49 protein-coding genes and 2 pseudogenes (2 of these 51 only partly in view) are annotated in these 57,209 nt (G+C 60.8%); 33 read left to right on the top strand and 18 right to left on the bottom strand.

All coding sequences use genetic code 11. The features are described 5' to 3' along the window. Positions 1 to 936, bottom strand: the 5' portion of a protein-coding gene (xseA, locus tag BOP93_RS21935) for an exodeoxyribonuclease VII large subunit (protein ID WP_065891542.1). It extends 444 nt beyond the left edge of the window; only the first 936 of its 1,380 coding nucleotides appear in the window; its start codon is at positions 934 to 936; the stop codon falls past the left edge of the window. Positions 937 to 1,059: 123 nt separating this feature from the next. Between xseA and BOP93_RS21930 the strand changes: the two genes are divergently transcribed. The 4 genes from BOP93_RS21930 (at position 1,060) to guaA (ending at position 5,938) form a co-directional block, all read left to right on the top strand. Beyond that, positions 1,060 to 1,827, top strand: a complete 768-nt coding sequence (locus BOP93_RS21930) for a sulfite exporter TauE/SafE family protein (RefSeq protein ID WP_104504641.1) — start codon at positions 1,060 to 1,062, stop codon at positions 1,825 to 1,827. A 143-nt stretch (positions 1,828 to 1,970) separates the two neighbouring features. Next, positions 1,971 to 2,519, top strand: a complete 549-nt coding sequence (locus BOP93_RS21925; protein WP_065887493.1) for a sugar ABC transporter ATPase — start codon at positions 1,971 to 1,973, stop codon at positions 2,517 to 2,519. Between the two features lie 290 nt (positions 2,520 to 2,809). Continuing rightward, the gene (guaB, locus tag BOP93_RS21915; protein WP_015885726.1) at positions 2,810 to 4,279 is read left to right on the top strand and encodes an IMP dehydrogenase; all 1,470 of its coding nucleotides are present in this window, start codon (positions 2,810 to 2,812) and stop codon (positions 4,277 to 4,279) included. Positions 4,280 to 4,360: 81 nt separating this feature from the next. After that, on the top strand, positions 4,361 to 5,938 hold the full coding sequence (gene guaA, locus BOP93_RS21910) for a glutamine-hydrolyzing GMP synthase (protein WP_065891517.1): 1,578 nt from the start codon (positions 4,361 to 4,363) through the stop codon (positions 5,936 to 5,938). A gap of 390 nt (positions 5,939 to 6,328) precedes the next feature. On the opposite strand, the gene BOP93_RS27930 is transcribed toward guaA, so the two are convergent. Further along, the gene (locus BOP93_RS27930; protein ID WP_237140444.1) at positions 6,329 to 6,550 is read right to left on the bottom strand and encodes a hypothetical protein; all 222 of its coding nucleotides are present in this window, start codon (positions 6,548 to 6,550) and stop codon (positions 6,329 to 6,331) included. On the opposite strand from BOP93_RS27930, the pseudogene BOP93_RS28340 reads away from it, so the two are divergent. The 4 genes and pseudogenes from BOP93_RS28340 to BOP93_RS21895 form a co-directional block, all read left to right on the top strand. Further along, a pseudogene (locus BOP93_RS28340) lies at positions 6,467 to 7,438 on the top strand (HAMP domain-containing protein); the annotation flags it as partial. The gene BOP93_RS27930 and the pseudogene BOP93_RS28340 sit on opposite strands and share 84 nt — an antisense overlap. A gap of 87 nt (positions 7,439 to 7,525) precedes the next feature. After that, complete coding sequence (locus BOP93_RS28335) at positions 7,526 to 8,293, top strand: methyl-accepting chemotaxis protein (protein WP_370671680.1); 768 nt, start codon at positions 7,526 to 7,528, stop codon at positions 8,291 to 8,293. 463 nt (positions 8,294 to 8,756) lie between these two features. Next, positions 8,757 to 9,737, top strand: a complete 981-nt coding sequence (locus tag BOP93_RS21900; RefSeq protein WP_139113415.1) for a sterol desaturase family protein — start codon at positions 8,757 to 8,759, stop codon at positions 9,735 to 9,737. A gap of 81 nt (positions 9,738 to 9,818) precedes the next feature. After that, positions 9,819 to 10,451, top strand: a complete 633-nt coding sequence (locus tag BOP93_RS21895) for an NAD(P)H-dependent oxidoreductase (protein WP_104504639.1) — start codon at positions 9,819 to 9,821, stop codon at positions 10,449 to 10,451. 140 nt (positions 10,452 to 10,591) lie between these two features. Here BOP93_RS21895 and BOP93_RS21890 read toward each other — a convergent pair whose 3' ends face one another. Next, entirely contained in the window at positions 10,592 to 11,896 is a 1,305-nt protein-coding gene (locus tag BOP93_RS21890; RefSeq protein WP_104504638.1) for a hypothetical protein, read from the bottom strand. A gap of 176 nt (positions 11,897 to 12,072) precedes the next feature. Next, positions 12,073 to 12,777 (bottom strand): trehalose operon repressor, encoded by a 705-nt coding sequence (gene treR / locus BOP93_RS21885; RefSeq protein ID WP_104504637.1) that lies wholly within the window; start codon positions 12,775 to 12,777, stop codon positions 12,073 to 12,075. A 255-nt stretch (positions 12,778 to 13,032) separates the two neighbouring features. Between treR and treP the strand changes: the two genes are divergently transcribed. From treP to BOP93_RS21855, 5 genes are all read left to right on the top strand, one after another. Then, on the top strand, positions 13,033 to 14,475 hold the full coding sequence (gene treP, locus BOP93_RS21875) for a PTS system trehalose-specific EIIBC component (RefSeq protein ID WP_104504636.1): 1,443 nt from the start codon (positions 13,033 to 13,035) through the stop codon (positions 14,473 to 14,475). 118 nt (positions 14,476 to 14,593) lie between these two features. After that, positions 14,594 to 16,240 carry an alpha,alpha-phosphotrehalase gene (gene treC, locus BOP93_RS21870; RefSeq protein WP_104504635.1) on the top strand — a complete coding sequence of 549 codons (1,647 nt, stop codon included), beginning with the start codon at positions 14,594 to 14,596 and terminating at the stop codon, positions 16,238 to 16,240. Positions 16,241 to 16,404: 164 nt separating this feature from the next. After that, complete coding sequence (locus BOP93_RS21865) at positions 16,405 to 17,625, top strand: maltoporin (protein ID WP_104504634.1); 1,221 nt, start codon at positions 16,405 to 16,407, stop codon at positions 17,623 to 17,625. Positions 17,626 to 17,711: 86 nt separating this feature from the next. Further along, positions 17,712 to 20,243, top strand: coding sequence for a phosphoenolpyruvate--protein phosphotransferase (ptsP, locus tag BOP93_RS21860; protein WP_104504633.1), 2,532 nt, complete (start codon positions 17,712 to 17,714; stop codon positions 20,241 to 20,243). 2 nt (positions 20,244 to 20,245) lie between these two features. Continuing rightward, the gene (locus BOP93_RS21855; RefSeq protein ID WP_104504632.1) at positions 20,246 to 20,533 is read left to right on the top strand and encodes a PTS transporter subunit EIIB; all 288 of its coding nucleotides are present in this window, start codon (positions 20,246 to 20,248) and stop codon (positions 20,531 to 20,533) included. A gap of 130 nt (positions 20,534 to 20,663) precedes the next feature. On the opposite strand, the gene mltF is transcribed toward BOP93_RS21855, so the two are convergent. Beyond that, positions 20,664 to 22,124 carry a membrane-bound lytic murein transglycosylase MltF gene (mltF, locus tag BOP93_RS21850; RefSeq protein ID WP_104504631.1) on the bottom strand — a complete coding sequence of 487 codons (1,461 nt, stop codon included), beginning with the start codon at positions 22,122 to 22,124 and terminating at the stop codon, positions 20,664 to 20,666. A gap of 286 nt (positions 22,125 to 22,410) precedes the next feature. Here mltF and purL point away from each other — a divergent pair, with 286 nt between their 5' ends. From purL to BOP93_RS27515, 5 genes and pseudogenes are all read left to right on the top strand, one after another. Continuing rightward, positions 22,411 to 26,307: a phosphoribosylformylglycinamidine synthase gene (purL, locus tag BOP93_RS21845; RefSeq protein WP_104504630.1), complete on the top strand. Its 3,897-nt coding sequence runs from the start codon at positions 22,411 to 22,413 to the stop codon at positions 26,305 to 26,307. 4 nt (positions 26,308 to 26,311) lie between these two features. Continuing rightward, complete coding sequence (locus BOP93_RS21840) at positions 26,312 to 26,623, top strand: NGG1p interacting factor NIF3 (RefSeq protein ID WP_065887506.1); 312 nt, start codon at positions 26,312 to 26,314, stop codon at positions 26,621 to 26,623. Between the two features lie 249 nt (positions 26,624 to 26,872). Next, positions 26,873 to 26,989: pseudogene (locus BOP93_RS28330) on the top strand (DUF6124 family protein); the annotation flags it as partial. A gap of 212 nt (positions 26,990 to 27,201) precedes the next feature. Continuing rightward, positions 27,202 to 28,140, top strand: coding sequence for a pectate lyase (locus tag BOP93_RS21835; RefSeq protein ID WP_104504629.1), 939 nt, complete (start codon positions 27,202 to 27,204; stop codon positions 28,138 to 28,140). 246 nt (positions 28,141 to 28,386) lie between these two features. After that, on the top strand, positions 28,387 to 28,908 hold the full coding sequence (locus BOP93_RS27515; protein ID WP_157943539.1) for a hypothetical protein: 522 nt from the start codon (positions 28,387 to 28,389) through the stop codon (positions 28,906 to 28,908). 195 nt (positions 28,909 to 29,103) lie between these two features. Here the strand turns inward: BOP93_RS27515 and nagE are convergent, their stop codons facing one another. The 7 genes from nagE to BOP93_RS21795 form a co-directional block, all read right to left on the bottom strand. Continuing rightward, on the bottom strand, positions 29,104 to 30,810 hold the full coding sequence (gene nagE, locus BOP93_RS21825) for an N-acetylglucosamine-specific PTS transporter subunit IIBC (RefSeq protein WP_104504627.1): 1,707 nt from the start codon (positions 30,808 to 30,810) through the stop codon (positions 29,104 to 29,106). 26 nt (positions 30,811 to 30,836) lie between these two features. Continuing rightward, positions 30,837 to 33,362, bottom strand: coding sequence for a phosphoenolpyruvate--protein phosphotransferase (gene ptsP / locus BOP93_RS21820; RefSeq protein WP_104504626.1), 2,526 nt, complete (start codon positions 33,360 to 33,362; stop codon positions 30,837 to 30,839). A gap of 30 nt (positions 33,363 to 33,392) precedes the next feature. After that, complete coding sequence (locus BOP93_RS21815) at positions 33,393 to 34,415, bottom strand: SIS domain-containing protein (protein ID WP_104504625.1); 1,023 nt, start codon at positions 34,413 to 34,415, stop codon at positions 33,393 to 33,395. Further along, positions 34,396 to 35,502 (bottom strand): N-acetylglucosamine-6-phosphate deacetylase, encoded by a 1,107-nt coding sequence (gene nagA / locus BOP93_RS21810; protein WP_104504624.1) that lies wholly within the window; start codon positions 35,500 to 35,502, stop codon positions 34,396 to 34,398. The genes BOP93_RS21815 and nagA overlap by 20 nt, the downstream gene beginning before the upstream one ends. 10 nt (positions 35,503 to 35,512) lie before the next feature. Continuing rightward, on the bottom strand, positions 35,513 to 36,271 hold the full coding sequence (locus tag BOP93_RS21805) for a GntR family transcriptional regulator (protein WP_104504623.1): 759 nt from the start codon (positions 36,269 to 36,271) through the stop codon (positions 35,513 to 35,515). Between the two features lie 261 nt (positions 36,272 to 36,532). After that, a complete protein-coding gene (locus tag BOP93_RS21800; protein ID WP_104504622.1) occupies positions 36,533 to 37,036 on the bottom strand; it encodes a L,D-transpeptidase family protein in 504 nt (167 codons plus the stop codon). A gap of 37 nt (positions 37,037 to 37,073) precedes the next feature. Continuing rightward, a complete protein-coding gene (locus BOP93_RS21795; RefSeq protein WP_065896363.1) occupies positions 37,074 to 37,622 on the bottom strand; it encodes an NUDIX hydrolase in 549 nt (182 codons plus the stop codon). A gap of 147 nt (positions 37,623 to 37,769) precedes the next feature. Between BOP93_RS21795 and BOP93_RS21790 the strand changes: the two genes are divergently transcribed. From BOP93_RS21790 to purT, 5 genes are all read left to right on the top strand, one after another. After that, positions 37,770 to 38,372, top strand: a complete 603-nt coding sequence (locus tag BOP93_RS21790) for a CoA pyrophosphatase (RefSeq protein WP_065887517.1) — start codon at positions 37,770 to 37,772, stop codon at positions 38,370 to 38,372. Between the two features lie 35 nt (positions 38,373 to 38,407). Continuing rightward, positions 38,408 to 38,932 (top strand): gamma carbonic anhydrase family protein, encoded by a 525-nt coding sequence (locus tag BOP93_RS21785; protein WP_104504621.1) that lies wholly within the window; start codon positions 38,408 to 38,410, stop codon positions 38,930 to 38,932. After that, positions 38,929 to 39,144, top strand: a complete 216-nt coding sequence (locus tag BOP93_RS21780; protein ID WP_104504620.1) for a DUF1289 domain-containing protein — start codon at positions 38,929 to 38,931, stop codon at positions 39,142 to 39,144. The genes BOP93_RS21785 and BOP93_RS21780 overlap by 4 nt, the downstream gene beginning before the upstream one ends. Before the next feature lie 149 nt (positions 39,145 to 39,293). Then, positions 39,294 to 39,761, top strand: a complete 468-nt coding sequence (locus BOP93_RS21775) for a VUT family protein (protein WP_104504619.1) — start codon at positions 39,294 to 39,296, stop codon at positions 39,759 to 39,761. A 70-nt stretch (positions 39,762 to 39,831) separates the two neighbouring features. Further along, on the top strand, positions 39,832 to 41,013 hold the full coding sequence (purT, locus tag BOP93_RS21770; protein ID WP_104504618.1) for a formate-dependent phosphoribosylglycinamide formyltransferase: 1,182 nt from the start codon (positions 39,832 to 39,834) through the stop codon (positions 41,011 to 41,013). A gap of 103 nt (positions 41,014 to 41,116) precedes the next feature. On the opposite strand, the gene BOP93_RS21765 is transcribed toward purT, so the two are convergent. From BOP93_RS21765 to BOP93_RS21755, 3 genes are all read right to left on the bottom strand, one after another. Further along, the gene (locus tag BOP93_RS21765; protein WP_104504617.1) at positions 41,117 to 42,427 is read right to left on the bottom strand and encodes an MFS transporter; all 1,311 of its coding nucleotides are present in this window, start codon (positions 42,425 to 42,427) and stop codon (positions 41,117 to 41,119) included. A 272-nt stretch (positions 42,428 to 42,699) separates the two neighbouring features. Further along, complete coding sequence (locus BOP93_RS21760; protein ID WP_104504616.1) at positions 42,700 to 43,938, bottom strand: transporter associated domain-containing protein; 1,239 nt, start codon at positions 43,936 to 43,938, stop codon at positions 42,700 to 42,702. Positions 43,939 to 43,950: 12 nt separating this feature from the next. Beyond that, complete coding sequence (locus BOP93_RS21755; RefSeq protein ID WP_104504615.1) at positions 43,951 to 44,763, bottom strand: cytochrome C assembly family protein; 813 nt, start codon at positions 44,761 to 44,763, stop codon at positions 43,951 to 43,953. Between the two features lie 234 nt (positions 44,764 to 44,997). Here BOP93_RS21755 and ffh point away from each other — a divergent pair, with 234 nt between their 5' ends. The 5 genes from ffh (at position 44,998) to rplS (ending at position 48,570) form a co-directional block, all read left to right on the top strand. After that, positions 44,998 to 46,374 carry a signal recognition particle protein gene (gene ffh, locus BOP93_RS21750; RefSeq protein WP_010207982.1) on the top strand — a complete coding sequence of 459 codons (1,377 nt, stop codon included), beginning with the start codon at positions 44,998 to 45,000 and terminating at the stop codon, positions 46,372 to 46,374. Positions 46,375 to 46,625: 251 nt separating this feature from the next. Continuing rightward, positions 46,626 to 46,877, top strand: coding sequence for a 30S ribosomal protein S16 (gene rpsP, locus BOP93_RS21745; protein WP_003238923.1), 252 nt, complete (start codon positions 46,626 to 46,628; stop codon positions 46,875 to 46,877). 5 nt (positions 46,878 to 46,882) lie between these two features. Continuing rightward, the gene (gene rimM / locus BOP93_RS21740) at positions 46,883 to 47,419 is read left to right on the top strand and encodes a ribosome maturation factor RimM (protein ID WP_104504614.1); all 537 of its coding nucleotides are present in this window, start codon (positions 46,883 to 46,885) and stop codon (positions 47,417 to 47,419) included. After that, positions 47,401 to 48,174 carry a tRNA (guanosine(37)-N1)-methyltransferase TrmD gene (trmD, locus tag BOP93_RS21735; protein ID WP_205885774.1) on the top strand — a complete coding sequence of 258 codons (774 nt, stop codon included), beginning with the start codon at positions 47,401 to 47,403 and terminating at the stop codon, positions 48,172 to 48,174. Before rimM ends, trmD begins: the two co-directional genes overlap by 19 nt. Before the next feature lie 45 nt (positions 48,175 to 48,219). After that, complete coding sequence (gene rplS / locus BOP93_RS21730) at positions 48,220 to 48,570, top strand: 50S ribosomal protein L19 (protein ID WP_003175895.1); 351 nt, start codon at positions 48,220 to 48,222, stop codon at positions 48,568 to 48,570. Between the two features lie 73 nt (positions 48,571 to 48,643). Here the strand turns inward: rplS and BOP93_RS21725 are convergent, their stop codons facing one another. Next, positions 48,644 to 50,443 (bottom strand): cation:proton antiporter, encoded by a 1,800-nt coding sequence (locus BOP93_RS21725; RefSeq protein WP_104504613.1) that lies wholly within the window; start codon positions 50,441 to 50,443, stop codon positions 48,644 to 48,646. A gap of 108 nt (positions 50,444 to 50,551) precedes the next feature. On the opposite strand from BOP93_RS21725, the gene xerD reads away from it, so the two are divergent. From xerD to thrC, 4 genes are all read left to right on the top strand, one after another. Beyond that, positions 50,552 to 51,448 carry a site-specific tyrosine recombinase XerD gene (xerD, locus tag BOP93_RS21720; protein WP_104504612.1) on the top strand — a complete coding sequence of 299 codons (897 nt, stop codon included), beginning with the start codon at positions 50,552 to 50,554 and terminating at the stop codon, positions 51,446 to 51,448. 141 nt (positions 51,449 to 51,589) lie between these two features. After that, positions 51,590 to 52,321, top strand: a complete 732-nt coding sequence (locus BOP93_RS21715) for a thioredoxin fold domain-containing protein (RefSeq protein WP_104504611.1) — start codon at positions 51,590 to 51,592, stop codon at positions 52,319 to 52,321. 128 nt (positions 52,322 to 52,449) lie between these two features. Then, entirely contained in the window at positions 52,450 to 53,754 is a 1,305-nt protein-coding gene (locus BOP93_RS21710) for a homoserine dehydrogenase (protein WP_104504610.1), read from the top strand. 66 nt (positions 53,755 to 53,820) lie between these two features. Next, positions 53,821 to 55,230 (top strand): threonine synthase, encoded by a 1,410-nt coding sequence (thrC, locus tag BOP93_RS21705; protein WP_104504609.1) that lies wholly within the window; start codon positions 53,821 to 53,823, stop codon positions 55,228 to 55,230. An 86-nt stretch (positions 55,231 to 55,316) separates the two neighbouring features. On the opposite strand, the gene BOP93_RS21700 is transcribed toward thrC, so the two are convergent. After that, the gene (locus BOP93_RS21700; protein WP_057723913.1) at positions 55,317 to 55,517 is read right to left on the bottom strand and encodes a hypothetical protein; all 201 of its coding nucleotides are present in this window, start codon (positions 55,515 to 55,517) and stop codon (positions 55,317 to 55,319) included. 312 nt (positions 55,518 to 55,829) lie between these two features. Here BOP93_RS21700 and BOP93_RS21695 point away from each other — a divergent pair, with 312 nt between their 5' ends. Then, positions 55,830 to 56,114 (top strand): DUF3509 domain-containing protein, encoded by a 285-nt coding sequence (locus BOP93_RS21695; protein WP_057723912.1) that lies wholly within the window; start codon positions 55,830 to 55,832, stop codon positions 56,112 to 56,114. Positions 56,115 to 56,298: 184 nt separating this feature from the next. Here the strand turns inward: BOP93_RS21695 and BOP93_RS21690 are convergent, their stop codons facing one another. After that, a protein-coding gene (locus tag BOP93_RS21690) for a CaiB/BaiF CoA transferase family protein (RefSeq protein WP_104504608.1) crosses the window boundary here: on the bottom strand, positions 56,299 to 57,209 show its 3' portion. The gene runs 289 nt beyond the window's last position; only the last 911 of its 1,200 coding nucleotides appear in the window; its start codon lies beyond the right edge, outside the window; it ends in the stop codon at positions 56,299 to 56,301.

The following is a 57,209-nucleotide window of genomic DNA, read 5'->3' as shown; positions in this document are numbered from 1 at the left end:
GCCAGGGTGGCGCAGGCGTCGGGCCATGCCCTCCAGGCGCAGGCGATCATGGCGCAGGCGGTTGTGCATCAACAGCACCAGGCGGCGCTGCAGGTTTTCGACCTGGCGCACCAGGTGACTGGCGTCCGGTGCCAGCAGTTCAGCGGCAGCGGAGGGGGTAGGGGCGCGCACGTCCGCCACGAAGTCGCTGATCGATACATCGGTTTCATGGCCGACCGCGCTGACGATGGGCGTGACGCAGGCGTCCACCGCCCGGGCCACGGCTTCTTCGTTGAAGCACCAGAGGTCTTCCAGCGAGCCGCCGCCACGGGCCAGGATCAGCGCGTCGAAGCCGCGTGCGTCGGCCAGCTTCAGCGCACGCACAATCTGTGCGATGGCTTCGCGGCCCTGTACGGCGGTCGGGATCAAGGTCAATTCAATGTTCGGCGCGCGGCGGCGGAACACGCTGATGATATCGCGAATCACCGCGCCGGTCGGCGAACTGATAATACCGATGCGCCGAGGATGCGCCGGCAAGGGCACCTTGCGCTCGGCACTGAACAGGCCTTCGGCGCTGAGCTTTTCCTTCAAGGCATCGAAGGCCAGTCGCAACGCGCCATCACCGGCAGGCTCCACGGTGTCGAGGATCAACTGGTAGTCGCCACGGCCCTCGAACAGCGAGACCTTGCCGCGCACCTTCACCGCCAGGCCGTCCTTCAACGCCTGGCGTACCCGCGCGGCGTTGTTGCGAAACAGCGCGCAACGCACTTGGGCGCCGCTGTCCTTGAGGGTGAAATACACGTGGCCCGAAGCCGGGCGGGCGAGGTTGGAGATCTCGCCTTCCACCCAGATATTGGTGAACACGTCTTCCAGCAACACCCGCGCGCGGCCGTTGAGCTGGCTGACAGTCAGGACTTCGCGGTCCAGGCCCAGTCGGGCAAAAGGATCTTTAATCATGGGCGGCAGTTTATAGGCATTCGTGCCAGGTTTGACAGAACTGCTCCACCCGCGTGCGTCTTCGTGCTGGCGCAATGCTCACGGATGACTAAAGTGTCGGCATTCTCTTTCAAGGAATTACCCATGAGTGCGGTTGAGCTGATGAGCCAGTGGTCGTTCGGCGCAGTTGAGTGGCTGGTGATCGGTCTCGGTATCGTTGTGGCCTATATCGTTTTCGGTATCGCCGGCTTTGGGACGGCGCTGGTGGCAGGACCTGTACTCATTCTGTTCATGCCATTGTCAAAGATCATCCCGCTGTTGGTGTTGCTGGATTTTGTCGCCGCCTTTGGTGGCCTGCTGCAGACACGTCGGGATGTCAGCCAGCCGGAATTGCTGCGGCTGCTGCCGTGCATGGCCATTGGTTGCACCTTGGGTGTGGTGTTTTTGCTCAATCTGCATTCGGATCTTTTGCTGTTGTTGATGGGGCTGTTTATCAGTGCCTACGCGGTCTACAGCCTGGCGGTGAAGGCGCGGCCCACGCAGTTGGCGGCGGGTTGGTCGATTCCCATGGGCACGGTCGGCGGCTTGTTTGGCGCGCTGTTCGGCAGTGGCGGCTTTTTATATGCGATCTACCTGAACAGCCGCCTGTCCAAGGAGGCGGCGCGGGCCACGCAAAGTGCGTTGATCAGTTGCAGCACCGTGGTGCGCCTGAGCCTGTTTCTGATTGCCGGGGTGTATGCCGATTTGCCGCTGCTGCTGTTGGCGCTGTGCCTGTTGCCGGCAATGGCGCTGGGCTTGTGGTGCGGGCGCAGGCTGACAATGCGCATGTCCCGCGAGGCGTTTGTGCGGTTGGTGACGTGGTTGGTGCTGGCCAGTGGCATTGCGTTGATTGGACGGTATTTGAGTGCTTGACCTGTGTGGGGCAGGGATTAAGCTGCCAGCCTTTAGAGCGCCATCGGGGGCAAGCCCCCTCCCACATTTTGAATTGTGAACACAGTCAACTGTGGGAGGGGGCTTGCCCCCGATGGCGTCAGCAGCCACACCGCAGGACTCCCATGAATTCCCAAAGCATCCTTGTCCCGAAAATCTCCACCTTGCCCGTCCACGAACCCCGCGCCCGGGCAATCGTGCGCTGGCTGGTGCGCAAGAACATCATCAAGGAGGAACTCACCACCTGCGGGCGCACCGGCAACCGCATGGCCTACGCCCTGGCCGACGGCGCCCGCGCGGTGGTGCTGCACCCGCAAGCGCTGCCGTTCAACGAGCCGGTCAATGGCCTGGAAATCATCTACAAGCGCTGCATCTACACGCCGGCCAAGGGCTTTCTCGAAGAAGCCGGCTGCCCGGAGTGCCTGAAGGAAGTCGGCGAAGCGCTGTTCGAAAGCCTGGAAGACTGGATGCCCGGCCACACCGATAACTTCACCTGCCCGCTGTGTGGGCATGAAGACGATATCAATGGCTTTCTGTTCCTGCAGGAATGCGGGTTTTCCAACCTGGGGTTCATCTTCAACAATTGGGCGGAGGCGGGGTTCAAGCAGAGCTTTATCGATGAGTTTGCCGATTGGCTCGATCAAAAAATGAGTTGGGTCAAAGTCGAGCTTTAACCCCCGACTGATCGTTCCCACGCTCCGCGTGGGAATGCATCCTGTGACGCTGCGCGTCACTATTAAACTGTAGGAGCGAGCTTGCTCGCGAAAATCGTTAACGATGACGCGGGTTGTCTGGTTTTACGCGGTGCCCTGGCGTTCTTCGCGAGCAAGCTCGCTCCTACAGGAAGGCAGCAGGTTTTCTCCATCTATCAGTATTACCAAGTTTGTCAGAGTTTTACATTGAGCCCGACAGGGTGCATGTATATAATGGCGCGCTTCCATTTTCCCGCTCGGGAGCCCCCGCGATGCTGCGTATCAGCCAAGAAGCTCTGACATTCGACGACATTCTCCTAGTGCCCGGTTATTCCGAGGTGCTCCCTAACGAAGTCAGTCTCAAGACCCGCCTAACCCGTGGCATCGAGCTGAATATTCCCCTGGTTTCCGCTGCCATGGACACCGTCACCGAAGCCCGTCTGGCCATCGCCATGGCTCAGGAAGGCGGCATCGGCATCATCCATAAGAACATGACCATCGAGCAGCAAGCTGCCGAAGTGCGCAAGGTCAAGCGTTACGAAGCGGGTGTGGTGAAAGATCCCATCACCATCGAAGCCGACGCCACCGTGCGTGATCTGTTCGAACTGACCCGCCTGCACAACATCTCCGGCGTTCCGGTGCTGCACGATGGCGACCTGGTCGGCATCGTCACTTCCCGCGACGTGCGTTTCGAGAACCGTCTTGAAGTCACCGTCCGCGAAGTGATGACGCCTAAAGAGCGCCTCGTCACGGTCAAGGAAGGCGCCGACAAGAACGATGTGCGCGAACTGCTGCACAAGCACCGCATCGAGCGCGTGCTGATCGTCGACGACAAATTCGCCCTCAAAGGCATGATGACCGTCAACGACATCGAAAAAGCCAAGGCTTACCCGCTGGCCAGCAAGGATGACCAGGGGCGTCTGCGCGTCGGCGCTGCGGTCGGCACCGGTAAAGACACCGGTGACCGCGTTTCGGCGCTGGTCGCCGCCGGTGTTGACGTGGTGGTGGTCGACACCGCTCACGGTCACTCCAAAGGCGTGATCGACCGCGTGCGCTGGGTCAAGCAGAACTTCCCTGACGTGCAGGTGATCGGCGGCAACATCGCCACCGGCGCTGCCGCCAAGGCCCTGGCCGAAGCGGGCGCTGACGCGGTCAAGGTCGGTATCGGCCCTGGCTCGATCTGCACCACGCGTATCGTCGCCGGTGTGGGTGTGCCGCAAATCAGCGCCATCGCCAATGTCGCCGCTGCCCTTGAAGGTACGGGCGTTCCCTTGATCGCCGACGGCGGCATCCGGTTCTCCGGTGACCTGTCCAAGGCCATCGTGGCCGGTGCTTCCTGCGTGATGATGGGCTCGATGTTCGCCGGTACTGAAGAAGCACCGGGCGAGATCGAACTGTTCCAGGGTCGCTCCTACAAGGCTTACCGCGGCATGGGTTCGCTGGGCGCCATGTCCCAGGCGCAAGGTTCTTCCGACCGTTACTTCCAGGACTCCTCGGCAGGCGCCGAGAAGCTCGTCCCGGAAGGCATCGAAGGCCGTGTGCCATACAAAGGCACCCTGAGCGCGATCATCCATCAACTGATGGGCGGCCTGCGTTCCTCGATGGGCTACACCGGCAGCGCCGACATCGAAGAGATGCGCACCAAGCCAGAGTTCGTAAGGATCACCGGCGCCGGCATGGCTGAATCCCATGTCCACGACGTGCAGATCACCAAGGAAGCGCCAAACTACCGCGTAGGTTGAGGCTTCCAGCAAAACGTTAAGTAACCGGGGCTGTTCTTTCAGCCCCGAGTTGTTTCTGATTCATTAGACGAGACTGACTTCATGGCCCTCGACATTCACGCCCACCGCATCCTGATCCTCGACTTCGGTTCCCAGTACACCCAACTGATCGCCCGCCGCGTGCGTGAAATCGGCGTGTACTGCGAACTGCACCCGTTCGACATGGATGACGAAGCGATCCGCGAATTCGCACCGAAAGGCGTCATCCTCGCCGGTGGCCCCGAGTCCGTGCACGAAGCCAACAGCCCGCGCTGCCCGCAAGCGGTCTTCGACCTGGGCGTGCCGGTCTTCGGTATCTGCTACGGCATGCAGACCATGGCCGAGCAACTGGGCGGCAAGGTTGAAGGTTCCGAGCTGCGTGAATTCGGGTATGCGCGCGTCGACGTGGTCGGCAAGAGCCGCCTGCTGGACGGCATCGAAGACCACATCGACGCCGACGGCCTGTTCGGCCTCGACGTGTGGATGAGCCACGGTGACAAGGTCACCAAAATGCCGCAGGACTTCCACATCCTGGCCAGCACCCCGAGCTGCCCGATCGCCGGCATGTTCAGCGACGAGCGTCGTTACTACGGCGTGCAGTTCCACCCGGAAGTGACCCACACCAAGCAAGGCGGGCGCATCCTGTCGCGCTTCATCCTCGACATCTGCGAGTGTGAAGCCCTGTGGACCCCGTCGAAAATTGCTGAAGACGCCATCGCCAACGTCCGCGCCCAGGTTGGCACCGACAACGTGTTGCTCGGCCTGTCCGGCGGCGTCGACTCCTCCGTGGTCGCCGCGCTGCTGCACAAAGCCATCGGCGACCAGTTGACCTGCGTCTTCGTCGACAACGGCCTGCTGCGCCTGCACGAAGGTGAGCAAGTGATGGCCATGTTCGCCGAGAACATGGGCGTCAAGGTGATCCGCGCCAACGCCGAGGAGCAGTTCCTCAACAACCTGGCTGGCGAGTCCGACCCGGAGAAGAAGCGCAAGATCATCGGCCGCACCTTCATCGACGTCTTCGATGCCCAGTCCAACAAACTGGACAACATCAAATACCTCGCCCAGGGCACCATCTACCCCGACGTGATCGAGTCGGCCGGCGCCAAGAGCGGCAAGGCCCACGTGATCAAGTCCCACCACAACGTGGGTGGCCTGCCTGAGGAAATGAACCTCAAGCTGGTAGAACCCCTGCGCGAACTGTTCAAGGACGAAGTCCGCCGTTTGGGCCTGGAACTGGGCCTGCCGTACGACATGGTCTACCGCCACCCATTCCCGGGCCCGGGCCTGGGCGTGCGCATCCTCGGCGAAGTGAAAAAGGAATACGCCGACCTGCTGCGCCGCGCCGACCACATCTTCATCGAAGAACTGCGCAAGGCCGATTGGTACCACAAGGTCAGCCAGGCGTTCGTGGTATTCCAGCCGGTGAAATCCGTAGGCGTTGTAGGCGATGGCCGTCGTTACGCGTGGGTTGTGGCGTTGCGTGCTGTGGAGACTATCGACTTCATGACGGCGCGTTGGGCGCACCTGCCGTACGAACTGCTGGAAACGGTCAGCGGCCGTATCATCAATGAAATCGAAGGGATTTCGCGCGTTACTTACGATGTGTCGAGCAAGCCGCCGGCGACGATTGAGTGGGAATGATTGGGCGTCCGGCATTGCCCGGCACGTTCTAGCAACAAATACCCTGGAGCCCGCGTAATTGCGGGCTTTTGGCTTTTTGGGTCTGGCAAAATTGCGGCAGCTCTGCGCATAGCCATCCCTTGTGTCCTTTTGCCGATGGATTATCGGCGACCTGTCTCTCGCTCCGTCAACAAACGTCTGCACACGCCCTGGTCGTTATTCACTATGCAGTCGTTTGTCCTCGTAATTATTTGAGGGCAGCGACATCTGCAGGGCTCACAGCCACTTTTATCAGGCGCTACGTTCCAAACGGCATTCGCGTAGATGACTGTAAAGATTGCGCGGCGCAGGCCGATATCGCTTTTGCGGCGACTCGCGTCCAGCAGGTTTGCTCCGGGTGCGTTATCTCACTTATTTCAGGTAGTGATCTGCAAAATGAAAATAAAAAACAAGCTCGTCCTGGCTTTTGTACTCGTCGCATTCATCCCCGTAAGTCTGGTGGCCGTGATCTCTGTACTCAATACCCGGTCCGAAGCGGTCAGCCAGTTCATGGATGGCAGCACCCGAGAAATACGCCAGATCGACGGTAATATCCGGCAGTTTTTTGATGGTACGCAGCAAAACGTCGATCAAATGGCTACAGACCCTTTCTACACATCGGTCGCCAGCCTAAAGCACTACGAGGCTGCTGATGCAGCCAGTCAGCCGCTGCCTGCGGCAGCCCGGCAAGTCATCGATGCGTTTGCCCGGTATGGCGCGACGCATCCGGCCGCGGCAATCCTGTCCATTGGCCTGGAAGACGGCAGTTACGCGAAATGGCCGGATGACCCTCAGTTGTCGAAATACGACCCGCGTACGCGCCCGTGGTACAAGGCCGCCATGGCCAGCCCCGGTAAAGCGGTAAGGACCGCGGCGTATTACTACGAAAAGGATGCGGTAGCGCTGGTTGGTAGCGCCAGGGCCATGCTCGATGAAGCAGGCAAGGCCAAGGGCGTGTTTGTGGTAAGCGTATCGCTGACCAACCTCACCGAACTGGTCAAAAGCATCAAGCTCGGCGAAAGCGGCTATGTGATGCTCATCGAAGACGGCACAGTACTGGTCGATCCGCGTGATGCGGGGCACAGCTTCAAGCAGCTCAAGGATCTGGGTGAGCCTTACGCCAAACTGGCCGCCACTGCGCAAGGTTCAACCGAAGTGGAAATCAACGGCGTCCGGTACATGGCAAACGTGTGGACATCGCCGGGTCTGGGCTGGCGTTACGTGGGGTTGATTGAGTACAGCGAAGTCATGGCCGAGGCCACACGCATGACCTACGTGACGGTTGCGATCGTGGTGGTGCTGGTGCTGCTTTTCGCACTGCTGGCGGCGGCTTTCGCCAAGGTTATCGTCAAGCCCATCGGCCAGGTCAGCACCGGGCTGCAGTCGATTGCCGAGGGTGAGGGCGACCTGCGCCGTGATCTTGATGTGCAGGGCAAAGACGAAACCGCCGAGCTGGCAGGCTGGTTCAACAAGTTTCTCGCCGCAATACGCCAGTTGATCCAGAGCATCGGCGCGGCATCGACCAACCTGCAGGATGCTTCGCGTGTGAACAGCGAAGTGGCCACTAACATGAACCAGGCGGCTGGACGCCAGCGTGAGGCGGTGGAGTTGGTGTCCACGGCGTTCAATGAAATGGTCGCCACTGCTAATGAAGTGGCGCGCTCGTGCAGCGCTGCGGCCAATTCCGCCGAGAGTGGTCATCATCGTGTCGCCGAAGGTAAAGAGCAGATTGAGTTGACCACCGACAACGTCAATCGCCTGGGGCGTCGCCTGACCGAGTCTTCACAGGCCATGGTGGAGCTGGAGGAGGGTAGTCGCAGTATCAACCAGATTCTGGGCACCATCCGCGCCATCGCCGAGCAGACCAACTTGCTGGCACTGAACGCGGCAATCGAAGCGGCCCGGGCCGGTGACCAGGGGCGAGGGTTTGCGGTGGTCGCAGATGAAGTTCGAGCGCTGGCCAAGCGTACCTCGGATTCCACTGGGGAAATCGATCAGTTGCTCAGCGCGCTCGGTAGCAAGACTCAAGAAGTGTCGCAGAAGATGGAAAGTTGCCTGGAGCTGTCACGCGCCAGCGTTTCCTCCATTGGAAACGCACGTGAAAGCTTTGAAGGCATCCAGCTGTCGGTGAATGAAATCCGGGATCAGAACCTGCAGATATCCGCCGCCGCCGAAGAGCAACATAGCGTGGCCGAAGACATCAACAAGCATATCCAGCAGATCTACGACGAGGCGCAACTGGTCGAGAGCCTCGCCAGTTCTGCGCAGGAAGACTCGGGGCGGCTTTCGCATCTGTCCAATGAGCTGAACGGGCTGGTAGGGCGCTTCAAGTCGTAAGTACGTGAGGGCCGGGAGGCACTGACTAGCGTGCAGCTCTAGATTCGCATTTGCGCCGGAAGTCGTTTAACCAATGCCAGTCAGTTATCACTGACTGGCATTTTTTTGGATAGAAATCTGCGAAGCAAGAGCCGTTGTTTTTAATAAACGACGTTCCAATCAGTGCCCGAACGTATCCCGTGCGGCTGACACGCCTGGACACGGGGAAATCAGTCCACCCGCATGCCCTAAGACTATCTGACTGATTCAAATACGTTTTTAGCGAAACCTGCGCTGAAAATAACCTGTTACGTACCGTTAATTAACCGTTAACCAACTTATCTTGGGCATTAAGTCATGGGCAGTATCCATATAGCCCGGTGCAACAGCAAGTCCGACCGGGCCTGCACGGAGAGTAAAGACAAAGCGAGGCTATCCATGGCCTCAAAACAATAACAAAAGAATAAATGGCGAGGTACTTACGATGACGATGCATGACATTTGGGAATCAATTGTCGCGTTTTATGAACCGACTCTGGAAATAATGAGCTTGTGGGCCTGGGGTCTTCCTCTGTTCGTTTCAGTGCTTGCGGTGATGTTCATCATCTCGCAAAAGTGGCAGAGCCCCCTGACCATCCGCTCTCTGGCCAATGCCGCCTTTCCCAAGGAGCAATACGACAACCCCTCATCTCGCGTGGATATGTGGAACGGTATCATCCTGTTGATGCTCGGTTTTCCCCTGGTAGGCGTCTTCGCCGTCAATGGCATCGCCATTGCTGACAATGTCGGCGCTTATATCACCGCTGAGTTCGGCGTCCGAGCCCCGTTGATGACGTCAACCTGGCTGATCATCTCCGTTCAGTTTCTGACCTATTTCCTCAGTGTCGACTTCGTCGGGTATTGGATACATCGCTGGTGCCATACCAACGCACTGATGTGGCATCTTCACAAACCTCACCATACCGCCGAGACACTGACGCCCTGGACGCTATTTCGCCAGCACCCCATCGAGTTCTTTGGCCTCAATATCATCCCGGCGGTGGTCGGCGGGGCCTTCACCGGTCTGGTGCTTTATGCGACGGGCAGCCAAATCCACCCAGGCATGGTGGTTGCCGTCACCACAATGGCCTACATCTGCTTCTTTGTTATCGATGTGTTTTCTCACGTCCATCTGCCGATCTCCTACGGGTGGATGAACCGCATCGTTTTGGCCCCTGTCATGCACAACCTTCACCACAGTATGGAACCCCATCACTGGGACAAGAACAATGCAGTCGTACTGACACTCTGGGACTGGATGTTCGGAACACTCTACTTGCCCAAGAAGGGCGAAAGCTGGCGTTGGGGGTGTAACGACGAAGAGTACGGTGCCAACAATCCGCACAATACCTTGAAGGGTTTCTATATCGATCCTTTCAAAACCCTCTGGCGTCACGTGAAGGACGGACAAAGCCCGAATCCGTGATGGGTTCGGAGCACTCGGGAAGCATCCAGGGTTTAAAGCACACCAGGCAATCGCAGGCTCAATTGCGTTAAGGGAATCATCATGGCATTGAAAGACACGCTTCATTGGCGCTATGCAACCAAAAGCTACAACGACGACAAGGTCGCGCAAGAAAAAATTGATTCGATCCTGGAGGCCATACGCCTGGCCCCCAGCAGTTCGGGCCTGCAGCCTTTCAAGGTGTTAATCATCACTAACCCCGAGTTGAAGGCGCAATTGCAGCCGATCTGCGCCAATCAACAGCAAATCTCCACATCGTCACACTTGTTGATTTTTGCAGCCTGGGATGAGTACACACCTGAGCGGATCAATGCATTTTTTGAATACAGCAACGGGATACGTAACTTGCCTGCCAGTGTCACCGATGATTACCGGTTATCGCTGCTCGATTCTTTTGGCAGCATGAGCAAGGAGCAGCAGTATGTTCATGCGTCCAAACAGTGCTACATCGCCTTGGGATTCGCGTTGGTAGCGGCAGCCGAACTGGGCGTGGATGCCACACCCATGGAAGGGTTCGACAACCAGGCAGTGAACGCGCTGCTGAAGCTTCCCGAGCACGGGTTGAACAGTTCCGTTCTCTTGGCCCTGGGCTACCGGGATACTGAAAGCGATTGGCTGGTAAAACTCGAAAAGGTCCGGCGCGACAAGGCGCATATGTTCGTCGAGATTGCGTAGGGTCTACTCCGGATAATTTCCAACAACACAGGTTGTAATCAGCAGGGCAGATAAAATGTGCCTGCATGCCGGTTCAGGCGCCGTTGCCGAGACCCCATGCAGGCCATGCACGTTGCGCAAGGCATTCCCACTCTCAGCTTCTATTGAACGGCCTCGTCTGCCTTGCCGGGGCTTGGTATGGCCTTGTCACTGGCAGGCGGCGCCCGTCTTGTACGCCACATCTGACCGACGTCCAGCGGGCGTGCGATCAGCAGTTCTGCCGATACACTCGACGGACCAAATGTGCGCACCTCATACATCGCTTCGAAGGCGTCGCTATTGCCTAGCACGGTCTTCAAGCGACTCAGCTCGGCACTGTCCGATGCAATTTTCGCGGCCTCAATCAGTGCCGGATCCATAATGCCGGCAACGACGACGATGTGATTGCCTGCGGGTCCCGGAAAGCGAGCAAGGTACGCATAATCACGACGCATGATTCTGTCAGTGGAGGGTTCGGCCCAATCAGATTGAAATTTATCCCCGGTCGCTAGATCCACAAGGGTATCGCCGCTGGCCGACAGCGAAAATCCGGAAAGATCAAAAAACGGCTCCTGCAGATCGCCGAGCGTGTCGAGCAAACCCACATAGACAATATCGTGACCGCTGAGCATTTCATTGGTGAAACGTGAGGTTGTCACATTCTTGATCAGGCTCGAATTTCCGGACCTGGTTGCGACCATGACGGGCATCACCGAAACCAACGCTGATGCGAGCCCACTCGGCAAGTGATAGGCATTCATGTCGACATACTTTTGGCCGGGCACAGGCATCCGCTGTTTGTACTTATTGAGGTCCTCGCTGGAAGCGATGGTGGAATCAGCGACCATACGAACAATAGAACCGTCAGCGCCTTGTTCACCGAACACATAAAAATCACCGGAAACGATGAGTAGCGGCGCCAGATTCTTCGCGATACCACTCCAGAGCGTGCTGTCGATCCGCGAATCACTGGGTGATTTGCCTGTCAACCAGAGCCAGCACAGTGCGTTGAGCGTGAGGAAAAGCGCCGCGCCGGCTAAATACCGCCAATCAAGGAGGCGTCGGCGCACAGGGTCGACGTATTTGTCTTGCTCTTCGGGCACAACGACGACCAGACGATATTCACCACGCGGAAGGATAAGCCGCTCGCCACGCTCATCGACGGGCGCCGCATCGAGTTTTTTTCGCAACCGATGAATATGCACGCGAACCGTTGCATCAGCCGCGAGATCCACGCTGGCGGATCGACCAAACACGACGAGTGCAATCTCGATTTCTTTGGTTGCGGTCGCCGTCAGTGATCGCTCGAGGAGAAACTCGAAAAGACGAATGATCTGTTGCGATTTACCGAGCGCGCCACTCTTCAAGAGTCTGTGCGCGTGCGCTGTGAGCCGATCAACCTGGTCAACTTCCTGCGACTTGTCCATTTCACACCCTGACTGCGCTCGTCGCCATTGAGGATAAGGCGATGAGCTCGACCTAAGCATAGGCGGCAGGTCGTCCGCATCCGTATCCCAAATTGGCACTTGGCCAAGCGCACAACCATTGGCGTTGCGAAAAAGATGTCGGCGCACACTGGGGCAGCGGGTTTCCCGGCTTGCGCTTACCGCCGCGCAATATCCGAAAAGTAAAACTTGTCCAGCGTATGCCGCGACTCGGTGTACTCGAACTGCCGCCCGTCCTGCAAAAACGTCTGGTTACTCACCACGATCACATGGCTTTGCCCGTCAAGGTCCAGGTGCGCCTGGTCGTCCTTGCTGCGCGGCAGGGCTTCGATGGTGCGCTGGGCATAGCTGATCTGCAGCTGCAGCGTCTGCTCGATAAACGCGTAGATCGACTGCTCGGCAATCGAGCGGTCCAGGCCGGGGATCAGGTCGGCGACGAAGTGGTTGATGTCCAGGATCACCCGTTTGCCGCCAATGCGCCGTACCCGCTTGATCCGCGTGATCAGCGTGCCGGGTTCAGCCTCGATGTGCTGTTGCAATGAGCCTTCCAGCGGCACTTGGGTGAACTCGACCACTTCGGTGTGTATGTCATCGCCCAGGTCGGCGTGGGTTTCATGGAAGCTCACGATGCCACCCAGTTGAAACTCGATCGGGTTCGGCGACAACACAAAGGTGCCTTTGCCGTGGATCTTCTGCGCGAAACCGCGTTCCTGCAACTGCTCGATCGCTCGACGCACCGTGCCCCGGCTGGCCTGGTAGCTGTCCATCAGTTCGGTTTCGGAGGGAAGGCGCGTGCCGCGCTGCAGGCGTTCGGTGGTGATGCTGGCAAGCAGATCGGTATAGATCTGGTTGTATTTGCTCATGGGATGGCTCGATGCCCGGCTCTATGAAGGTGAACGGCGCTTTCAAGGCAGGAACCTTAGTGGCACCTGTGGGGTTTGTCCATTCGCCACTGATGCGGGGGGTGGAAATGTCTGACGGATCATTTTCAAAAGTTAAACAAAATTGTAACTCGTATAGACGAGTTGTTGATTTCACTCGTACAGACGAGTAATTTGCCCTCTCGGCGTGCTGCCAATGACTGCCACCCATAAAAACAATCACAGTGGAAAACGAGCATGAGCCACGACTATTCGATGATTGCCCGCGAGATTCTCGAGAACCTCGGGGGGCGCGACAACCTTGAGCAAGCTGCCCACTGCGTGACGCGCCTGCGCCTGGCGCTCAAGGACCCCAGCCTGGTCAACAGCAGTGCGTTGAACCAGGTCGATCTGGTCAAGGGATCGTTCTTTACCGGCGGTTTGTTCCAGGTGGTGATCGGCCCCGGCGAAGTGGAAAAGGTCTACGCCGCCTTGCGCGAAGTCACGGGGCTTGCGGCATCGACCATCGCCGATGTGAAGCGCAAGGGCGCCGACAAGACCAACCCGATGCAGCGCCTGGTGCGGGTGTTCTCCGACGTGTTCATGCCGATCCTGCCGGCGCTGATCATTGCCGGCCTGCTCATGGGCATCAACAATCTGATGGGCGCCAAGGGCATGTTCATCGAGGGCCAGACGCTGCTGGAGGCGTATCCGAACCTGGATGGCCTGTGGAGCCTGATCAACCTGATGGCCAACACCTCGTTCGTGTTCCTGCCGGCGCTGGTGGGCTGGTCGGCGGCCAAGCGCTTTGGCGGCAGTGAAATCCTCGGCATCGTGCTGGGCCTGATGCTGGTTCACCCGGACCTGCTCAACGCCTGGAACTACGGCAAGGCAGTCGCCGGCCTCGACGGCCAGAGCCTGCCGTACTTCGACATTCTTGGCTGGTTCCAGATCGAGAAAGTGGGCTACCAGGGGCAGATCCTGCCAATCCTGATGGCGGCCTACGTTATGAGCGTGATCGAAAAATGGCTGCGGGCACGGGTGCCCAACGCCATCCAGCTGCTCGTGGTGCCTATCACCACCATCGTTGTGACCGGCGTGCTGGCCCTGGCCATTATTGGCCCGGTCACCCGGCACCTGGGCATCCTGATTACCGAGGGTGTGGTGACGTTGTTCGACCTGGCACCGATGGTCGGCGGCGCGATTTTCGGCCTGCTCTATGCCCCACTGGTCATCACCGGCATGCACCACATGTTCCTCGCCGTGGACCTGCAGTTGATCTCGACCCAGGGCGGCACCTTTATCTGGCCGATGATCGTCATGTCCAACCTGGCCCAGGGCAGCGCCGCACTGGCTGTGTTCTACATGAGCCGCAATGCGCGGGACAAGAGCATGGCGTCGACGTCGGCGATTTCCGCCTACTTCGGTATCACTGAGCCGGCGATGTTCGGCGTGAACCTGCGTTTCAAGTTTCCATTCTATGCCGCGCTGCTGGGCTCGGCGCTGGGCAGCATTTTCCTGTCGCTGAACAAGGTGCAGGCGTCGGCCATCGGCGTCGGTGGCCTGCCTGGATTTATCTCGATCGTGCCGAGCGCCATTGCGATGTTTGTGATCGGCATGGTCGTGGCGATTGTCGTGCCCTTTGTTGTGACCTGTGTGTTGAGCATGAAGATTGTTCGGCCTGGATACAGGGTTGCCTGATCAATCGCCATCGGGGGCAAGCCCCCTCCCACATTTGAAATACATTCCACTGTGGGAGGGGGCTTGCCCCCGATGAGGCCCGCACGGCCAGCACCCAATTCTACTGAAGGAACCCACCATGCAAACCTGGCAACACTCGGTGATCTACCAGATCTACCCCAAAAGCTTCCACAGCCACGCGGGTAACGCCACCGGTGACCTGCTGGGCATCGTCGACAAGCTCGACTACCTGCAATGGCTGGGCATCGATTGCCTGTGGGTCACCCCGTTCCTGCGCTCACCGCAGCGCGACAACGGCTACGACATCAGCGACTACTACGCCATCGATCCCAGCTACGGGACCATGGCCGATTGCGACCTGTTGATCAGCGAAGCGGCCAAGCGCGGTATCAGGTTGATGCTCGATATCGTGGTCAACCACACCTCCGTCGAGCATGAGTGGTTTCGGCAGGCGCGCAGCAGCCTCGACAATCCCTACCGCGACTTCTACATCTGGCGCGACCAGCCCAACAGCTGGGAATCCAAGTTCGGCGGCTCGGCCTGGGAATACGAGGCGCAAACCGGCCAGTACTACCTGCACCTGTTCGACCACACCCAGGCCGACCTCAACTGGGACAACCCCAAGGTGCGCGCCGAAGTCTTCAAGATGATGCGCTTCTGGCGTGACAAGGGCGTGGGCGGCTTTCGCCTGGATGTGATCAACCTGATTTCCAAGCCCGCGGATTTCCCCGACGACCACACCGATGGCCGGCGCTTCTACACCGATGGCCCCAACGTGCATGACTACCTGCAGCAAATGCACCGCGAAGTCTTCGAGGGCCATGACCTGATCAATGTCGGCGAAATGTCCTCCACCAGCCTGGAGCACTGCATTCGCTACTCCAATCCGGCGTCGAAAGAACTGTCGATGACCTTCAACTTTCATCACCTGAAAGTCGATTATCCGAACCTGCAGAAGTGGGTGGAGGCCGAGTTCGATTTCCTGCAACTCAAGCAGATCTTCTCCGACTGGCAGTCGGGCATGCAGGCCGGTGGCGGCTGGAACGCGCTGTTCTGGTGTAACCACGACCAGCCACGGGTGGTCTCGCGGTTTGGCGATGACGGCGTCCATCGCGTGGTGTCGGCCAAGATGCTCGCCACCGCACTGCACTTGCTCCAGGGCACGCCTTATGTGTACCAGGGTGAGGAACTGGGCATGACCAATCCGGGCTTCGACAGGATCGACCAATACCGTGATGTGGAGACCCTGAATATCTTTCGCCTCAAGCGCAATGCCGGTGAATCGGAGGCGTCGAGCATGGCCGCGATCATGCAGAAGTCTCGCGACAACGGTCGCACGCCGATGCAGTGGAACAGTCAGCCCGGCGCCGGTTTCAGCAGCGGCGAGCCGTGGATCGGCATCCCGGCCAATGCGGCGCAGATCAACGTCGAGCGCCAACGGGATGATCCTGACTCGGTGCTGCATCACTACCGCGCGCTGATCGCCTTGCGTCGCCGTGAACCCCTGATCCAGGAAGGCATTTACCGCGAACTGCTGCAAGGCCATCCCCAGGTCTGGGCGTACCTGCGCGAAGGCCGGGGCGAGCGCTTGCTGGTGGTCAACAACTTCTACGGCACGCCATGTGAAATCCAGTTGCCCGATCAGCTCATCAACGCCGCGAGCGAGCAACGCCTGCTGATCAGCAATTACCCCGACTGTCCGGTGCGGACCGGCGCGGTGGCGCTGCGCCCTTACGAATCGTTTGTGCTGCACCTGACTGGTTGAAATGCCGCCTGTAGGAGCGAGCTTGCTCGCGAAGATCTCCAACGATAACGCGCCCTTCCAGGTGCAGCGCGGAGCCTGGAAGTGCTTCGCAAGCAAGCTCGCTCCTACAGGCGATCGCGTCACGCAAGACAGTAAGAAAAACAATAAAAATATCGGAGTGCTTTATGAAAACAACAATAAAGCTGGGCCTCGTTGCATCCTGCCTGAGCCTGCCCTTTGGTGCTCAAGCCCTGGAGTTTGGCGGTTACCTGCGCAGCGGCGCCGGCACCTCTACCGGCAGCGGCAAGCAGCAGTGCTTCCAATTGCCGGGCGCGCAAACCAAATACCGCCTGGGCAACGAATGCGAGCAGTACGGCGAACTGGAGTTGCGCCAGGACCTGCTGACCTTCGACGATGGCTCGGTGCTCAGCGTCGATGCCATGGCGTCGCTCTATAACAAGTACGACCGCGCCCTCAAATTCCAGGGCGAGGACAACGGCTCTGCGCGTATGCCGCAGATGTATGCGCAATGGTCCAACCTGCCCAGCCTCAATGGCGGTTCGCTGTGGGCCGGGCGGCGTTACTACAAGCGTAACGACATCCATATCTCCGACTTCTACTACTGGAACCAGAGCGCCACCGGTGGGGGTATCGAGGATGTGTTGATCGGCGGCTTGAAATACAGCTACGCGCTGTCACGCAAAGACAACCTCTACCAGAAGGAATACGCCACCCGGCATGACTTCAACGTGGCCGGTTTCAACACCAACCCGGGCGGCGAACTGGAGCTTGGCTTGAGCTACATCCAAAAGGCTGGCGGGCGTGACACCAACAGCGGCTGGGCGTTGACCGCGCAGCATGTGCAAAGCGCGTTCCTGGGCGGCAAGAACAAATTCGCGTTGCAGTATGGCGAAGGTCCTGGCACCGGCCTGGGCTACACCGGCAATACGCGATTGGACAACAGCAGCAAAAGCTACCGTGCCGTGGAGTTTTTCGACTGGCAACTGACCCCGCGTTTTGGCGGGCAGGTGCAGGCCGTGTACCAGAGGGATGTGCGGCCCGGGCGTCAGGACCTGAACTGGCTGTCGCTCGGCGTGCGCCCGGCGTATGCCATCAGCGAGCAATTCAAACTGGTCACCGAGCTGGGGCACGATCAGGTCGAGGCCACGGGCGGTACGCGCAAGTTGAGCAAATTCACCTTCGCGCCGACCTGGTCGCCCAAGGGCCCGGAATTCTGGGCACGGCCGGAAGTGCGCTTGTACTACACCTATGCCACTTGGAACCAGGCGGCCAAGCGCGCGGCGAATGAGCTGGCGGCAGGTTCGGCGTTGTCCGACACCGGTGCCTACGGCACGGCGCGGCATGGGTCGAACATGGGCGTGCAAGTTGAATACTGGTGGAAATGACCCGTACTGATGAGGGAGGGTGCAAGCCTCCTCCCCCATTTGATCTTTGTTTCCCATGAATTTAAAGAACAACAACAGGTGAAGCCATGAACCCCTCTCAACCCGTAGAACTGCTGGCACCCCTGTCCGGAATGCTGCTGGCGCTGGATCAGGTGCCGGACCCGGTATTTTCCAGCCGCATGATCGGTGATGGTGTGTGCATCGATCCCACCTCGCAGACCCTCTGTGCACCGCTCGCCGGAGTGATCAGCAATATCCAGGACAGCGGCCATGCGGTCAGCGTCACCGACGACAACGGCGTGCAGGTGCTGATGCATATCGGCCTGGACACCGTGAGCCTGGCAGGCAAGGGCTTTACCCGCCTGGTCGAAGAGGGCCAGCGGGTGACGGCCGGCCAGCCGTTGATCGAGTTCGACGCCGACTATGTGGCGCTCAATGCGCGCAGTCTGTTGACCTTGATGCTGGTGGTCAGTGGCGAGCCGTTTGTGGTGCTGGCGGCGCAGGGCGACATGGTTGAAGAGGGCTGTCCGGTGCTGCGACTCTCGCCCGGCGAGGCAGCGGCAGACGCGAATGAACAGCAGGGCTCGGCGCTGTTCTCCAAACCGCTGACCTTGCTCAATGCCCACGGCTTGCACGCTCGCCCTGCGGCGGTGCTGGCCCAGGCGGCCAAAGGCTTCAGTTCGAGCATCTACCTGCACAAGCAGACCCAGAGCGCCAACGCCAAGTCGTTGGTGGCGATCATGGCGCTGCAAACCGTGCAGGGCGACACCTTGCAGGTGAGCGCGGCGGGGGAGGACGCTCAGGCCGCGATCCGGGCGTTGGCGGCGTTATTGGCCGAGGGCTGTGGCGAAGCGGTGGCGGCGGCGTCCGAGCCGGTCGAACCTGTCGCGCTGGTGTCGTCGGCCACGCTGCTGCGCGGCGTGTGTGCGTCACCGGGCTCGGCGTTCGGCCAGGTGGTCCAGGTGGCTGAACCTGAGCTGGTAGTCAATGAAGTCGGCGCAGGCGAAGCCACCGAGCGCGATGCATTGATGCGGGGTCTGCTGGCGGCCAACGAGGCGTTGCAACGCTTGCAGGCCGGCGCCGCCGGCAGTGCCCAGGCCGATATCTTCCGCGCCCATCAGGAGCTGCTTGAAGACCCGACGCTGCTCGAGCAGGCTCACCTGTTACTGGCCAAGGGCAAGAGCGCAGCATTCGCCTGGAACAGCGCCACCGCCGCCACGGCTAAATTGTTCCAGGGCCTGGGCAATACGTTGCTCGCCGAGCGTGCGGCAGACCTGTCCGACGTCGGCCGGCGCGTGCTTGAACTGATCCTGGGTGTCGAGAATCGCGCCTGGGCGCTGCCGGAGCAGGCGATCCTGATCGCCGAGCAACTGAGCCCCTCGCAAACCGCGAGCCTCGATACCAGCAAGGTATTGGGATTTGTCACAGTCGGCGGCGGAGCGACCAGTCACGTCGCAATCCTCGCCCGTGCCCTGGGCATGCCCGCCCTCTGCGGTGCGCCTGCTGACATATTGGCGTTGGCCGAGGGTACGCACGTGCTGCTCGACGCCGACAAGGGCGAACTGCACCTGGCGCCGGATCAGGTCGACATCGACCACTTGCAGGCGGCCCGTGAGCGGCAGGGGTTGCGACGTGAGCGCGAAGTGGCCGAGGCCGCCCAGGCCGCCGTCACCCGCGACGGCCATCACGTCGACGTCACGGCCAACGTTGCCTCGTTGCAGGAAGTGGAGCAGTCCCTGGCGCTGGGCGCAGAGGGCGTCGGCCTGCTGCGTTCGGAATTCCTCTACCTGGACCGCAACCGCGCGCCCAGCCCGGCCGAGCAGGCCGGCACCTATCGTGCGATTGCCCGTGCCCTTGGCGCCGAGCGCAATCTGGTGGTGCGCACCCTGGATGTCGGCGGCGACAAACCGCTGGCCTATGTCCCGATGGAAGCCGAAACCAACCCGTTCCTGGGCTTGCGCGGTATTCGCCTGTGCCTGGAGCGCCCGGAACTGTTGCGCGAACAGTTTCGCGCAATCCTTGCCTGCGCCGGGCTGGCGCGGCTGCACATCATGTTGCCGATGGTCAGCCTGCTTTCGGAACTGCATCTGGCGCGCAAGGTGCTCGAGGAGGAAGCGCGGGCACTCGGGCTCAGCGAGTTGCCCAAGCTGGGCATCATGATTGAAGTGCCGTCCGCCGCGTTGATGGCGGATGTGTTCGCGCCCCATGTAGATTTCTTTTCCATCGGTACCAATGACCTGACCCAATACACCCTGGCCATGGACCGCGACCACCCCCGCCTGGCGAGCCAGGCCGACAGTTTTCACCCGGCGGTGCTGCGCCTGATCGCGGCCACGGTCAAGGCCGCCCATGCCCATGGCAAGTGGGTAGGCGTCTGCGGTGCGCTGGCCTCCGAAACCCTGGCGGTGCCGGTGCTGATCGGGCTGGGCGTGGATGAACTGTCGGTCAGCGTGCCGTTGATCCCGAGCATCAAGGCCACCGTGCGTGAACTGGACCTGGCCGACTGCCAGATCATCGCCCGCCAGGTGCTGGGCCTGGAAGAAGCCGGCCAGGTGCGTGAGGCCTTGCGCCTGTACCACGCCGCCACCGTTGAAACCTCATCTGTCGTGGAGCATTGAGCATGTTCGAGAAATTGCAGCAGGCGTTCTGGAAAGCCCTGACGCCGGATCTGATTGCGGAAACGGTCGCGGCGCCGGCGGGGGAGAGCCTGTTACCGGTCGATGTGTTGAATGCATTGGGCGGCGAGGCCAACCTCACGTCGCAACAACGCGTGGCGCTGACGCGGGTGCGGGTGCAGTTGAAAGAGGCGGGGCGGTTGGATGAGGCTGCGCTGAAGGCAGCGGGCGTACCGGGCGTCATGGTGTTGACGGGAGGCGTCGTCCATCTGCTGACCGGTCTCCAATCCTAGAGCCGATCCAAATGTGGGAGGGGGCTTGCCCCCGATAGCGGTGGATCAGTCACCTTATGCAGTGACTGACACTCTGCTATCGGGGGCAAGCCCCCTCCCACATTGCTCTATGGTGTCTGGAGCATCGGGTTTATAACTGCGGGGTCTCTTCCGGCGGCTTGGTCTTGTCCACACCCGGCACATGCAGATCGCCTTCCACCACCTGGTTACCTTCCAACTGCGGCTGGGTTACCCAGGTCAGAATGTCGTAGTAGCGGCGGATGTTCGCCACAAAATGCACCGGCTCGCCGCCCCGGGCATAACCGTAGCGCGTCTTGCTGTACCACTGCTTCTGCGACAGGCGCGGCAGCATTTTCTTCACATCCAGCCATTTGTTCGGGTTCAGGCCTTCCTTCCTGGCCAGAAGGCGCGCGTCATCCAAGTGGCCGGTGCCGACGTTATAGGCGGCGAGGGCAAACCAGGTGCGGTCGGGCTCGGCGATCTTGTCGTCCAGCTCGTCCTTGATCCTGGCAAGGTACTTGGCGCCGCCCATGATGCTTTGCTTGGCGTCCAGGCGGTTGGACACACCCATCGCCTGAGCGGTGTTCTGGGTCAGCATCATCAGGCCGCGCACGCCGGTCTTGGAGGTGACCGCCGGTTGCCACAGCGATTCCTGGTAGCCGATGGCCGCCAACAGTCGCCAGTCAACCTTTTCTGCCTTGGCATAAGTTCGAAAGTGCTTCTCGTACTTGGGCAGGCGCTGTTGCAAATGCTGGGCGAAGGTATAGGCGCCGACATACCCCAGTACATCCACGTGCCCGTAATAGCGATCTTTCAGACGCTGCAGGGTGCCGTTTTTCTCGACCTTGTCCAGGTAACTGTTGATTTCGTTGAGCAGGCTGTTGTCCTCACCCGCGGCCACGGCCCAACTCTGGTTGCTGGCATTGCCCAGGTCGAAAGCCACCCGCACATTGGGGAAGTACACCTGGTTCATGGCGACTTCATTGGAGTCCACCAGGGTCAGGTCGATTTGGCCTTCGTCGACCATGCGCAGCAGATCGACCACTTCAACGGCGTCGGATTCTTCATATTCGATGGCCGGGTTCTGTTTTTTAAGCGCCGCCAGCTGCTCGGCGTGGGTGCTGCCCTTGAGCACCATGATCTTCTTGCCCACCAGATCCGCCGCGTTGGTCGGGCGCGACTGGCCGTTGCGGTAGATGATCTGCGGCGTGACTTCGAGGTACGGGTGGGAAAAACGCACCTGCTGCTGGCGCTGTTCGCTGCTGACCAGGCCGGCAGCGGCGAGCACCGGGCCGTTGGGCTTGCCCAGTTGGCCGAACAAGTCATCAAGGTTGTCGGCGGTTTCGATTTTAAGCGTAACGCCCAGGTCGTCGGCAAAGCGCTTGACCAGTTCGTATTCGAAACCGGTTTCACCGTTGCGATCCTGGAAATACGTGGCAGGACTGTTCCGGGTGACCACCCGCAATACGCCATCCTCCTTGATTCGCTCGAGCGTGCTGGGTTTATCAACACAGGCGCTGAGCATCAGGAAGAGTCCGGTTGCGATGAGCCATTTGGCGCATCGCGGGCGTAAAGCAGTTGGGGAGAACATCTGCGCAGTATACGCAAACGGCCCACGGCGCCATATCTCGACAGCGGCACACTTGTCTGCTAGTCGCTGCAAAACTGTGCTGTATCCCGCAGAAACGCGGCCTGGCGCGTGATTGTGACGGTTAAAATATCTGCGCCCGAGGCCATGGATTGTCCCTCGTCGCCGCGCAAACCGTGCCAACTGACGTTCGGCAGCGGCCAGCGGTAGCGTTTCGGGTGCCGTTGGCGAAGGTTTACGCTAGAATGCACGGCCTCAAAGCACACCCCTTCCCGAGGCTGTCCCGAAGATGTTGATCCTGCGCGGCGCTCCTGCCCTTTTTGCCTTTCGCCACAGCAAACTCCTTGAGCAACTGAGCCAGAAGGTTCCAGCTGTTACAGGCCTGTACGCTGAATTTGCTCACTTCGCCGACGTAACCGGCGTCTTGACCGCCGACGAACAGCAAGTGCTCGCACGCCTTCTGAAGTACGGCCCAAGCGTTCCCGTTCAAGAGCCGACCGGTCGCTTGTTCCTGGTTCTGCCGCGGTTCGGCACCATCTCGCCGTGGTCGAGCAAGGCCAGCGACATCGCCCGCAACTGCGGCCTGGATAAAATCCAGCGCCTGGAGCGTGGTATCGCGTTCTACGTGGCCGGCCAGTTCAGCGACGCCGACGCCGAGCTGATCGCCAGCAGCCTGCACGACCGCATGACGCAGATCATCGTCAGCCAGCTGGAACAGGCCGCCGGCCTGTTCAGCCACGCCGAGCCCAAGCCGCTCACTGCGATCGACGTGCTGGGCGGTGGCCGCGCCGCCCTCGAGAAGGCCAACACCGAACTGGGCCTGGCCCTGGCCGAAGACGAGATCGACTACCTGGTCAACGCCTTCAACGGCTTGAAGCGCAACCCCCACGACATCGAACTGATGATGTTCGCCCAGGCCAACTCCGAGCACTGCCGTCACAAGATCTTCAACGCCAGTTGGGACATCGACGGCCAGAGCCAGGAAAAAAGCCTGTTCGGCATGATCAAGAACACCTACGTGATGCACAGCGAAGGCGTTCTGTCGGCTTATAAGGACAACGCCTCGGTGATCGTCGGCTCCGTCGCCGGCCGCTTCTTCCCGGACCCGGAAACCCGCCAGTACGGCGCGGTGCAGGAGCCGGTGCACATCCTGATGAAGGTTGAAACCCACAACCACCCGACCGCGATTGCCCCGTTCCCTGGCGCAGCCACCGGTTCGGGCGGCGAAATTCGTGATGAAGGCGCAACCGGCCGTGGCGCCAAGCCCAAGGCTGGCCTCACCGGTTTCACCGTATCGAACCTGCAGATCCCGGGCTTTGAACAACCGTGGGAAGTGCCGTACGGCAAGCCCGAGCGCATCGTTACTGCGCTGGACATCATGATCGAAGGCCCGCTGGGCGGCGCTGCGTTCAACAACGAGTTCGGGCGCCCGGCGCTGACCGGTTACTTCCGTACCTTCGAACAGTCCATCACCACCCCCCGTGGCGATGAAGTGCGCGGCTACCACAAACCGATCATGTTGGCCGGCGGCATGGGCAACATCCGTGAAGAACATGTCAAGAAGGGCGAGATTCTGGTCGGCTCCAAGCTGATCGTGCTCGGCGGCCCGGCCATGCTGATCGGCCTGGGCGGCGGCGCAGCGTCCTCCATGGCCACCGGTACCAGCTCGGCGGACCTCGACTTCGCTTCCGTACAGCGCGAAAACCCCGAGATGGAACGCCGCTGCCAGGAAGTCATCGACCGTTGCTGGCAGTTGGGCGACAAGAACCCGATCAGCTTCATCCACGACGTCGGTGCTGGCGGTTTGTCCAACGCCTTCCCGGAACTGGTCAACGATGGCGAGCGTGGTGGCCGTTTCGAACTGCGCAATATTCCAAACGACGAGCCGGGCATGGCCCCGCACGAAATCTGGAGCAATGAATCCCAGGAACGCTACGTGCTGGCCGTCGGCCCTGAAGATTTTGCGCGCTTCCAGGCCATCTGCGAACGTGAGCGCTGCCCGTTTGCCGTGGTCGGCGAAGCCACGGCCGAGCCGCAGCTGACGGTCACCGACAGCCACTTCGGCAACAGCCCGGTGGACATGCCACTCGAAGTGCTGCTGGGCAAAGCCCCGCGCATGCACCGTTCGGCCGTGCGTGAAGCCGAGCTGGGCGATGATTTCGACCCAAGCACCCTTGAGCTGGCCGACAGTATCGAGCGCGTGCTGCACCACCCCGCCGTGGCGAGCAAAAGCTTCCTGATTACCATCGGCGACCGCACCATCACTGGTCTGGTTGCCCGTGACCAAATGGTCGGCCCGTGGCAGGTTCCGGTGGCTGACGTTGCCGTCACCGCCACCAGCTTCGACGTGTACACCGGTGAAGCCATGGCCATGGGCGAGCGCACGCCGCTGGCCCTGCTGGACGCTCCGGCGTCGGGCCGCATGGCCATTGGTGAAACCCTGACCAACATCGCGGCCTCGCGTATCGGCAAGCTGTCCGACATCAAACTGTCGGCCAACTGGATGTCCGCTGCCGGTCACCCGGGTGAAGATGCGCGCCTGTACGACACGGTTAAAGCGGTCGGCATGGAGCTGTGCCCTGAACTGGGTATTACCATTCCGGTGGGCAAGGACTCCATGTCCATGGCCACCCGCTGGAACGAAGACGGCACCGACAAGAGCGTCACCTCGCCACTGTCGTTGATCGTGACCGGTTTCGCGCCGGTCACCGACATCCGCCAGACCCTGACCCCGCAACTGCGCATGGACAAGGGCACCACCGATCTGATCCTCATCGACCTGGGCCGTGGGCAGAACCGCATGGGCGCCTCGATCCTGGCGCAGACTCACGGCAAGCTCGGCAAACACGCGCCGGATGTCGACGACGCCGAAGACCTCAAGGCCTTCTTCGCCGTGATCCAGGGCCTGAATGCCGACGGTCACCTGCTGGCTTACCACGACCGTTCCGACGGTGGCTTGCTTACCAGCGTCGTAGAAATGGCCTTCGCCGGTCACTGCGGCCTGAACATCGTGCTCGACAGCGTTGCCGAGGATGCCGCCGAGATCAACGGCATCCTGTTCAACGAAGAGTTGGGTGCGGTGATCCAGGTGCGTCAGGATGCTACCCCGGACGTACTCGCGCAGTTCAGCGCTGCCGGCCTGGCCGAATGCGTGGCGGTGATTGGCCAGCCGATCAACAACGGCGAAGTCACTATCTCGTTCAACGGCGACACGGTCTTTACCGGTCAGCGCCGCTTGCTGCAGCGCCAGTGGGCCGAGACCAGCTACCAGGTCCAGCGCCTGCGCGACAACGTCGACTGCGCCGAGCAGGAATTCGACGCGATCCTGGAAGAAGACAATCCGGGCCTGAGCACCATGCTCAGCTTCGACGTCAACCAGGACATCGCCGCGCCCTACATCAAGAAGGGTATTCGCCCACAGGTTGCCGTGCTGCGTGAGCAGGGCGTCAACGGCCAGGTGGAAATGGCGGCGGCGTTCGACCGTGCCGGGTTCAATGCGATCGACGTGCACATGAGCGACATCCTCGCCGGTCGCGTCGACCTCAACGACTTCAAAGGCCTGGTGGCCTGCGGTGGTTTCTCCTACGGCGACGTACTGGGTGCCGGTGAAGGCTGGGCCAAGTCGGCGCTGTTCAACAGCCGCGCCCGCGATGCGTTCCAGGGTTTCTTCGAGCGTAACGACAGCTTCACCCTGGGCGTGTGCAACGGTTGCCAGATGATGTCCAACCTCAGCGAACTGATCCCGGGCAGCGAGTTCTGGCCGCACTTTGTGCGTAACCGTTCCGAGCAGTTCGAAGCCCGTGTCGCCATGGTGCAGGTGCAGGAATCCAACTCGATCTTCCTGCAGGGCATGGCCGGTTCGCGTATGCCGATCGCCATCGCCCACGGTGAAGGCCATGCCGAGTTCGCCAGCGAAGAAGCCCTGCTCGAAGCCGACCTGTCCGGCACCGTGGCCCTGCGTTTCGTCGACAACCACGGCAAGGTCACCGAAAGCTACCCGGCCAACCCGAACGGCTCGCCGCGCGGCATCACCGGCCTCACCAGCCGCGACGGTCGCGTGACCATCATGATGCCGCACCCGGAGCGCGTATTCCGCGCCGTGCAGAACTCGTGGCGCCCGGAAGAGTGGAACGAAGACGGCGCCTGGATGCGCATGTTCCGCAATGCTCGCGTGTGGGTGAACTAAGGCGGTGTACAAGCTCGCGTTCTTCGTACCCGACAGCCACGTGGAGACGGTGAAAACCGCCGTCTTCGCAGCCGGCGGCGGGCGCATCGGCGACTACGACAGCTGCGCCTGGCAAGTGCTGGGCCAGGGCCAATTCCGCGCGTTGGACGGCAGTCAGCCGTTTATCGGGCAGGTCGGCCAGGTTGAAGTGGTCGAGGAGTGGAAGGTTGAGCTGGTGGTGGCGGATGCGTTGATTGTGGCTGTAGTGGCTGCGTTGAAACTGAGCCATCCGTATGAGACACCGGCGTATGAGGTGTGGCAGTTGGCGGATTTTTAATCGGCTGGCTGCATAAACAGGAAACCCGCTGGGCCAGTTTGGTCGGCGGGTTTTTTGTTGCCTTTCAAGGCCTCATCGGGGGCAAGCCCCCTCCCACATTCAACTGCATTCCAACGATGAAACTCGGTCAACTGTGGGAGGGGGCTTGCCCCCGATGGCGTCCGCCCAGGCGCCCCAGACATTTCCGACAAGCCTTTCAGGTTGCCCGTCGGAACCTGTCTCAATAGCCTCCCTGCGACTATCTCGATTGTCGACGGCCCCCAGCGTGATGCAGTGCTGTGGATTCATCGGATGGTGGAGGGCATTCAGTTGATGGTGGATCGAGTGCCGGACCCTCACGAAGTGTCAGCAGCCCCCGCCAACTGATCATTCTCGCGCCGAGCATGGCAACGATCAATCCACGCTTGACGCCATTTCTTTCACATGACACTGTATAAATGTACAGCGTGTGGGGCTGCGGTACTCTCTACGTTCGGTAGGTTGCGCCGCCACTCATCCCACTGTGCACATGACCAGGACGGTCATGTTTCATTCTTGACCCGATCATCGGGTCCCATGTTGAAAGAGAGGGAACTCCTATGTCTTATCCAGAAAGCAAACTGACCGGCATGACCGGCTTCGCCAAAGCCGCTAAAGTCACTGGCGGCTGGTCCGGTCCGGTTGTCAGCATCACTAACCTGGATCAGCTCAAAACCAATATTGCCGGTTCCACACCCCGCGTGCTGGTGATCAATAGCAATATCTCGGCGTCCAGTTTGACCAAGGTCTCCATGGGTTCAAATAAAACCCTGGTCGGTTCGTTCCAGAACCGCACGCTCAACAACATTCACTTGCGTGCGACACCTGAGTCGCAAAACATCATTTTTCAGAACATCGTTTTCCAGCACTCGGCGGGTATCAAGGCCAATGATGATATCCAGCTGTACCTCAACTACGGCAGCAAGTACTGGATCGATCACTGCTCCTTCGTCGGCCATGACTGGTCCGCCAACGATGGCAGCCTCGACAAACTGTTATACATCGGCGACAAGGCCGACTACGCGACCATCAGCAACTGTTTTTTCGGCAACCACAAGTATGGCCTGATCCTAGGCCACCCGAGCGATGACAACAACACAGCCTTCAATGGTTTCCCACGGCTGACTATTTGCCATAATCGCTTCGAGAATATGGAAGTGCGCGCACCGGGGTTGATGCGTTATGGCTACTTCCATGTCTATAACAACTACATCAACAAGTTTCATCTCGGCTTTACCCTGGCGCAAAACGCCAACATTCTTTCCGAGAGCAACCACTTTGGCGAAGGCAGCGCAAGCAACGGCATGTTGGATGATAAAGGCAACGGTACGTTTACCGATATTGGCAGCGTGCCTGCTATCACGAATCAGAAGTCGCCCAAAGCGCAGTGGACCGCGACGTCCAATTACACCTACACCTTGAAGACTGCCGCGCAGGCAAAGGATTTCACCGTCAAGAATGCGGGGGCCCAGTCGGTAAGCCTGGTATTCGGTGGCTAAAGCCTGGAAGCTCAGCCATCCCGATGAGATACCGGCGTGACGTGTAGCAGTTGGCGGATTTCTAATCTGTGGGCTGCATAAACAAGAAACCCGCTGGGCCAGTTTGGTCAGCGGGTTTTTTGTTGGCTGTCAGGGCCTCATCGGCGTCGTGACAGGCGCCCCCGATCTTTCTGACAATACCCAGCGGTTGCCGCTCGGAATCAGCCCCATTAGTTTGATCGACTCATTTAAGCTGAGCCACACCTCATGGACGATACCGAACACCTCAATCGCGAAAGCGACTTTCAAGAAACCCTCAAAGACGCTAGACAAGACGAAACCGTCATCTGGAATAAAGTCCAACAAGTCAGTTCCCACAGCCATGTCGCACTCTGTCTTTTGAACGGCACTGCACGCACATTTGAACTCACTGCTGCCAGCTGGGACATCGGTGCCGCGCCAGAGGAATACCTCCTCCATCCTTGGAGCTATCTGACATTCGTTCTGCGAGCACAAATACCTGTCTTTGCCCGAGGACGAGTGTCTACCCAGGCAACACACCGCTTTACCTATAAAAGTGGTGACCAATCCTTCGAGTTCTCGACCTGGCTCAAGGTCAGGAAAAAATACCAAGCCTTCTCTTTTGCACCGGATACCGTCGCTCAAAGAGAGCACTCAGTTCGCTCCACCGGTAAAGCTCAGTTGCTTTGTTTTTCAGCGATTACCCAAGCCATGGCCAATCGGCCCTATCACTACGCGGTGGCTGTCAGTCTTGGGGGGCAATACTGAGGCTACCGAAATTGTTGATTGGTCGGAGATTGTCGGAACCCGCTAGCCCAGTTTGGCCAGCGGTTTTTTTGTTGGCGGTTCTGGCCTCATCGGGGGCAAGCCCCCTCCCACATTTTGATCGGTGCCTGACTTGGCAATGCGGTCAAGTGTGGGAGGGGGCTTGCCCCCGATGAGGCCAGAACAACCACTACACCTCTAAACCCTGGCGCCGACCTCACGGCCACTGACCAACCGCTCCAACGCCTCACCCAACCCGGATGCCCTGTCGCCCATCAACAGATGCCAAACACCGCTGTCGAGCTGACTTACCCCCTGGCAGCCCAGCGCAGTGAGCTGAGCCTCAGACAACCGCGAATCATCCCCCAACTCCACCCGCAACCGGGTCATCGCCACTGCTTCCACCTGGCGCACATTCTCTCGTCCACCCAGCGCGCTCAGCCATTTCTCGGCCTCCTGCACATGCACCGTCACTGGCTTATCCACAGGCGCAACCGCTACAGGCGCTGCCGCAACAAACCCCGGCATGGCCAAGCGAATTTCATCAGCAATGCTATCGGCCATGGGCCCGACGACCACCTGCAAGCTGCCGCCATTACCTGGCCGTACGACAGCCATGGCGCCCAGCGCTTTGAGTTCAGCATCCACTGCCTTGTTGCGATCCACCATGTCCAAGCGCAGCCGCGTGGTGCAAGCACCCACACTCAGCAAGTTCTCAGCACCGCCCAACGCCTGGATGTAGGCCGTCGCACGCTGGTTGTCGCTCATGGCCTCGGCCTGCACCACCTGGATATCTTCACGACCCGGCGTCTTGAGATTGAAGCGGCGGATGCAGTAGGTGAACACCGAGTAGTAGATCAGCGCGTAAGCCAAGCCAACCGGGAACACCAGCCAGCCATTGGTGGATTTGCCCCAACCGAGCACCATGTCGATAAACCCTCCGGAGAAGGTAAAGCCGAGATGGATATTCAACAGGTTGGTGAGCGCCATCGACAGGCCAGTCAGCAGTGCGTGGATCAGGTACAGGAACGGCGCCAGGAACATGAACGCAAATTCAATCGGTTCCGTCACGCCGGTCAGGAATGAGGTCAGCGCCATCGACAGGAAAATCCCGCCCATCACTTTACGGCGCTCCGGCAGCGCGTTGCGGTACATCGCCAGGCACGCGGCGGGCAGGCCGAACAGCATCACCGGGAACATGCCGGTCATGAATTGGCCGCCTTTCGGGTCGCCGGCGAAGTAGCGGGTCAGGTCGCCGGTCACCACCGCGCCGGTTGCCGGGTCGGTGAAGGTGCCAAACACGAACCACGCCATATTGTTGAGGATGTGGTGCAGGCCGGTGACGATCAGCAGGCGGTTGAACACGCCAAACACGAAGGCGCCCAGGCTACCGCTTTCCATCAGCAATACGCCGAAGCTGTTGATGCCGTGCTGGATCGGCGGCCAGATCAAACCAAAGATCACGCCCAGGCCCACCGCCGAAAAGCCGGTGACAATCGGCACAAACCGTCGCCCGCCAAAGAACGCCAGGTACTCCGGCAGCTTGATGTCCTTGAAGCGGTTATACAGCGCGCCCGCCATCAGGCCACTGGCGATACCGGCGAGCATGCCCATGTTGATGGAGGTGTCCATCACCTTGAGTGTGGAGATCATCACCAGGTAGCCAATCGCCCCCGCCAGGCCGGCCGTGCCGTTGTTGTCGCGGGCAAAGCCCACGGCAATGCCGATGGCGAAGATCAGCGCCAGGTTGGCGAAGATCGCCTGCCCGGCATCGTGCATCACCGCGATGTTGAGCAAATCGGTGTCGCCCAGGCGCAGCAACAGGCCGGCGATCGGCAGGATCGCAATCGGCAGCATCAGGGCGCGGCCCAGGCGTTGCAGGCCTTCGATGAAATGTTGGTACATGGCGTGTCTCCCTATTCTTGTTGTTTTCAGCTCAGCGGCCAGTGGTGTTGACAGGCGTGGCGAACGGCCTTGGCACTGCTCAGGTCGAGCAGCTCAAGGCTCAGTTGCCGGCATTGCGCCGCGTCCAGGTGGCGGACGCGGTCCTTGATTTCTCCGATCTGCGGCGGGCTTACCGACAGCTCGCTGACGCCCAGGCCGACCAGCACCGGCGTGGCCAGCGGGTCGCAGGCCAGGGCGCCGCACACACCGACCCAACGCCCATGCTTGGCCGCACCGGCGCAGGTCTGGGCGATCAGCCGCAGCAAGGCTGGGTGCAGCGCGTCGACGCGGGCAGCCAAGCCTGCGTGGTCGCGATCCATGGCCAGGGTGTACTGGGACAGGTCATTGGTGCCGATGGACAAAAAGTCCGCGTGTTCGGCCAACTGCTCAGCCATCAGCGCGGCGGCGGGCACTTCGATCATCACACCCAGTTCGGGGCGCTGCGTCAGGTTCAGTTCCACGCACAGTTGATCCAGGCGCTGGCGGATCTGCAGCAGTTCGTCCACCTCGCTGACCATCGGCAACAGGATGCGGCAACGCGCCAGCGGCGAGACTTGCAACAGGGCGCGCAGTTGCTGGTCGAGCAGTTCCGGGCGCACCTGGGCCATGCGAATGCCGCGCAGGCCCAACACCGGGTTGGCTTCGACAGGCAGCGGCAGGTAGTCGAGCTGCTTGTCACCGCCCACGTCAATGGTGCGAATGATCACGGACTTGTCGCCCATCGCATCCAGCACGGCCTGATAAGCCTGGCGCTGTTCCTGTTCATCCGGTGCGGTGCGGCGGTCGACGAACAGAAATTCGGTGCGCAGCAAACCGACGCCATCGGCGCCATTTTCAAATGCGTGCCGGGCCTCGCTGCTGGAGGCGACGTTGGCGGCGACTTCAATGCTCACGCCATCGGTGGTGCGTGCCGGTTGTTGCGCTTGGGCGTCTTGCTGCTGGCGACGGAGCTTCTGCGCGTCGCGAATCTGGTGAACTTCAGCATGGCGCGCGTCCGTGGGGGCCAGTTCCAGCCGGCCATTGACGGCGTCCAGCACCACACGCTGGCCCTGAGGCACATCCAGCACCTCGGCGCCCAGCGCGACCACGCAGGGCAAGCCTTTACCCCGCGCAAGAATGGCGACGTGTGACGTGGCGCCGCCTTCGGCCATGCAGATACCCACAGCCTGCTGCTCACTCAACTGCAGCAGATCTGACGGCGTCAATTCATGGGCACTGACGATCGACCCGGCAGGCAGTTCAAAGTGCCAGGCCTCGCCCAGCAAGGCGCGCAGTACGCGTTGTTGCAGGTCGCGCAGATCGTTGGCGCGCTCGGCAAACAACGGCTTGCCCAGTGCCAGCAGCACCGCGCACTGGGCCTGGATCGCATCACGCCAGGCGTGGGTGGCAGCGCTGCCGTGTGTGATGGCGGCGGTGGCCGCTTCCAGCAGCGCCGGGTCTTCGAGCAGCGCGAGGTGGGCGGCGAAGATGTCTTCTTCCTCGACGTTCTTGCGTTGGCGAGCATGGTCGAGGGTGCTGCGGATTTCATCGCGCACCTGCTGCAGAGCCGTGTCGAGGCGCTGCTGTTGGTCGTCGGCCACGTGGTTGCCGGTGTCTTCCGGCAATTCGATGCCGGTCAGGCGAAACAGCGGCCCGCACACCAGGCCGGGCGCTGCACAAACGCCTTGCAACACATCGGCTTCCACACTGGCACGACGGGGCGCAGCAGCGGCCACCGGCGCGTGATGGACTTCGCTGACCGCCACGGACAATGCCGCGATCAACCCTTGCAACGCGGCCTCGGCGTCCTTGCCACGGCAACTCACGCGAACTTCGTCGCCTTCGCCAATGCCCAGGCCCATCAAGCCAATCAGGCTGTCGCACGACGCCGACTTGTCAGCGAAGTGCAGGTGCGACTGGCTGCTGAAACCCTGGGCCGTCTTGCGAATCAAGGCGGCGGGGCGGGCATGCAAACCGCCACGGTGGGTGATGCGCACGCTGGCACTGGCTTCTGAGTCGGCTTTTGAGTTGTAGTTATCCACAGCTGCTTGAACGGTGCTGGTCGCGCGCGCAGCAATCTGCAGCAACGGCTCTCCGACCTTGACCGTTTTCAGCGCCAAAGGCGTCAGTTCAAAGCGATCACTGTTGGTCAGGATGATCAGGCTCACCAGGCTCTTGCACTGACGCGCAATGCGGTCCAGGTCAAACTGCACCAGCGCCTGGCCCTGGCTCACCCGTGCGCCTTCCTTGACCAGCAAGGCAAAGCCTTCGCCATTGAGTTCCACGGTGTCGATGCCCACATGCATCAACACCTCGGCACCGTTGTCGGCGCGCAGGGTCAGGGCGTGCCCGGTGCGGGCGACATGGATGATCACGCCGGCACAGGGTGCATGCAGACAGTCGTTCAATGGGTCGATAGCGAGACCGTCGCCCATGGCGCCGCTGGCGAACACTTCGTCGGGGACGCGGTTCAGGGCCAGCACCGGCCCACTCAAGGGGGCGCTGAGGGTCACTCGGTTATTGTTGTTGGACATGGGCACGGTACTCATCAGGAAAACGCCGCTTCAGTGCGTGCGGGTGACTTTGCTCAGGTGGCGCGGCTGATCCGGGTCCATGCCCCGTGCTTCAGCCAGACCGGCGGCCATCACGTAGAAACTCTGGATCGCCAGGATCGGGTCCAGGCTCGGGTGTTCGGCGCGGCTCAGGGTCAGGTCGCGCTCGGCGATGTCATCCGGCGCAGCCAGGAGCACCCGCGCACCGCGCTGGCGCATATCGGCGGCCAGGGTCAGCAGGCCGGCCTGTTCGGCGCCGCGTGGAGCGAAGACCAGCAAGGGGTAGTTCTCGTCGATCAAGGCCATCGGCCCGTGGCGCACCTCGGCGCTGCTGAAGGCTTCGGCCTGGATCGCCGAGGTTTCCTTGAGCTTGAGCGCGGCTTCCTGAGCGATGGCAAACCCGGCGCCACGGCCGATCACCATCAAGCGCTGGCTACCTTTGAGGGCATCGACGGCCAGGCGCCAATCTTGCTTGGCGGCATCGCGCAGGCCATCGGGCAGGGCCTGGCAGGCTTGCAGCAGGTCGGTTTCCTGGTTCCAGTGGCCGATCAATTGCGCGCTGGCGCTGAGGGTGGCGATAAAGCTCTTGGTCGCGGCCACGCTGAGTTCCGGCCCGGCGCACAGCGGCACGTGGAATTCACACGCGGCTTGCAGCGGCGAATCTTCGGCATTGACCAGCGAGATGCTCAAGGCGCCACGCTTGCGCAACAGGCGCAGGCTGTTGACCAGGTCCGGGCTCTGGCCTGACTGGGAGAAACCGAACGCTACCTGACCGCTGACTTTCATCGGCGCCTGCAACAAGGTCACCACCGACATCGGCAACGATGCCACCGGAATGCCCACATGTTGCATGGCCAGGTAGGCGAAGTAGCTGGCGGCATGGTCGGAGCTGCCGCGGGCGATGGTCATTGCCACTTGCGGCGGCTGGCGGCGCAGGCGGCCGGCCACTTCTTCCAGCAGCGGGTCCAGGCGTTGCAGTTGTGCCGCAACGGCGTCGCAGGAGGCCAGGGCCTCTTCAAGCATTTTTGAAGTCAATGGTTTCTCCTTCGACCATCACGTCGGTGAGTGTCAGTGAGCGGTCCAGGCGCACGCAGTCGGCAAAGCTGCCGGGTTGCAGGCGGCCGCGTTCTTCCAGGCCCAGGTAGTCCGCAGGAAATTGCGACAGGCGTTGTGAGGCTTCGCTGATCGGCAGGCCGATTTTCACCAGGTTGCGCAGCGCCTGGTCCATGGTCAGGGTGCTGCCGGCCAGGGTGCCGTCGGCCAGGCGTACGCCGCCCAGGCATTTGGTCACGGTGTGGCTGCCCAGCTTGTATTCGCCATCGGGCATACCGGCGGCGGCGGTGGAATCGGTGACGCAGTACAGGCACGGGATGGAGCGCAAGGCCACGCGGATCGCGCCGGGATGTACATGCAATAAGTCCGGTATCAGTTCCGCGTATTTGGCATGGGCCAGCGCGGCGCCGACGATGCCCGGCTCGCGGTGATGCAGCGGGCTCATGGCGTTGTACAAATGGGTAAAGCTGGTGGCGCCGGCGGCGAGGGCGGCGACGCCTTCTTCGTAACTGCCCAGGGTGTGGCCGATCTGCATGCGCACGCCGCGTTCGCTGAGGGCGCGGATCAGGCCGTCGTGGCCGGCGATTTCCGGGGCGATGGTGATCACGCGGATCGGCGCCAGGCGCAGGTAGGCTTCGACCTCGGCCATCAAGGCGGTGTGGGCGAAGTTGGGTTGGGCGCCGAGTTTGCCCGGGTTGATGTAAGGGCCTTCCAGGTGCACGCCCAGCACCCGGGCGCTACCTGCCGGGCGTTGCTCGCAGAACCTGCCGAGTTCACCGAGGACGCTGGTGATTTCGTCCACCGGTGCCGTCATGGTGGTGGCCAGCAGCGAGGTGGTGCCAAACCGCACGTGGGTCCGGGTGATGGTCTCGAAGGCGTGCGCACCTTCCATGATGTCCGCGCCGCCGCCACCGTGCACATGCAGGTCGATAAAGCCCGGCAGCAGGTAGGGCAGGTTGTTGTCGGCCGGGTCGCACGGCGTGCCTTCAATGGCAACCACCTTGCCGTGCTCGTGCACCAGGCGGCCACGCATCCAGCCGTTGGGCGTGAGGATATTGTCTTCGGACATGGGCAGTTCTCTAGATTCGCAATTCGGCGGAATAGTCATGACGGCGCAGCTCTGCGACAAAGTCGTAGTAGTCGTTGCGGCAGTAGGTGTCGGTGATTTCAATCGGGGTGTTGTCGGCGGTGTAACCCACACGGGTCATCAGCAGCATGGCGGTGCCGGGGGCGATGCCCACCAGTTTGGCGAACTCGTCCGAGGCGTTGATCGCCTGGATATGCTGCAGGGCGCGCACGATGGGCTTGCCGACGCTTTCCAGGTATTCGTACAACGAATTGCCGATGGCTTGGGGCTGGGGCAGCACGGAGGCGGGCATGGTGGTCATTTCAATCGCCATTACCGTGTCATCGGCTTTGCGCAGACGCTTGAGACGCGCCACTTTGTCGCTGGGCGACAGACCCAGGCGGATCAGCTCTTCGTGGGTCGGCGGGGTGATGTCGCGCTCCAGCCACTGCGAGCTGGGCACGAAGCCCTTGAGCCGGAGCATTTCGCTGAACCCCGACAGTCGTGACAAGGGCTGCTCCAGGCGCGGCGTAATAAAGGTGCCGGAGCCCTGGCTGCGGCGGATCAAACCCTGGGCAAGCAACACCTCCAGCGCTTTGCGGGCAGTGACCCGCGAGATGCTCAACTGCTCGCTGAGGGCGCGTTCCGAGGGCAGGGCCTGCTCGGATTTCCACTGGCCGGCATGGATCGCCGCTTCAAGGCTGCGGGCCAGTTGCAGGTACAGCGGCGTGGATTGCTTGTCGTCGGGGCGCAGGGCCAGGATGGGGTTCATGTGTCAGGTTTCCGATGCGTTATTGGAGTGTTGTCGCCCGGTAATGGCTGGAAATTAATACCACTTAAATACCATGTCAATGCTACCAAAACGGTGCGAGTGCCGGTTTCAGGGCTTCTTAACGGTGCGTGGTGTCAAGTGGTATTAGAGAGGTCTTTGTTTGGCGCACAAGTGCGCAGCCCGCGCAGTGAACTGGTATTCACCGGCAGGCGCTGTCCGGGGCAGGAATTATTTTCGAATTATTTTACCAGCGGTCGCCGATCAGGGCCGAATCTCGATCAGGGTGCCGTCCTTGACCAGGCTCCAGACTTCGCGCATGTCCACATTGCGCATGCCGATACAGCCGTCGGTCCAGTCCAGGGTGTGGAACCACTGTTCCGGGTAGTCCTCGGTGTCGGGCGTGCCGTGGATCATGATCATGCTGCCCGGTTTCACGCCTTCGCGGCGCGCGCGGGCGGCGTCGCTGATATTGGGGTAGGAGATGTGCATGGCCAGGTTGAAACGGTCGCTGGTCTTGCGCCAGTCGATCCAGTAGAAGCCTTCGGGCGTGCGGCGGTCGCCCTCGATCAGTTTGTGGCCTTTCGGATTTTTCCCCAGGGAAATGCGATAGGTCTTGAGCGGTTTGCCGTCGTTGATCAACTGCAACTGGTGGGCGGATTTGAGCACCAGGACCTTTTCGACCGGTTTGCCGCCGAGGGTTTGCACCGTGGAGGCCGGGGACAGGGCAGCGAATGACAGGCAGATCAGAGCAAGCAACCAACGCATTGAAACGATTTCCCTTTGGCGACGAGTGGCCGGCTTGTTATTGGGCGGGCTTGGACTGGGGCGGCACGGACTCGCTGCGCACCGGGAACAGCTGTTGCGCACGGTCAGCGAAGAAGCATTCTAAGGTACGCCCGACCGTGCGGAAAGCCAGCTCGGACCAAGGGATATCGGCCTCGGCGAACAGCTTCACCTCCAGGCTTTCGATGCCTGCGGCAAAGTCCAGGTCGGCCAGCTCGGCGCGATAGAAAATATGCACCTGATTGATGTGCGGCACGTTGATCAAGGTGTAGAGGCTCAGGTCGCGCACGCGGGCGCAAGCTTCTTCCAGGGTCTCGCGCATGGCGGCCTGTTCCACGGTTTCGCCGTTTTCCATGAAGCCTGCGGGCAGGGTCCAGTAACCCAGGCGCGGCTCGATGGCGCGACGGCACAGCAGCACTTTGTCGCCCCATACCGGCACGGTACCGGCGACGATATTGGGATTCTGGTAATGAATGGTCGAACAGTGGTCGCACACATAGCGCAGGCGCGCGTCGCCTTCGGGAATGCGTTGGGTGACCGGTTTGCCGCACTGGCTGCAGAAGTTCATGCTGGGGTTCCTGGAGAGTGGGCACATCTTGGCTTGGTGCCAGGCGTTCCTGCAAGTTGTCGTTTCGCGACACCCCGGTGGTTTTGGGGTTGGGCGCCTGCGCGCTTTGGTGCATGATGCAAGGTAGCCAACAGACCGAGATGACTCATGCTGGACGAGCTACTTCGCCGGGTAAGCAACCACACCCCCCATACCCTGGAGACCGACGGGCGTTTCCCCGAGGCCGCGGTGCTGGTGCCGATTACCCGCAGTGACGAACCCGAGCTGATCCTGACCCTGCGCGCCAGTGGCCTGTCGACCCATGGCGGCGAAGTGGCCTTCCCCGGCGGGCGCCGTGACCCCGAAGACCCGGACCTCATCTTTACCGCTCTGCGCGAAGCCGAAGAAGAAATCGGCCTGCCGCCGGGGCTGGTCGAGGTCATTGGCCCATTGAGCCCGTTGATCTCCCTGCACGGTATCCGTGTCACGCCCTATGTGGGCGTGGTCCCTGATTACGTCGAGTACCTGGCCAACGACGCCGAAATTGCCGCTGTCTTCAGCGTGCCCCTGGACTTTTTCCGCCAGGACCCACGCGAGCACACCCACCGCATCGACTATCAGGGTCGCAGTTGGTATGTGCCAAGCTACAGGTTCGGCGAATACAAGATCTGGGGCCTGACGGCAATCATGATCGTCGAGCTGATCAACCTGCTCTACGACGACGCCAAGATCAGCCTGCATCAGCCACCCAAGAGCTTCATCAATATCTGAGCCATCGTTTGAATGGCGAGCCGTGAGGAACAACCATGAAATACCGCCTGGGCGATGCCCGCGTCGAGACGCATCCCAACAGTTGGATAGCACCCAATGCCACGCTGGTGGGCAAGGTCAAGCTGGAGGAGGGCGCCAACGTCTGGTTCAACGCGGTATTGCGTGGCGACAACGAACTGATCCTGATCGGCAAGAACAGCAACGTGCAGGACGGCAGCGTGATGCACACCGACATGGGCTACCCGCTGACCCTCGGCACGGGCGTGACCATCGGCCATAACGCCATGCTGCACGGCTGCACCGTCGATGATTACAGCCTGATCGGCATCAACGCAGTGATCCTCAATGGCGCGAAGATTGGCAAGCACTGCATCATCGGCGCCAATTCGCTGATCGGCGAAGGCAAGGAAATTCCCGATGGCTCCCTGGTGATGGGGTCGCCCGGCAAGGTGGTACGTGAGCTGACCGAAGCGCAGAAACGCATGCTCGAAGCCAGCGCCGCGCACTATGTGCATAACGCGCAGCGGTATGCGCGTGATCTGGTCGAGCAGGAACAATGAGTGCGGTTGAACGGCCTGTTGCCTCGCCTTGCGTGAGCATTTGCGCGTTGGACGAGGACGATATCTGCACCGGTTGCCAGCGCAACGTGGATGAGATTACGCGTTGGAGCCGCATGGACAATGCCGAACGCCGGCTGGTGTTGGGGTTGTGTCATGAGCGGGCGGTGGCGAGTGGGTTAGTGTTTATGGTTTCTGGTAAATCCGGCGCCTGATAGACCGCCATCGGGGGCAAGCCCCCTCCCACACTTGAATGTGTTCACAGTTCAAAAATGTGGGAGGGGGCTTGCCCCCGATGAGGCCCTCCCAGACTACCTCCCTGTAATTGTGTACTCTGTGCGGCATTACCCACAGGTCCGTCCCCATGCTCTTTCTGATCGCCTACATCAGCAGCGTCGTGCTGATCAACTTCGCCTTTTCCACCGCCCCGCACCTGGACGTGATCTGGTCCGCCTGGGGTGGCCTGGTCTTCATTCTGCGCGACATGGTGCAAACCCGCTTCGGCCACGGCGCGATCATTGCCATGCTGGCGGCGCTGGTGCTGTCGTATATCACCTCCGACCCGTCCATCGCCCTGGCCAGCGCCACGGCGTTCGCGGTGTCCGAATGCATCGACTGGCTGGTGTTCAGTATCACCCGGCGTCCGCTGCACGACCGCCTGTGGATAAGTTCGGCGCTGAGCATTCCCCTGGATACCTTTATCTTTTTCGGCCTGATCGGCGCGCTGACCCCTGCCGTGGCGGGCACAGCGCTGGCGTCGAAATTCGCCGGTGTCACCGTGGTGTGGCTGGTCATGGCCTGGCGCATCCGCCGGCGCGCCATCGCCAACTGAGGCCAATTTTTACAGTTCATGTAAAATGCCGGCCTTTCTCCCCCATGATCCGCTCCCCTGAGGACCTGAGATGACCCGAATCGGAACTCCATTGTCGCCAACCGCGACCCGCGTTTTGCTGTGTGGCTGCGGTGAGCTGGGCAAGGAAGTGGTGATCGAACTGCAGCGCCTGGGCGTTGAAGTGATTGCCGTGGATCGTTATGCCAACGCGCCGGCCATGCAGGTGGCGCATCGCAGCCATGTGATCAACATGCTCGACGGCGCGGCGCTGCGTGCGGTCATCGAGGCGGAAAAACCGCACTTCATCGTGCCGGAAATCGAAGCCATTGCCACCGCTACCCTGGTGGAACTGGAGGCCGAAGGTTTCACCGTGATTCCGACCGCCCGCGCCACGTCCTTGACCATGAACCGTGAAGGCATCCGTCGCCTGGCCGCCGAAGAGCTGGACCTGCCGACCTCGCCGTACCACTTCGCCGACACCTTCGAAGACTACAGCAAGGCCGTGCAGGACCTGGGTTTCCCGTGTGTGGTCAAGCCGGTGATGAGTTCGTCGGGCAAGGGCCAGAGCCTGCTGCGCAGCGCGGACGATGTGCAGAAAGCCTGGGACTACGCCCAGGAAGGCGGCCGCGCCGGTAAAGGCCGGGTGATCATCGAAGGCTTTATCGACTTCGACTACGAAATCACTTTGCTGACCGTGCGTCATGTCGGCGGCACCACGTTCTGTGCGCCGGTTGGCCATCGTCAGGAGAAGGGCGACTACCAGGAATCCTGGCAGCCACAGGCCATGAGCCCGGTTGCCCTGGCCGAGTCCGAGCGGGTTGCCAAGGCAGTGACCGAAGCCCTGGGTGGTCGGGGTCTGTTTGGCGTGGAATTGTTCATCAAGGGCGATCAGGTGTGGTTCAGCGAGGTCTCGCCGCGCCCCCATGACACTGGTCTGGTGACGCTGATTTCCCAGGACCTGTCGCAGTTTGCCCTGCACGCCCGGGCTATCCTGGGCCTGCCGATTCCGTTGATCCGCCAGTTCGGGCCTTCGGCTTCGGCGGTGATTCTGGTGGAAGGGCAGTCGACTCAGACGGCGTTTGCCAACCTGGGTGCTGCGTTGAGCGAGCCGGATACGGCATTGCGTCTGTTTGGCAAGCCTGAGGTCAACGGCCAGCGGCGCATGGGCGTGGCGCTGGCGCGGGATGAGTCGATTGAGGCTGCTCGTGCCAAGGCGACCCGGGCTTCTCAGGCTGTGGTTGTAGAACTCTAAAAGCATCGGGGGCAAGCCCCCTCCCACATTTGAATGTATTCACAAATCTAACTATGTGAACCCGATCAAGTGTGGGAGGGGGCTTGCCCCCGATAGCGGTCTATCAGGCGACCTTGTTCAAATCATTATCCCGCGTCTCTTTCAGGCACAGCACCGCAATCAAACTCAGCAACGCTGCCGCCGACACATACCCCCCGACATAGCTCAGCCCGCCCATCGCCACCAGCTTGGTCGCGAAGAACGGCGCCGCCGATGCGCCCACTATTCCGCCCAGGTTATACGCCGCCGACGCGCCGGTATAACGCACGCGGGTCGGGAACAGTTCCGGCAGCAATGCGCCCATCGGTGCGAAGGTCACGCCCATCAGAAAGAGCTCCAGTGCCAAAAACAGCGCCACGGCCCAGGTCGAACCGTGGGTCAGCAGCGGCTCCATGGTAAAGCCCGACAGAATCGCCAGGATCGCGCCGACGATCAGCACCGGCTTGCGCCCGTAGCGGTCGCTGGCCAGCGCCGCCAACGGCGTCGCCAGCCCCATGAACAGCACCGCGAAACACAGCAGGCCGAGGAAAGTTTCACGGCTGTAGCCCAGGGTCGACACCCCATAGCTCAGGGAAAACGCCGTGGTGATATAGAATAGAGCGTAGCACACCACCATCGACGCGGCGCCCAGCAGCACGGGTAGCCAATGCTGGCTGAACAGTTCCACCAGCGGCACCTTCACCGGCTTTTCATGAGCCACGGCATTGGCGAACACCGGCGTCTCGTGCAGCTTGAGCCGTGCGTACAAGCCCACCATCACCAGCGCCGCGCTGAGGATGAACGGAATGCGCCAGCCCCAGCTGCGAAATTGCTCGTCGTTCAGGCTCATGGCCAAAATCAGGAACAAACCGTTGGCCGCCAGGAAGCCAATCGACGGCCCCAATTGCGGGAACATGCCGAACCAGGCGCGCTTGCCTTTGGGCGCGTTCTCGGTCGCCAGTAAGGCCGCGCCGCCCCATTCCCCGCCCAGGCCCAGGCCTTGGCCGAAGCGCAATACACACAACAGGATCGGCGCCCAGGCGCCAATGCTGTCGTAGCCGGGCAGCAAGCCGATCAGAGTGGTACACACGCCCATCAGCAACAGCGAGGCCACCAGCGTCGACTTGCGGCCGATACGGTCGCCAAAGTGGCCGAACAGTGCCGAACCCAGCGGGCGGGCGATAAAGGCGATGCCGAAGGTCAGGAACGACGCAAGCATCTGTGCGGTGCCTGAGGTCTGTGGGAAGAACACCGGGCCGATCACCAGCGCGGCAGCCGTGGCGTAGATATAGAAGTCGTAGAACTCGATGGCGGTGCCGACGATGCTCGCGGTCGCCACGCGAGCCGTCGAGTTGGTCGGGGCAGCGGTGGTGGCCTCGTTATAGGGGGTGCTCATGGCGGTAATCCCTGACGGTCATTGCGCGTTTGGACGCGGATTATTATTGGTCGTACACCCATGGATCAGGGTTGTGCGCGGAGCGGCTTGGGTAAGCCGCAGGGATTATAGGAAGGGGTTTGGAGTTACAACAAGTAACAGGCGCGCAGCAAATCAAAATGTGGGAGGGGGCTTGCCCCCGATAGCGGTGTATCGGTCACCAGATGCAGTAACTGACACTCTGCTATCGGGGGCAAGCCCCGTCCCACATTGGATTGTGGTTTATCAGAAAGTCAGGCGGCGACGGGCACATGGCTGGTATGCCAGATCAAAACCTTGCTTACCCGATTGTCCTCGGTCTCGAGGATTTCCAGGCGATAGCGGCCAATCTTCAGGCATACCGCGCAGTCCGGAATCGTCTCCAGCGCCTCGGTCACCAGGCCGTTGAGGGTCTTGGGGCCGTCGCTGGGCAGGTGCCAGCCCAGGCTTTTGTTCAGTTCGCGGATCGAAGCCGCGCCGTCGATGATGTAGCGGCCGTCCGGCTGGGCTTCGATGTGAGGGTTATCCACCGTCTGATCGCTTTCGAATTCGCCGACGATTTCTTCCAAGATGTCGTCCAGGGTCACGATGCCCAGTACTTCGCCGTACTCGTCCACCACCATGCCCAGGCGGCGCTGTTGCTTGTGGAAATTCAGCAGTTGCAGTTGCAACGGCGTGCTTTCCGGCACGAAGTAGGGTTCGTGGCAGGCGGCCAGCAGCGCTTCCTTGGTCAGGCTGGCGTCGGCCAGCAGGTGCTGGATCTGCCGTGTGTTGAGCACCGCTTCGACCTGGTTGATGTCGCTGTGGAACACCGGCAACCGTGTGCGCTGGGAATTGCGCAGTTGCTCGATGATGTCCTCGATCGCGTCATCCAGGTTGATGCCGTCCACTTCGCTGCGCGGCACCAGGATGTCATTGACGGTGATGTTGTCCAGGGCATGGATGCCAGGCATGCCGGGCATAGGCTCTTCATCGGCATCATGGTGCGGTTCGTCGTGGTGGTCGGACGAAGGCTCGTCGCTGTTTCTCACCACGGCGGCCTTGCGCGCGAACGGGCGCAGCAGCATCAGGCTGATGCCGTTGAGCAGCCAGGCAACGGGATACAGGATTTTCAGCGGCACGCCCAGCAGCGCATTGCCGAAACCCAGTATGGCGTGCGGATAGCGGGTAGCCAGGGCGCGAGGCAGGTAGTCGGCGAGGATCAGCAGCAACGCGCAGGCAATCAGCCAGCCCAGCCACGGCCCGTTCTGTGCCCAGGCATAGATCGCCAGCAGCGTGCAGAGAATGACCACGGCTGCGCGGCACAGGCTGTTGCACAGGATCAGGCTGTGGCGCGGGAAGCTCAGGCGTGCGGCAGCCTTGTCACCCTGGCGAGTGCCGGGGCGCAGAGCCAGCAGATGCTGTTGTGCTGCTTCGATGGCGGTAAACAGTGCCGCCCATAAAATCAGCAGGGCAATTACGGCGAGCATCGGCCCAAGGGGCAAGTTGTCCATGATCGCCGCTCGTCAGATATGCAGGATGTATTCGCGAACCAGCTTGCTGCCGAAATAGGCCAGCATCAGCAGGCAGAAACCGGCCAGGGTCCAGCGGATGGCTTTGTGCCCGCGCCAGCCGAGGCGGTTGCGGCCCCACAGCAACACGCTGAACACGATCCAGGCCAAGCAGGCCAGCAAGGTCTTGTGCACCAGGTGCTGGGCGAACAGGTTTTCGACGAACAGCCAGCCGGAGATCAGCGACAGCGACAACAAGCTCCAGCCGGCCCACAGGAACCCGAACAGCAGGCTTTCCATGGTTTGCAGCGGCGGGAAGTTCTTGATCAGCCCGGACGGGTGCTTGTGCTTGAGCTGGTGGTCTTGCAGCAGCACCAGCAGTGACTGGAACACTGCAATGGTGAACATGCCGTAGGCAAGAATCGATAACAGGATATGCGCGAGAATGCCCGGCTCTTCATCGATCACCTGTACGGTGCCGGTAGGGGCGAATTGCGCCAGCAGCACCGTGAGCATGCCCAGCGGGAACAGCAGCACGAGCAGGTTTTCGACCGGAATCCGGTAGCACGCCAGCAGTGTCAGTGCGATCACGGCGGCGGCGATCAGGCTGGCGGCGCTGAAAAAATCCAGGCCCAGGCCGACCGGGGTCATCAGGTGCGTAAACAGACTGGCGGCATGGGCCAGCAGGGCGAGGACGCCAAGGCCTGTCAGCAGACGTTTGTCCGCTTTGGCGCCTTGGGCCAGACGAGTGCCCTGATAGAGGGTCGCAGCGGCATACAAGAGGGCGGCGGCGAGACTGGGTAGCAAACTGGGTGACAAGGGGAGCATAAATCCTGATAGACAAGCCCGAAAGGCGCTGAGTTTGGCACACACCCGCGCCGCACGAAAGACTCCCGCACCAGACAGCGGGTGTGCATGGGCGCAGTCTTCGCTATAATCCGCGACCTGCCCACGCCGCAGGCTCGCCGAGCGCTATGTTTAATAGCGATTTACCGCAGCCTGGGCCGCCATTACCTCGGTCTACCAATGCATATCGTTGAATAGGGCCTGAAAGGATCGCGCATGTTTGAAAACCTGACTGACCGTCTCTCGCAGACGCTGCGCCATGTCACCGGCAAGGCCAAGCTGACCGAGGACAATATTAAAGACACCCTGCGTGAAGTGCGCATGGCGTTGCTGGAAGCCGACGTGGCCTTGCCGGTGGTGAAGGACTTCGTCAACTCGGTCAAGGAGCGCGCGGTCGGCACCGAAGTGTCGCGCAGCCTGACCCCGGGCCAGGCCTTTGTGAAGATCGTCCAGGCCGAACTCGAAAGCCTGATGGGCGCGGCCAACGAAGACCTGAACCTCAGCGCCGTGCCTCCGGCCGTCGTCTTGATGGCCGGTCTGCAAGGCGCGGGCAAGACCACCACCGCCGGCAAGCTGGCGCGCTTCCTTAAAGAGCGCAAGAAGAAGTCCGTGATGGTGGTGTCGGCCGACGTATACCGTCCGGCGGCCATCAAGCAGTTGGAAATGCTTGCGGGCGAAGTGGGCGTGACCTTCTTCCCGTCGGACCTGAGCCAGAAGCCGGTCGACATTGCCAACGCGGCCATTAAAGAAGCCAAGCTGAAATTCATCGACGTGGTCATCGTCGATACCGCCGGTCGGCTGCACATCGATGAAGAGATGATGGGCGAGATCAAGGCGCTGCATGCCGCGATCAACCCGGTCGAGACGCTGTTCGTGGTCGACGCCATGACCGGCCAGGATGCGGCCAACACCGCCAAGGCCTTCGGTGACGCGCTGCCGCTGACCGGCGTGATCCTCACCAAGGTCGACGGCGACGCCCGTGGCGGTGCCGCGCTGTCGGTACGTGCCATCACCGGCAAGCCGATCAAGTTCATCGGCATGGGCGAGAAGAGCGACGCGCTCGAGCCGTTCCACCCCGAGCGTATCGCCTCGCGCATCCTCGGCATGGGTGACGTGCTCAGCCTGATCGAGCAGGCCGAAGCCACGCTCGACAAGGACAAGGCCGACAAACTGGCCAAAAAGCTGAAGAAGGGCAAGGGCTTCGACCTCGAAGACTTCCGCGATCAGCTGCAACAGATGAAGAACATGGGTGGCCTTGGCGGGCTGATGGACAAGCTGCCGAACATCGGCGGCGTGAACCTGGCGCAAATGGGCAACGCCCAGGGCGCGGCAGAGAAGCAGTTCAAGCAGATGGAAGCCATCATCAACTCCATGACCCCGGCCGAGCGCCGCGACCCTGAGCTGATCAGCGGTTCGCGCAAACGCCGGATCGCCATGGGTTCCGGCACCCAGGTGCAAGACATCGGTCGCTTGATCAAGCAGCACAAGCAGATGCAGAAGATGATGAAGAAATTCTCCGCCAAGGGCGGCATGGCCAAGATGATGCGCGGCATGGGCGGTATGTTGCCCGGCGGCGGCATGCCCAAGATGTAAAGAATTCGAGCGCGAGCCCAGCTTGCGCTCCGACCCGCAGGGATGCGGGATCTCCAGCAAACCCGCCATTGGCGGGCGCTGACCTGCCGTTTTAACCGACGGCTCTATAGCAGATCTGAATGGCACGCGGGTAGGCGCCGGAAAAAGACATTTGCAAAAGTCCGGATATTCCTTAGAATATGCGGCCTTTCGGGCACCTATGCCCGCTGTGCATTTAGATTTGCAGCACCGACTACAGGAACGATGTTCACATGCTAACAATCCGTCTTGCCCTTGGCGGCTCCAAAAAGCGCCCGTTTTACCACTTGACCGTAACTGACAGCCGCAACCCACGTGACGGCTCTCACAAGGAACAAGTTGGCTTCTTCAACCCGATCGCTCGCGGTCAGGAAGTTCGTCTGTCCGTGAACCAAGAGCGCGTAGCCTACTGGCTGAGCGTTGGTGCACAGCCATCCGAGCGCGTTGCCAAGCTGTTGAAAGACTCGGCTAAGGCCGCAGCCTGAGCAATATGAACGCGACGCCAACTGTTGCTGATGATTTGATCGTTATCGGCAAGATTTACTCTGTTCATGGCGTTCGCGGCGAAGTGAAGGTGTATTCCTTTACTGATCCGACTGAAAACCTGTTGCAGTACAAAACCTGGACGCTCAAGCGCGAAGGCAGCGTGAAACAGGTCGAGCTGGTCAGTGGACGCGGGAGCGATAAGTTCCTGGTCGCAAAGCTCAAGGGTCTTGATGATCGTGAAGAAGCTCGTCTTCTGGCCGGTTACGAGATCTGCGTGCCGCGCAACCTGTTCCCTGAATTGACCGACGGCGAGTACTACTGGTACCAGCTGGAAGGTCTGAAGGTTATTGATCAACTCGGGCAACTGCTCGGGAAAATCGATCATCTTCTGGAAACCGGCGCCAATGATGTAATGGTGGTCAAGCCTTGCGCTGGCAGCCTGGATGATCGCGAACGCCTGTTGCCCTATACCGGGCAGTGCGTGTTGGCCGTCGACCTCGCAGCGGGCGAGATGAAGGTGGAATGGAACGCGGACTTCTAAGCGTGGCTAATTTGCGCATTGAAGTGATCAGTTTGTTTCCCGAGATGTTCTCCGCCATCAGCGAGTACGGCATCACCAGTCGGGCGGTGAAACAGGGGCTGTTGCAGCTTACCTGTTGGAACCCGCGAGACTACACGACGGATCGACATCACACTGTGGACGATCGCCCATTTGGCGGTGGCCCGGGCATGGTGATGAAGATCAAGCCCCTGGAAGACGCGTTGGCCCAGGCCAAGGCAGCCGCCGGGGAGAAGGCGAAGGTAATTTACCTGTCCCCTCAAGGCCGTCAGCTGAAACAGGCTGCGGTAGGCGAACTGGCGAATGAGGAGGCACTGATCCTGATTGCCGGTCGCTATGAAGGCATTGACGAGCGTTTTATTGAAGCTCATGTCGATGAAGAGTGGTCGATTGGGGACTATGTCCTGTCTGGCGGCGAGCTGCCGGCGATGGTCCTGATAGATGCGGTTACACGACTGCTGCCTGGAGCTTTAGGGCATGCGGACTCCGCGGAGGAAGATTCCTTCACGGATGGTTTGCTGGATTGCCCGCACTACACCCGTCCGGAGGTGTATGCGGATCAGCGTGTTCCCGACGTATTGCTAAGTGGCAATCACGCACACATCCGGCGTTGGCGTTTACAGCAGTCCCTTGGTCGGACCTATGAACGACGCGCCGATCTTCTGGAAAGCCGCTCGCTTTCTGGAGAAGAGAAGAAGCTGCTCGAGGAATACATCCTCGCGCGGGACGATAGTTAACAACGTATCGATGGTAGGTCCATTGACTTACCTTAGGAGCACAGCATGACTAACAAAATCATCCTTGCACTCGAAGCAGAGCAGATGACCAAAGAGATCCCTACCTTTGCCCCGGGCGACACCATTGTCGTTCAGGTGAAAGTGAAGGAAGGCGACCGTTCGCGTCTGCAAGCGTTCGAAGGCGTGGTAATCGCCAAGCGTAACCGTGGTGTGAACAGTGCTTTCACTGTTCGTAAAATCTCCAACGGTGTTGGCGTAGAGCGTACTTTCCAGACCTACAGCCCGCAAATCGACAGCATGGCTGTGAAACGTCGCGGTGACGTACGCAAAGCCAAGCTGTACTACCTGCGTGACCTGTCCGGTAAAGCAGCTCGCATCAAGGAAAAACTGGCTTAAGTCCAGCTTCCCGATGCAGAAAAAAGCAGCCTGCGGGCTGCTTTTTTGTGCCTGCGATTTGTGCCGTGCGCCCTCAGGCCTGACCAGGCTGAATGACTGCCAGTAATGTCCATCCCGCCAGCGGTTTCATATCGCTCTCTGGCGTGACCACATGCACCCAGCCGCTGTTGTCGCGGGCAAACAGCAGCGTCGCCCGTTCCCCATGCAGTGCCTGGTAATCGCTCCAGCCAAACCCATCGGTCAGCTGCGTGGTATACAGCTCGGCGCCTTGCCCCAGCAGGCTGGCGAGTTTGGTGTAGCTCAGCGGCTGGCTGCCCAGCAAGTGCCCACGGTGCTCGCCGCTGGCCCGGTGCTTGTCGGTGCGACGGCTTTCCTGGCTGTTGGCCAAGGCGAACAGGCGATGCCCGAAGTCATGACGAAAGCGCATGGTGGCCAGGGTATTCAATTCGCCGGAAGGTGACAGCGCGAGCAAATGCCCGAGACCGACCAGGTCCAGATGGGACTCGGCATGCTGTGATGCCGGGTTGCCGAAGTAGGTCGGCAGCCCTTCCATGCGGCTGGCGCGAATGTTTTCCCAGCTTGAATCGGTCAGCAGCACTCGGCTGCCCAACTGTTGCAGGGCTTTGCCGAGGATGCGGGCCGGGCCGTTGGCGCCGACGATCAGAAAGCCGCTGGGCGCGGGTTCGGCTACTTTCAACAAGCGGGCCAGAGGGCGTGCAGTCGCGCTTTGCAGCACCACCGTGCCGATAATCACCGCAAACGTCAGCGGCACCAGCAACAACGCACCTTCGTGGCCGGCCTCATCCAGGCGAATCGCAAAAATCGCCGACACCGCTGCGGCCACAATCCCGCGCGGGGCGATCCAGGCCAGCAGTGCGCGTTCGCGCCAGCTCAGTTTCGAGCCGACGGTCGACACAGCAACGTTCAGCGGGCGCGCAATGAACTGAATGATCAGCAGCAGAATCAGCACAAACGGCCCCAGGGCGATCAATGCGTTCAGGTCCAGGCGCGCCGCCAGCAGGATAAACAAGCCGGAAATCAGCAGAACGCTGAGGTTCTCCTTGAAGTGCAGGATGTGCCGCACGTCCACGCCCTTCATGTTGGCCATCCACATGCCCATCAGCGTCACCGCCAGCAGGCCGGACTCATGCATGACCTCATTGGAGGCGATGAACACCCCCAGCACCGCCGCCAGGGTGGCCAGGTTATGCAGGTATTCCGGCAGCCACTGGCGGCGCATCACCAGGCCCAGCACCCAGCCCCCGGCAATCCCGAACAGGCTGCCGCACAGGATGACGCCGCCAAAAGTCAGCAGGCTGTGACTCAGGCCATCGCCCGACGCGCTGGCAATGATAAAGCTGTAGACCACCACGGCCAGCAGCGCACCGATCGGATCGATGACAATGCCTTCCCAGCGCAGGATATTGGCGATGGACGCCTTGGGGCGTACCACGCGCAACATCGGCACGATGACGGTCGGGCCTGTGACCAGCGTCAGGGTGCCGAACAGCAGCGCCAGCATCCAGTCGAAACCCAACAGCCAGTGGGTTGCCACGGTAATCACCGCCCAGGTCGTCAGTGCGCCAAGGGTCACCAGTCGGTGAACCACGCTGCCGATCTCCTTCCATTCCGACAGATGCAGCGTCAGGCTGCCTTCAAACAGGATCAGTGCGACCGCCAGCGACACCAATGGCATCAGCAGCGGGCCGAACATTTCCTGCGGGTCGAGCCAGCCGAGTACCGGCCCCGCCAGGATTCCGCTCAATAACAGAAACAGAATCGCCGGCAACTTCAGGCGCCAGGCCAGCCATTGGCAGCCGAGCGCGGCCACACCGATACCGCCGAAAGCCAACAAGATCTGTTGTTCGTTCATTAAAGCTTCCTGTTCCTAGAAGTAGCGGGCTATGAAAGACTAGTGGCCCTTGCCACAGTTCACTAAATAAAAGGGCGCCGAGCCCCGTGCCGCGTCGCTTGAGTAACCATGCCCGCCATTGACCACCCCCTGATTGACCGCTTCCTTGACGCCCTTTGGTTGGAAAAAGGCCTCTCCGACAACACGCGCCAGGCTTACCGCAGCGACCTGGCCCTGTTCAACGGGTGGCTGCAGGAGAAAAACCTGGAGCTGATCAATGCCGGGCGCGAGCTGATCCTCGATCACTTGGCCTGGCGCCTCGAGCAACATTACAAGCCGCGATCCACCGCGAGATTTCTCTCCGGTGTACGTGGCTTTTATCGCTACCTGTTGCGTGAAAAGCTCATCGCAGTCGATCCAACTCTACAAGTGGATATGCCGCAATTAGGTAGGCCTCTTCCTAAATCCTTGTCGGAAGCTGACGTGGAGGCTCTGTTAGCCGCGCCGGATCTCAGTGAGGCCATCGGCCAGCGCGACCGCGCCATGCTGGAAGTGCTCTACGCCTGCGGCCTGCGGGTCACCGAGCTGATCAGCCTGACCCTGGAGCAGGTCAACCTGCGCCAGGGCGTGTTGCGGGTGATGGGCAAGGGCAGCAAGGAACGCCTGGTGCCGATGGGCGAGGAGGCGATTGTGTGGGTCGAGCGTTACCTGCGCGATGCGCGTCACGAACTGCTCGGTGGCCGTCCCAGCGATGTGCTGTTCCCCAGCCTGCGCGGCGAGCAGATGACCCGTCAGACCTTCTGGCATCGCATCAAGCACCAGGCCAGGGTCGCCGGAATCGGCAAGACGCTGTCGCCCCATACCTTGCGCCATGCATTCGCCACGCATTTGCTCAACCACGGCGCGGATTTGCGTGTGGTGCAGATGCTGCTCGGGCACAGTGACTTGTCCACCACCCAGATTTACACCCACGTGGCACGGGCGCGCTTGCAGGAAATGCACGCCAGGCACCATCCACGCGGCTGAAAAATCCCAATTTGTCCGGCTGCGGGCTGCCCTGCGGCCCAACTGTGGTAGGCTTTGCCGGTTCGCAAAGGCGACGGTCCGCGCCCCAGTTTCCAATCGGCGTACGTGCACCCGTCCCTGCATCTGCCTTCAGGAGTTCCCATGCGCTTGACCCAGATTATTGCCGCCGCAGCCATTGCGTTGGTTTCCACCTTTGCCGTCGCCGACGATGCGGCCGAGCAGGCCATTCGCAAGAGCCTGGTCAACCTGCAACTCGAGACCCCCATCGAAAGCATCAGCGCCAGCCCCATGGCCGGTCTGTACGAAGTCAAGCTCAAGGGCAGCCGCGTGCTGTACGCCAGTGCAGACGGCCAGTACATCGTTCAGGGCTACCTGTTCCAGCTCAAGGACGGCAAGCCGGTCAACCTGACCGAGAAAGCCGAACGCCTCGGCGTGTCCAAGCTGATCAATGGTATTCCGGTGGCTGAAACCGTGGTGTATCCGGCCATCGGCGAGACCAAGACCCACATCACCGTGTTCACTGACACTACCTGCCCGTACTGCCACAAGCTGCACGCCGAAGTGCCGGCGCTGAACAAGCTGGGTGTGGAGGTACGCTACGTCGCGTTCCCACGCCAGGGCCTCGGTTCGCCAGGCGATGAGCAGTTGCAGGCGGTCTGGTGCTCGGCCGACAAGAAGGCGGCCATGGACAAGATGGTCGATGGCAAGGAAATCAAGGCGGCCAAATGCGCCAATCCGGTTTCCAAGCAGTTCGCCCTGGGCCAGTCCATCGGTGTTAACGGCACACCGGCCATCGTTTTGGCAGACGGCCAGGTGATTCCGGGCTACCAGCCTGCACCACAAGTTGCCAAACTGGCACTGGGTGCCAAGTAAGCATTAATCGTCGAGCCTTTGACGAGCATGATCCGCCGAACCGTCGGCGGGTCGTTAATTGAGAGCCGCAGTTGTGCGGCTGTGTTCCACGGCCGACCTCGCGTCGGCCGTTTCATGGGGAGTTTTCAGTGAAACCGGTCAAAGTAGGCATCTGTGGGTTAGGGACCGTCGGTGGCGGCACCTTCAACGTACTTCAGCGTAACGCCGAAGAAATTTCCCGCCGTGCAGGGCGCGAGATTGAAGTGGCGCAGATCGCCACACGTTCGCCAAAGCCTCAGTTCGAAACGACCGGTATTGCAATTACCAACGATGTGTTCGCCGTGGCCACCAACCCTGAGATCGATATTGTCATCGAACTGGTAGGCGGCTATACCGTGGCCCGCGAGCTGGTGCTCAAGGCCATCGAGAACGGCAAGCACGTGGTCACCGCCAACAAGGCGCTGATCGCCGTGCACGGTAACGAAATCTTCGCCAAGGCCCGTGAGAAGGGCGTGATCGTGGCGTTCGAAGCCGCCGTGGCCGGCGGCATCCCGGTGATCAAGGCGATTCGTGAAGGCCTGTCCGCCAACCGCATCAATTGGGTGGCCGGCATCATCAACGGCACCGGTAACTTCATCCTGACCGAAATGCGCGAAAAGGGCCGCACCTTCGAAGACGTGCTGGCCGAAGCCCAGGCCCTGGGTTATGCCGAAGCCGACCCGACCTTTGACGTGGAAGGCATTGATGCGGCCCACAAGCTGACCATCCTGGCGTCCATCGCCTTTGGCATCCCGCTGCAGTTCGACAAGGCCTACACCGAAGGCATCACCAAACTGACCACCGCCGACGTGAACTACGCCGAAGCCCTGGGCTACCGCATCAAGCACCTCGGTGTGGCACGCAGCACCCCGGCCGGTATCGAATTGCGTGTGCACCCGACACTGATCCCCGCCGACCGCCTGATCGCCAACGTCAATGGCGTGATGAACGCGGTGATGGTCAACGGTGACGCCGCCGGCTCCACCCTGTTCTACGGCGCCGGTGCCGGGATGGAGCCGACCGCTTCGTCGGTAATCGCCGACCTGGTGGACGTGGTTCGCGCCATGACCAGCGACCCGGAAAACCGCGTGCCGCACCTGGCCTTCCAGCCGGATTCGCTGTCGGCCCACCCGATCCTGCCGATCGAAGCCTGCGAAAGTGCCTACTACCTGCGCATCCAGGCCCAGGATCATCCCGGCGTGCTGGCCCAGGTGGCGAGCATCCTGTCGGAGCGCGGCATCAACATCGAATCGATCATGCAAAAGGAAGTCGAGGAACAGAACGGCCAGGTGCCGATGATCCTGCTGACCCATCGCGTGCTCGAGCAGCATATCAACGATGCCATCGCCGCCCTGGAAGCCTTGCAAGGCGTAGTGGGCCCGGTCGTTCGTATCCGCGTCGAGCACTTGAACTAACCGATTGTTCCAGGGGCCCCGAGCGTTCGGCGGCCCCTGTTCGAAAATGTTTCAAAGGAGCCAGTCATGCGTTACATCAGCACCCGCGGCCAGGCACCGGCCCTGAATTTCGAAGACGTTCTGCTGGCAGGCCTTGCCACCGACGGCGGCCTGTACGTGCCGGAAAACCTGCCACGCTTCACCCAGGAAGAAATCGCTTCCTGGGCCGGCCTGCCGTACCACGAGCTGGCGTTCCGGGTGATGCGCCCGTTCGTCACCGGCAGCATTCCGGACGCGGATTTCAAGAAGATCCTGGAAGAGACGTACGGCGTGTTTTCCCACAGCGCCATTGCGCCCCTGCGCCAGTTGAACGGCAACGAGTGGGTGCTTGAGCTGTTCCACGGCCCGACCCTGGCGTTCAAGGACTTTGCCCTGCAATTGCTGGGTCGCCTGCTCGACTACGTACTGGAAAAACGCGGCGAGCGCGTAGTGATCATGGGCGCTACCTCCGGCGATACCGGTTCGGCGGCCATTGAAGGATGCAAGCACTGCGAAAACGTCGACATCTTCATCCTGCACCCGCACAAGCGCGTGTCGGAGGTGCAGCGTCGCCAGATGACCACCATTTTCGGTGAGAACATCCACAACATTGCCATCGAAGGCAACTTCGATGACTGCCAGGAAATGGTCAAGAACAGCTTTGCCGACCAGAGCTTTCTCAAGGGCACGCGCCTGGTGGCGGTGAACTCGATCAACTGGGCGCGGATCATGGCCCAGATCGTCTACTACTTCCACGCCTCCCTGCAGCTCGGCGGCCCGGCGCGTTCAGTATCGTTCTCGGTGCCGACCGGCAACTTCGGCGATATCTTCGCCGGCTACCTGGCGCGCAACATGGGGCTGCCGGTCAATCAGTTGATCGTCGCGACCAACCGCAACGACATCCTGCACCGTTTCATGAGCGGCAACGGGTATGTCAAGGAAACCCTGCACGCCACGCTGTCGCCGTCGATGGACATCATGGTCTCGTCGAACTTCGAACGCCTGCTGTTCGACATGCACGGTCGCAACGGCGCGGCGTTGGCCGAGCTGATGAACAGCTTCAAGCAAGGTGGCGGTTTCAGCGTCGAGCAAGAGCGCTGGACCGAAACCCGCAAGCTGTTCGATTCCCTGGCCGTGGACGACGCGCAGACATGCGAAACCATCGCTGAAGTCTATGCCCAGACCGGCGAGCTGCTCGACCCGCACACCGCCATCGGTGTGAAGGCCGCCCGCGAGTGCCGTCGCAGCCTGGATATCCCGATGGTGATCCTTGGCACTGCGCACCCGGTGAAATTCCCCGAAGCGGTGGAAAAGGCCGGTGTTGGCAAGGCGCTGGAGCTGCCGCAGCACCTGGCGGATCTGTTCGAGCGTGAAGAGCGTTGCACGGTGTTGGCTAACGACCTGAAAGCTGTGCAGGCGTTTGTCAGCCAGCATGGCAATCGGGGCAAGCCGCTGTAAGGCACACCGCGTAGACAAAAACGCCGCTTTCCCTTCCCTGGGTCAGCGGCGTTTTTTGTTTGTGGCAGGCCCGGCAGTCATATCGTTTACGTGAGTAGCTTATGCGCCAGCGCCATTACCGTACCAACAGCGGTAAAGAAGCCTATTGCGATGCCCACGGGGTACCAGAAAATCTCACGGGTTATCTTGTGGACTTCAGCGTTGAACTTGCGTTGTTCGGCATAAATGCGTGATATGTCCGCGTGAATTTTCTCGATCGACGCTTGTTGTTCATTGTGTTCCAACATCATCTTTATCCTTCGCAATAAGGGCCTTATGACATGCACTCTGCCTGCACGGCGGAGTGATCAGCGCTCACCGAGTATAGGATTCACTCTTGGCCTGCGCGCCCGGCGCACCCCAAAACCGCCACCCATTGCGTAAGCAGTTATGTGCCGCCGTTTTTTACCTGTCATGTTGCAAGCGCATGCTGGATACGTCATCCCCGCACAACCCTTGAAAGACGAAAAAGCGAACTTTCCTACGTTAGAACCGGTCACTTAGGAGAGATGCAGCACCCGTTGAAACGATTGTTCCCGAACTATTGAGTGGTGATCGAGATGGAAAGTATCAGCCTGTTGCTCGAAGAAGCATTGAGCCCTTATCTGGTTACGCTGACCACCGCTGGTGTGCAGGGCGAATGCCTGGTGACCGTGAAGAACCCCGGTGGCGCCATCATGGTCGAGCGCGAAGTTAACCGCGCTCAACTGACCGACAAACGCGCCCTGGTGGATGTGGTGGATTGCCTGCTGCGCGATTTGAAAATCGCCGAAGGTCGACTTGAGCCCTCGGTCATCGCAGCCTTGCGCAACGCCGCCATGACACGCACCCCGGTCTGCGCATGAAGAATTATTTATCCTTCGAAACTTCCTACAACACGGCCGGTCAGAGTTTGTAACAGCAAGAGCAAACATTGTGCTCCGGTGTTTGTGGCTTGTTGTACTGGTCTTTGTAGATCACGTTTAACCCCGAGTTGTCTCCCCACTCCTCGGGGTTTCTTTTTGCCTGAAATTTGGCACTGCGGCCCGCTCAGATCGCGCCATCCGCACGCAAGCGGGCGATGGCCGCCGCGTCATAGCCCAGGGCGTTGAGCAGCACACCGTTGTGCTCGCCCAATTGCGGCCCCACCCATTCACAGCTGCCTGGGGTATCCGACAGTTTGGGCACGATGCCCGGCATCTTGAAATCCTTGCCATCCGGCAGTTGCGCGCTGAGGAACATCTCCCGGGCCAGGAATTGCGGGTCGCCCAGCATGTCCTCGGCACTGTAGATGCGGCTGGCGGGCACTTGGGCCTGGTTCAACTGCGCCATGACCTGATCCAGCGGCAGGGTGTTGACCCAGCGATCGATCACCCCGTACAGCTCATCGCGGCGGCTGTCACGCCCGTCATTGCTGGCGAGCACCGGGTCGTTCGCCAGGTCGTCGCGGCCGATGGCGGCCATGAAGCGCTTGAAGATCGCATCGCCATTGGCGCCAATCTGCACATGTTTGCCGTCAGCGCTGGTATGGATCGAGGAGGGCGTGATGCCGGGCATGATGTTGCCGGTGCGTTCGCGAATGAAGCCGAACACATCGAACTCGGGAATCATGCTTTCCATCATGGCGAAGATGGCTTCGTACAGCGCCACGTCGACCACCTGGCCGAGGCCGCCGTTGACTTCACGATGCCGCAGCGCCATCAGCGCGCCGATCACCGCCCACAGCGCGGCAATCGAATCACCGATGGAAATCCCGGTGCGCACGGGCGGGCGGTCTTCGAAGCCGGTGATGTAGCGCAGGCCGCCCATGGACTCGCCCACCGCGCCAAACCCCGGCTGGTCTTTCATCGGCCCGGTCTGGCCGAAGCCCGAGAGGCGCACCATCACCAGCCTTGGGTTCAGCGCGTGCAGGGTTTCCCAGCCCAGGCCGAGTTTTTCCAGCACACCGGGGCGGAAGTTTT

It is taken from the genome of Pseudomonas orientalis (assembly GCF_002934065.1).
In the GTDB taxonomy this organism is placed as follows: domain Bacteria; phylum Pseudomonadota; class Gammaproteobacteria; order Pseudomonadales; family Pseudomonadaceae; genus Aquipseudomonas; species Aquipseudomonas orientalis_A.
The sequence above is the reverse complement of the archived record's forward strand: the minus strand, read 5'-3'. Positions and strand labels throughout refer to the sequence as shown.

Coding starts and splice junctions, on each gene's coding strand:
- rpsP (WP_003238923.1), top strand. CDS start 46,626: ATGCTAACAATCCGTCTTGCCCTTGGCGGCTCCAAAAAGCGCCCGTTT.
- treC (WP_104504635.1), top strand. CDS start 14,594: ATGCAAACCTGGCAACACTCGGTGATCTACCAGATCTACCCCAAAAGC.
- BOP93_RS21785 (WP_104504621.1), top strand. CDS start 38,408: ATGAAATACCGCCTGGGCGATGCCCGCGTCGAGACGCATCCCAACAGT.
- BOP93_RS21760 (WP_104504616.1), bottom strand. CDS start 43,938: ATGGACAACTTGCCCCTTGGGCCGATGCTCGCCGTAATTGCCCTGCTG.
- trmD (WP_205885774.1), top strand. CDS start 47,401: ATGGAACGCGGACTTCTAAGCGTGGCTAATTTGCGCATTGAAGTGATC.
- BOP93_RS21765 (WP_104504617.1), bottom strand. CDS start 42,427: ATGAGCACCCCCTATAACGAGGCCACCACCGCTGCCCCGACCAACTCG.
- mltF (WP_104504631.1), bottom strand. CDS start 22,124: ATGTTCTCCCCAACTGCTTTACGCCCGCGATGCGCCAAATGGCTCATC.
- purL (WP_104504630.1), top strand. CDS start 22,411: ATGTTGATCCTGCGCGGCGCTCCTGCCCTTTTTGCCTTTCGCCACAGC.
- BOP93_RS21790 (WP_065887517.1), top strand. CDS start 37,770: ATGCTGGACGAGCTACTTCGCCGGGTAAGCAACCACACCCCCCATACC.
- ptsP (WP_104504626.1), bottom strand. CDS start 33,362: ATGTCCAACAACAATAACCGAGTGACCCTCAGCGCCCCCTTGAGTGGG.
- BOP93_RS21780 (WP_104504620.1), top strand. CDS start 38,929: ATGAGTGCGGTTGAACGGCCTGTTGCCTCGCCTTGCGTGAGCATTTGC.
- BOP93_RS21890 (WP_104504638.1), bottom strand. CDS start 11,896: ATGGACAAGTCGCAGGAAGTTGACCAGGTTGATCGGCTCACAGCGCAC.
- thrC (WP_104504609.1), top strand. CDS start 53,821: ATGCGTTACATCAGCACCCGCGGCCAGGCACCGGCCCTGAATTTCGAA.
- guaB (WP_015885726.1), top strand. CDS start 2,810: ATGCTGCGTATCAGCCAAGAAGCTCTGACATTCGACGACATTCTCCTA.
- BOP93_RS21925 (WP_065887493.1), top strand. CDS start 1,971: ATGAATTCCCAAAGCATCCTTGTCCCGAAAATCTCCACCTTGCCCGTC.
- BOP93_RS21695 (WP_057723912.1), top strand. CDS start 55,830: ATGGAAAGTATCAGCCTGTTGCTCGAAGAAGCATTGAGCCCTTATCTG.
- xerD (WP_104504612.1), top strand. CDS start 50,552: ATGCCCGCCATTGACCACCCCCTGATTGACCGCTTCCTTGACGCCCTT.
- rimM (WP_104504614.1), top strand. CDS start 46,883: ATGAACGCGACGCCAACTGTTGCTGATGATTTGATCGTTATCGGCAAG.
- BOP93_RS21895 (WP_104504639.1), top strand. CDS start 9,819: ATGGCATTGAAAGACACGCTTCATTGGCGCTATGCAACCAAAAGCTAC.
- BOP93_RS28335 (WP_370671680.1), top strand. CDS start 7,526: ATGAACCAGGCGGCTGGACGCCAGCGTGAGGCGGTGGAGTTGGTGTCC.
- BOP93_RS21715 (WP_104504611.1), top strand. CDS start 51,590: ATGCGCTTGACCCAGATTATTGCCGCCGCAGCCATTGCGTTGGTTTCC.
- BOP93_RS21700 (WP_057723913.1), bottom strand. CDS start 55,517: ATGTTGGAACACAATGAACAACAAGCGTCGATCGAGAAAATTCACGCG.
- BOP93_RS21755 (WP_104504615.1), bottom strand. CDS start 44,763: ATGCTCCCCTTGTCACCCAGTTTGCTACCCAGTCTCGCCGCCGCCCTC.
- purT (WP_104504618.1), top strand. CDS start 39,832: ATGACCCGAATCGGAACTCCATTGTCGCCAACCGCGACCCGCGTTTTG.
- BOP93_RS21800 (WP_104504622.1), bottom strand. CDS start 37,036: ATGCGTTGGTTGCTTGCTCTGATCTGCCTGTCATTCGCTGCCCTGTCC.
- BOP93_RS21855 (WP_104504632.1), top strand. CDS start 20,246: ATGTTCGAGAAATTGCAGCAGGCGTTCTGGAAAGCCCTGACGCCGGAT.
- BOP93_RS21775 (WP_104504619.1), top strand. CDS start 39,294: ATGCTCTTTCTGATCGCCTACATCAGCAGCGTCGTGCTGATCAACTTC.
- nagE (WP_104504627.1), bottom strand. CDS start 30,810: ATGTACCAACATTTCATCGAAGGCCTGCAACGCCTGGGCCGCGCCCTG.
- treP (WP_104504636.1), top strand. CDS start 13,033: ATGAGCCACGACTATTCGATGATTGCCCGCGAGATTCTCGAGAACCTC.
- nagA (WP_104504624.1), bottom strand. CDS start 35,502: ATGTCCGAAGACAATATCCTCACGCCCAACGGCTGGATGCGTGGCCGC.
- ptsP (WP_104504633.1), top strand. CDS start 17,712: ATGAACCCCTCTCAACCCGTAGAACTGCTGGCACCCCTGTCCGGAATG.
- BOP93_RS21835 (WP_104504629.1), top strand. CDS start 27,202: ATGTCTTATCCAGAAAGCAAACTGACCGGCATGACCGGCTTCGCCAAA.
- BOP93_RS21900 (WP_139113415.1), top strand. CDS start 8,757: ATGACGATGCATGACATTTGGGAATCAATTGTCGCGTTTTATGAACCG.
- BOP93_RS21725 (WP_104504613.1), bottom strand. CDS start 50,443: ATGAACGAACAACAGATCTTGTTGGCTTTCGGCGGTATCGGTGTGGCC.
- BOP93_RS21930 (WP_104504641.1), top strand. CDS start 1,060: ATGAGTGCGGTTGAGCTGATGAGCCAGTGGTCGTTCGGCGCAGTTGAG.
- treR (WP_104504637.1), bottom strand. CDS start 12,777: ATGAGCAAATACAACCAGATCTATACCGATCTGCTTGCCAGCATCACC.
- BOP93_RS21795 (WP_065896363.1), bottom strand. CDS start 37,622: ATGAACTTCTGCAGCCAGTGCGGCAAACCGGTCACCCAACGCATTCCC.
- BOP93_RS21805 (WP_104504623.1), bottom strand. CDS start 36,271: ATGAACCCCATCCTGGCCCTGCGCCCCGACGACAAGCAATCCACGCCG.
- rplS (WP_003175895.1), top strand. CDS start 48,220: ATGACTAACAAAATCATCCTTGCACTCGAAGCAGAGCAGATGACCAAA.
- BOP93_RS27515 (WP_157943539.1), top strand. CDS start 28,387: ATGGACGATACCGAACACCTCAATCGCGAAAGCGACTTTCAAGAAACC.
- BOP93_RS21865 (WP_104504634.1), top strand. CDS start 16,405: ATGAAAACAACAATAAAGCTGGGCCTCGTTGCATCCTGCCTGAGCCTG.
- ffh (WP_010207982.1), top strand. CDS start 44,998: ATGTTTGAAAACCTGACTGACCGTCTCTCGCAGACGCTGCGCCATGTC.
- guaA (WP_065891517.1), top strand. CDS start 4,361: ATGGCCCTCGACATTCACGCCCACCGCATCCTGATCCTCGACTTCGGT.